We start from the raw sequence: 54,613 nt of genomic DNA, 5'->3' as shown, positions 1-54,613 counted from the left end.
CGCTACGCGCTGGCCGAGACCGCGCGCCTGCAGGCGGACGTGGCCGCCCACTTCGAGCGCTACGAATTCCACCCGGTGGTGGCGCGCCTGCAGAACTTCTGCTCGGAAGACCTGGGCGGCTTTTACCTCGACATCCTGAAGGACCGCCTGTACACGACCGGCGTCGATTCCGTCGCGCGCCGCTCGGCCCAGACCGCGCTGTGGCACATCGCGCACAGCCTGCTGCGCGTGATGGCGCCGATCCTGTCGTTCACGGCCGAGGAAGCGTGGGCCGTGTTCGCGGGCGAGAAGGCGTTCGCGGACAGCGACGAGACCATCTTCACGCAGACGCTGTGGACCTTCCCGGAGATCGCTGACAGCGCCGCCCTGCTGGACAAGTACGCGCTGCTGCGCGCCGTGCGCGCCGACGTCACCAAGCAGCTCGAAGAGGTGCGCGCGTCCGGCGCCATCGGCTCCTCGCTGCAGGCGGAACTGGCGCTCAAGGCCGCGGGCGACAAGTACGCGGCGCTGGCCAGCCTGGACGACGACCTGAAGTTCGTCTTCATCACCTCGCAGGCGAGCGTCGAGCGGGTCGCGGACGCGGCCGCCGAAGCCGTGGCCGTCACGCCGTCGCAGGCGCCCAAGTGCGAGCGCTGCTGGCACTACCGCGCCGACGTCGGCCACGACCACGCCCACCCCGGCCTGTGCGGCCGCTGCACGAGCAACCTGTTCGGCGGCGGCGAGCCGCGCCGCTTCGCGTGAGCGCCAGGTAAGCAACCAGCAAGCGACCGGCGGCGGCCACGTGCCGCCGCCGGCCCATCGTGGAGCCCGCGGCGGCTCCCCACCCTCAACCTCATCGACATGGCCACCAAAAAGAAACCGACGTTCTCCGCCGTCTCCTCGCGCCCCAGCCTCGCGCCGTGGATCGGGATCGCCTTCATCGTCATCCTGCTCGACCAGATCAGCAAGATCACCATCGTCCGCCTGTTCGTGCACGGCGAAGAAAAACCGGTCACCAGCTTCTTCAACCTCGTGCTCGCCTACAATCCGGGCGCGGCGTTCAGCTTCCTGTCCACCCAGGGCGGCTGGCAGCGTTACTTCTTCGCCGGCATCGCGATCGTCGCCGTCGGCTTCATCCTCTACCTGCTGCGCAAGCACGCGGGGCAACGCATGTTCTGCTGGGCGCTGGCCCTGATCATGGGCGGCGCGCTGGGCAACCTGATCGACCGCCTCATGTACGGCCACGTGATCGACTTCCTCGACTTCTACCTGGCCGGCGTCGGCCACTTCCCGGCATTCAACATCGCCGACACGGCGATCACCATCGGCGCCATCCTGTTCATCGTCGACGAGCTGCGGCGCGTGAACAAGCACTGAGCAAACACAGCGCAAGCACTGCGCAGACACCGAAACGCATCGAGCAAGGAGGCAACATGACCATGGACCTGAAAGGCAAGAAGATCGTCCTGGGCCTGTCCGGCGGCGTCGCCTGCTACAAGGCCGCCGAGCTGTGCCGCGCTCTGGCAAAGGAGGGCGCGAACGTGCAGGTCGTGATGACCGAGGCCGCCACCCACTTCATCGGCACCGTGACGATGCAGGCGCTGTCCGGCCGCGCCGTCTTCACGGACCAGTGGGATGGCCGCGTGCCCAACAACATGGCGCACATCGACCTGACCCGCGACGCCGACGCCATCCTCGTCGCGCCCTGCTCCGCCGACTTCCTGTTCAAGCTGGCGCACGGCGCCACCGACGACCTGTTGTCGACGCTGTGCCTGGCGCGCCCGCACCACGTGCCGCTGCTGGTGGCGCCGGCGATGAACGTCGAGATGTGGGAAAAGCCTCCCACGCAACGTAACGTCGCGCGGCTGCGCGAGGACGGCACGGGGATCCTCGGCCCGGCCGCGGGTTCGCAGGCCTGCGGCGAGACCGGCATGGGCCGCATGCTCGAGCCGCACGAACTGCTGGACGAACTGGTGGCCGCGTTCCAGCCCAAGGTCCTGGCCGGCAAGCGCGTGCTGATCACGGCCGGCCCGACCTACGAGGCCATCGACCCCGTGCGCGGCATCACCAATCTATCGTCGGGCAAGATGGGGTATGCGGTCGCGCGCGCCGCGCGCGAGGCCGGCGCCGAGGTGACCCTCGTGTCCGGTCCCACCGCCCTGCCCACGCCGCATGGCGTGCGCCGCATCGACGTCACCAGCGCGCGCCAGATGCTCGACGCGGCGATGGCGGCCGTGCCCGGCCAGCACGTCTTCATCGGCGTGGCGGCCGTCGCCGACTGGCGCGTCGAGAACGCCAGCGACCACAAGATCAAGAAGGACGGCGACGGCGCCGCGCCGCAACTGGTGTTCGCGCAGAACCCCGACATCCTGGCGACCGTCGCCGGCACCACCTCCCTGAGCGGCTGGCCCTACTGCGTGGGCTTTGCCGCGGAATCGGAAAACCTGATCGAATACGGCGCCGTCAAGCGCGAGAAAAAAGGCATTCCTTTGCTGGTGGGCAATATCGGCCCACAAACCTTCGGGCAGGATGAGAATGCGATCGTGCTGTTCGACGAAAGCGGCCACACGGTGCTGCCGCGCGCGCCCAAGCTGGAACTGGCGCGCCAGCTGGTATCCGAGATCGCCAAGCGCCTGGAACGGCGCTCGCTGCTGGCCTGAGCCCCACCGCAACACCGTCACACCGACCGACATCCATGAAGAACATCGACCTGAAAATCCTCGACCCGCGCATGAAGGACTTCCTGCCGGCCTACGCCACCGCCGGCAGCGCCGGCCTCGACCTGCGCGCCTGCGTCGACGCGCCGCTCGTCATCGCGCCTGGCGACACCGTGCTGGTGCCGACCGGCCTGGCGATCCACATCGGCGACCCCGGCTATGCCGCCATGATCCTGCCGCGCAGTGGACTCGGCCATAAGAACGGCATCGTCCTCGGTAATCTGGTAGGCTTGATCGACTCCGATTACCAGGGGCAACTGATGGTATCGACCTGGAATCGCGGCCAATCCACGTTCACGCTGCAGCCGATGGACCGCCTGGCGCAGCTCATCGTCGTGCCCGTCATGCAGGTTGGCTTCAATGTCGTGGAGGATTTCGCAACGAGCGACCGGGGCGTCGGAGGATTCGGCAGCACCGGCAAACAATAAGAGGAGCACAATGACCCGCACGCGTCATCTCGGCCTTCGGGCATCCGCAATCGTCGCAGCGCTGCTGCTTTCCGCCTGCGCCACGCAGGCGCCGCGCCAGTCCCCCGGCATCCCCGGCGTGGTCGAGCGCCCGGCCGAGGCCCCCGGCCTGAGCCCCCGGATGGCCGCCGCCGCCGACACCCTGACGAAGATGGCGGTCCTGCAGGACCGGCTGTACCGGGTCGCCGCCCCGCTGCTGATCCAGAACGCCGAACTGTGCAAGGGCCAGGCCCGCAACCTGCTCGGCTTCACCGCCAAGAACCGCTGGTCCTACCCGGGCGACTACAACGAGGCCGCCCACGTCGCCTTCGGCATGGGCGAGCACCTGCAGGTGACCAGCGTGCTGGCCGGCAGCGGCGCCGCGCGCGCGGGCCTGCAGGTAAACGACGTGCTGCTCGCCGCCGCCGGCAAGCCGCTGCCCACCGGGGAAAACGCGCTGACCCAGGCCGGCGCCACGTTCGCGAAGATCATCGCCACCCAGGCCAGCCTGCCGATGACGATCGAGCGCCGCAACAAGGAGCGCGAGATCGCCATTCCCGTCACGCGCGCCTGCGCCTTCGCGATCGAGCTGGGCAACGCCGACAACGTCAACGCCTATGCCGACGGCAACCGGGTGCTGGTCACGCGCGGCATGATCGACTTCGTGCGCGACGACGACGAGCTGGCCTTCGTGCTGGCCCGCACGATGGCGCACAACATGCTGAACCACCCCGTCGTCCAGCGCAACCAGGCCACGATCGGCAGCATCGTCGACAACCTGCGCAGCATCGCGCCCGACACCTCGCTGCTGATCGGCAGCGGCGGCATCAAGGCCATGCCGGCCGAGGCCGACGCCGCGGCGGACCGCCTCGGCACCTACATGGCGGCGCGCGCCGGCTACGACACCAGCGACGCGCCGGCGTTCTGGAAGCGCCTGGCCGAGGCGCATCCGCCCGGGGTCCTGAACGGCTTCAGCGCCAACCACCCGGCGCTGGCGCAGCGCCTGGCGGCGATCGACAAGGCGAACGCCGAGATCAAGGCCAAGCGCGCCGGCAAGAAGCCGCTGGTGCCGTAAACGATATAAATCGTTAGCATTTAAGCCGTCGCCCCGGCGCAGGCCGGGGTCCAATTTCAGTAAGCGTCGCCACATTGCTTACAAAAATTGGGCCCCGGCCTTGCGCCGGGGCGACGGCTTTTGGGCCTCGCCAGCAAGCCCGGCTTATCTTTTGTATCATGGTCCATTCCCCGCACGCGCTTCCCGGTCCGACAGCAAGAACCGGAGTGATCGCGCGGCCCCCGTGCGCCACCATCGGTTCCCCCGGACCACACGAACGACCATGAACACTGCCAACCTGCTGCGCCTCATCCTGCTTGCCGCCATCTGGGGCGGCTCCTTCCTGTTCATGCGCATCGCCGCGCCCGTGCTGGGGCCGGCCGTGCTGATCGAGTGCCGCGTGCTGCTGGCCGCGCTGTTCCTGGCGCTGGTCGGCGCCGTGCTCAAGAAGCGCCTCGACCTGCGCGCGCACTGGAAGCATTACGTCATCCTCGGCTTCTTCAATTCCGCCCTGCCCTTCCTGCTGTTCGCCTTCGCCGCGCGCACGCTGTCGGCCTCGGTGCTGGCGGTGCTCAACGCCACCACGCCGATGTGGGGCGCGCTGCTGGGCGCCGCCTGGACGCGCCAGGCCGTGCCGGCGCGCACCCTGCTCGGCCTGGTGCTGGGCACGGCCGGGGTGGCGCTGCTGGTCGGCTTCGACCGCGTCGCCAGCCGCCCCGGCGCCGGCATCGCGATCGCCGCGACGCTGCTGGCCGCCATGTGCTACGGCGTCGCCAGCCTGTACGCGCGCTCGGCGCGCAGCGTGGAACCCTTCGCCAACGCGCACGGCACGATGTGGACCTCGGCCCTGATGGTGCTGCCGGCGCTGGCCCTGTTCCCGCCGGCGGGCGCGCCGACCGTCGGCATCGCCGGCGCCGTGCTGGCGCTGGGCGTGCTGTGCAGCGGCATCGCCTACATCCTGTACTTCCGCCTGATCGAGGCGGTCGGCGCGACCTCGGCGCTGACCGTCACCTTCCTGAGCCCGGTGTTCGGCATCCTGTGGGGCACGCTGTTCCTGGGCGAGACCGTCGGCTGGTACACGGTCGCCGGCTCGGCCATCGTGCTGGTCGGCACCGCCCTCGTGACCGGCTTCCGGCCGCGCTTCGGACGCCCCGCCGCCGCGGCCGCCGCCGGCGGCAAGTAAGGCGGCCATGGTGACGCACTTCGCCATCGACCTGCCGGCCGGCTACGATGCCGGCCACGCCTTCGCCTTCCACGGGCGCGACGCCACCGGCCTGGCCGAGGCGGTCGAGGGCACGCGCATCCGCAAGGGCGTGCTGCTGGACGGCGTGGCGCTGCGGCTCGACCTGGACCTGCACGACGGCCGCGCCGGATGCGCCGTCGATGCCGACGGCGCCGTCGCCCCGGACCGCCTCGACGCCCTGCTGCGCAACATGCTGGGCCTGCGCATCGATCCCGCGCCGTTCGCGGCGCTGACGGCCGCCGACGCCCTGTTCGCCCCGCTCGTGCGGCGCCAGCCCGGCCTGCGCGTGATCCAGTCGGCCACCGTGTTCGAGGCGCTGACCTGGGCCGTGATCGGCCAGCAGATCAACCTGTCGTTCGCGATCGCGCTGCGGCGCAGCTTCATCGAGCAGGCGGGACGGCCCCATGCGAGCGGCCTGTGGTGCTATCCGGAAGCGCCCGACGTCGCCCGCCTGGACCTCGACCGGCTGACCAGCCGCAAGTTCTCGCGCGCCAAGGCGGAAACGCTGCTGCGCCTCGCGCGCCTGGTCGCGGACGGCGCGCTCGACCTGGACGGCCTGCTGGACGACGGCGACATCGCGCAGGCCGAAGCGCGCCTGCTGGCCGTCAAGGGCATCGGGCCCTGGACCGTGAATTACGCGCTGCTGCGCGGCTATGGCTACCCGGATTGTTCATTGCACGGCGACGTGGCGGTGCGCACGGCGATCGGCCGGCTGCTGGGCGAGGCGGACCCGGCGCGGCGTCCCGGCATCGCCGCGGCCGCCGCCTTCCTGCAGGCCTACCGGCCGCAGCGCACGATGGCGGCGGCGTATTGCTGGGCCAGCCTGAACCAGCCGGCCGGATGAGCACGCCATCCTTCGTGGCTTGCGGCAAGGAATTTGCCGAAGAGTTATGATCCTTGGTTGGCCGACCGGCACGCCGGTCCCATTCCAAGGAACCGCATGAACGTACGTACAACATTGAGCATCTTCCTCCTGGGCGCCGCCGGCACCGCCTGCGCCCAGGCCACCGATGGCGCCCCACCCGACCAGCCGGGCGCCTACCTGTCGGCCGTGTTCGGCAACGGCCGCATGCACGGCGGCAACGACGAAGGCACGCAATGGATGCGCAAGCGCACCTTCGAGGTCCGCGCCGGGCGCGAGGAGCCGGACCTGTTCGGGGGCGGCCGCATCGACTTCGTGCACTACAACGAAGGCCATCCGGAGAACAACCACCGCGACGGCTTCGCCGTGCAGTGGCTGAAGGTCGGCAACCTGGGCGGCCGGCTCGAAGGCGAGTTGGGCCTCGGCCCCTACGTGAGCATGAACACGACGACCATCGACGGCCGCCAGCGCGACGACGCCAACTGGGGCCTGCTGCTCAGCGGCGCGCTGCGTATCCCGCTCGACTTCATGCCCGACGGCACCCACCTGCGCGTCGGCCTGAACCACGTGCGCATGCCCACCGTGCACAACTCGACGGCGCTGATGATCGGCCTCGGCCGCCAGTTCGGCGCGGCCGCGCCGAATCCGTCGACCGAGCCGGCCAGCGAGCGCCTGTGGTTCGGCCTTTCCTACGGCAATTCGATCACGAACATGTCCGGCACCGACGGCGCCTACGCCGGCACGCTGGAACTGCGCAAGTACCTGTCGCCGGACGGCCCGTTCAAGCACTGGGCCGCCTCGCTCAAGTACATCGACGAGGGTGACGACGGCGCGCGCGTGGACCGCCGCGGCTTCGCCGGCCAGGCCTGGTACGTGCAGCAGGTGACGCCGCGCTTCGCGATGAGCGCCGGCATCGGCCCCTACGTCACGCGCAACCGCCGCGACGACGACCGCACCCGCAACAACATGCTGATCAGCTTCCAGGCCGAGCACGCGCTGTCGCGCCACACGCGCCTGTTCGTGAACTTCAACCGCGTCAAGACCTTCCGCCAGACCGACGACCGCGACCTGTGGCAGGCCGGCGTGCTCAAGCGCTTCTAGGAGCCCGGCCGCGGCGACGTCAGGCCGCCCGTGCTGGCGCGCGGCGCGGCGCCGACGGTCCCAGGCCGATCGAACACAGCCAGTTCAGGACGACGTCGCGCGCCACATGCTTGTTGTCCACCTGGCAGTGTTCCAGTCCGCCGAGCCGGCGATCCTCGATCGCCACGAACGTCTTCTGCGCGGATCCGGCCTGCTCGTAGTTCGTCAGGGCCTGCTTGAGCGGATGCGGCTGCACCAGCGCTTCCTCGGCGCCGTGGACGACCAGCAACGGGCAGGCGATCCGGTGCAGGACGCCTTCGAGGTCGTAGGCGAAGCGGGGATCGTTGGCGAGTTCGTCGAGGCTGTGCGCGCCGAGGATGCGCAGGCCGTGCGCCGCCAGGCTCGGCGGCATCCACCGGAGCATGGCCGCCCAGTCGAACTTGTGCGTGCCGCCGTCCGAGATCACCGCGGCGATGCGCTGGTCGAAGGCGGCGAAGCGCAGCGCGTCGTAGCCGGCAAAGCTCTCCCCGAAGACGATGATCCTGTCCGGATCGACTTCCGGTCGGGTCAGCAGCACATCGATGGCGCGCGAATGGAACGCTTCGCTGTCGGCGCGGCGGCCCTTTCCCTTTTCGTACAGCGACAGGCCGGTCCCCGGCTGGTCGTAGACGAAAAAGTTGTAGCCGCTCTCGAGGAAGGCCGGCCCGAGGTTGAAGTAGTTCTCCGATGAGTGCTCTTCGCCCCCGTTGAGCGCGAACAAAGTGGGCCGCGGTCCGTCGATCCAGTCCGGCGCAAAGAAGTAACCCTCCAGCTGCACATCCTCGTAAGGCACGGACACTTTTTCCGGACGCACGTCGAAATACCGTGCGCCGGCCTCGAACAGCGCCACCGACTTGCGGATGAGGCTCCGCTTGCGCGCATCGTCGTCCTTGACCATGAATTCGGCGGTGCGGGTGTAGTTGCAGGCACGCGCATACGCAGCGCGCGCGCCATGCCAGTTGCCCAGCGCTTCGGCCTGCCTGCCATGCCTTTCCACGGCGTCGGCCGTCGCCAGCCACTCCCTGACCCAGGTGTCGTCGTCGTCCGGATCGATGTGCTTGCACGCGGTCCGGATTTCCGTCACGTCGGCGAAACCGAGGGAAGCCAGTCCCAGGATCTTGGTCACCTGAAACGATTTCCCATAATGTTCCGGCCAGTAGCTGAACTCGATGGTCATGGTCTGTACTCCTTGGGCAAAGTGGAAGGGTGCGCGGATGGCCGCTTGCGATGGCCCCCGCAGCCCGACCATAGCAAATTATTGCGCACTACGCAAATTTGCGTGTTAAGAAAATATATGCCAGGATGACATCCAACTTAACCAAGGAAATGCTCATCATGCCCAAGCCCACCATCCTGATCTGCGGCGCCAGCATCGCCGGCCCCGCCACCGCTTTCTGGCTCGTGCGCGCCGGATTCGACGTGACCATCGTCGAGCAGGCCGCCGCGCTGCGCCACGCGGGCAACGGCGTCGACATCCGCGCCGAAGCGCTTGCCGTGATCGACCGCATGGGACTCGGCGCGGCCGTCCGCGCCAGGGCGGCGCAGACGCGGGGGCTGCGCTTCGTCGACCGGCGCGACCGGGAGCGGGCACGGATCGGCACGGCGCGCCTGGAACGCATGGTCGGTTCCGAGGACGTGGAGATCGCGCGCGGCGACTTGTCCGCCCTGCTCCACGGCGCGACCCGCGACGACGTGAGCTACGTGTTCGGCGACGCGGTCGCGGCGCTCGCGCAGGACGGCGGCGGCGTCGACGTGACGTTCAGGAGCGGCCGGCGGGACCGCTTCGATCTCGTCATCGGCGCGGATGGCCTGCACTCCGGCATCCGGCGCATGGTCTTCGGTCCGGAAGAGCGCTTCGTGCGATTCCGGGAGCACTATTTCGCGGCGGCCGCGGCCGACCTGGCCATCGGCGAACCGGGGTGGACGACGTTCTACAACGAACCCGGCCGCTCCGCCGCGGTCTACCGCGCCGCGCCGGGACAGGGCCAGCTCACCTTCACGTTCCACAGCGCGCAAGCGCTCGCCTACCACCATCGCGACACCGCCGCCCAGCGCGGCCTGCTGCGCCATGCCTTCGCCGGCATGGGGTGGCATGTGCCGGCCATGCTGGACGCCGCCGACGCCGCCGCCGACTTCTATTTCGATGCCCTGGCGCAGGTACGCATGCCGTCCTGGACGTGCGGCCGGGTGGTGCTGGTCGGCGATGCCGCCTGGTGCGCGTCGCCGGCGTCGGGCGCGGGCGCCCTGCTCGCCCTGGCGGGCGCCTACCGGCTCGCGGGCGAACTGGCCGTGGACGGCATATCCCCGCAGGCCCTGGCGCGCTACGAGCAGGCGCAGCGTCCGCTGGTCAAGCTCAAGCAATCGCAACTGTTCACCGGCATCACCGTTCCGCGGACGCGGGCGGGCATCCTGGCACGCAACCTGTTCCTGTCCACGCCGTTGACGGGCGTGCTGTCGCGCTGGAAGTCCGACGATGCGACACCCCTGCGCACCTACGCTTTCGCGTCGACCCATGTAAAATCGCCGGAATGACCACGGAGACTTCTCCCACCGGCCTGCGCGAGCGCAAGAAGCGCGTCGTGCGCGCCAATCTCAGCGCCATCGCCCTGCGCCACGCACTCGAGCGTGGCGTCGCGCAGGTGCGCGTGGAGGACATCGCAGCGGAAGCGGATGTCTCGCCGCGCACCTTCAACAACTACTTTCCGAGCAAGGAAGCCGCCATCGTCGGCAGCGCGACCATCCGGGCGGAACGGTTCTGCGAACTCATCGATGCCCAGCCGCCCGGGCAGGCGCTGCACGATGCGCTGCGCGCGGCCGCCCTGGCGCTGTTCGAGGAAGAACCCGACCGCGACTGGATCGCGCGCGCGCGCCTGGTCCGCGCCGAGCCTGCGCTGTTCGCCGAGGCCGCGAAGGCGGATGTCGCGATCGAACGGCGCGTCGCCCTGCACATCGGCAGGCGCGCGGGGGCCGATCCCGCGACCTGCCTGGCCCCGCGCCTCGCGGCGGCCACGGTCGTCGCGGCCATCCATGCGGCCGTGGAGTTCTGGCTCGATGCCGAGCGCCGCACGCTCGCGGCGGCGATCGACGAGGCGATGGCGCAGTTCCGCATCGCCGACATCGCGGCGGGCGGCTGGAAGGACGATCGGGGAGACGGCTGAGGTCACGGACAGCGCAGCGACGGGAAGCGACGCACCGCAGCGCACCGCGCGCGGCGCGCCGTGCAAGCAGCGCAAAAGCAAAAAACCCGCCGGCAATGCCGACGGGTTTTCCTGAATTCTGGTTGCGGGGACAGGATTTGAACCTGTGACCTTCGGGTTATGAGCCCGACGAGCTGCCAGACTGCTCCACCCCGCGTCTGATGCTTCGCATTATACGGACCTTTCCCCCTTTTGGCAATGGCGGCCCGGCGCGCCCCCGGCGGGCGGCGGCACCGAGCCGTCCGAACCGCCCCGCATGGCGGCGGAACGGGGCACGGCGGGAGCGATACAGTGGTAAAGTAAGGGCAACATCGACAACCCCCGTCTTTCCATGAAATTCTGCTCCGAGTGCGCGCATCCGGTCACGGTGGCCATCCCCGAAGGCGACAACCGGCCGCGCTACGTGTGCACCCAGTGCGGCACCATCCATTACCAGAACCCGAAAATGGTGATCGGGTCGATCCCGGTGTGGGAAGGCGACGACGGCGAACCCAGGGTCCTGCTGTGCAGGCGCGCGATCGAACCGCGCCACGGCTACTGGACGCTGCCCGCCGGCTTCATGGAAAACGAGGAAACCACCGGCGAGGCGGCCGTGCGCGAGACCGAAGAGGAAGCGGGCGCCAACGTCGAGCTGGGCCGGCTGTTCACGCTGCTCAACGTCGCCCACGTGCACCAGGTGCACCTGTTCTACCTGGCGCGCCTGCGCGACCTCGACTTCGCGCCGGGCATCGAGAGCCTCGACGTGCAGCTGTTCGCCGAAGACGAGATCCCGTGGGACGACCTGGCCTTCCCGACCATCCGCACCACGCTCGCGTATTTCTTCGCCGACCGCGCGCGCATGCGCGCCGGCGCCGCCGGCTACGGTTTCCATACGGAGGACATCACGCGTTCGATGCGCGCGCCGGTCCAGCCCGATTGAGCGCCAGCCGCACGCCGTTTTCCATGACCCATCGGACCGCACCATGATCCCCTGGCTCGAAGCGACCACCCCGTTCCCCGACGTCTCCGAAGCGTTGACCACCGACGCGCCCGGCCTGCTGGCCGCCGGCGCCGACCTGTCGCCGCAGCGCCTGCTGCAGGCCTACCGCCACGGCATCTTTCCCTGGTTCTCCGAAGGCCAGCCGATCCTGTGGTGGAGCACCGACCCGCGCATGGTGCTGTATACCGACCGCTTCAAGGTCAGCGACAGCCTCAGGAAGACGCTGCGCAAGGTCGAACGGGCGCGCCTCGGCGGCGCGGGTGACGGGCCGCGCTGGGACGTGCGTTTCGACACCGCCTTCGAGGACGTGATGCGCGCCTGCGCCGCGCCGCGCAAGGACGGGCCCGGCACCTGGATCTCGGACGACATCATCGCCGGCTACACGGGCCTGCACCGCATGGGCTACGCGCACTCGGCCGAGGTATGGCTGGACGGCGCCCTGGTCGGCGGCGCCTATGGCGTCTGCATCGGCCGCATGTTCTACGGCGAATCGATGTTCGCGCGCGTCTCGGACGCCTCGAAGGTCGCGCTGGCGTATCTGGTCGCCTTCCTGCGCGGCCATGGCGTGCGCATGCTCGACTGCCAGCAGGAAACCGGCCACCTGGCGTCGCTGGGCGCCGTGCCGATCCCGCGCGCCGATTTCATCGCGCACCTGCGCCAGGCGATCCGCGAACCGGCCATCGAGCGCTGGGAAGTCGCGCCACCGTTGACCACCTAACGGTGCATGGCGGCGTCTTTGGCTACAATGGTGTCACAACGTCGTCCCGAGAGCATTGCATGACGCACCTAAATGACCTGCCATTTTCCACGCTGCAGTTCTACACCACGGCGCCCTACCCTTGCAGCTACCTCGACGCGCGCCAGGCCCGCTCGCAGGTCGCCACGCCGTCGCACCTGATCAATGCCGACGTGTATTCCGAGCTGGTACGCAATGGCTTTCGCCGCAGCGGCATCTTCACCTACCGCCCGTATTGCGACGGCTGCCGCGCCTGCATCCCCGTGCGCGTGGCCGCAGAACAATTTACGCCCAACCGCAGCCAGAAGCGCGCCTGGAAACGCCACGGCGACCTGACGGCCATGGTCGCCAACCTGTCGTTCTCGGACGAGCACTACGCGCTCTACCTGCGCTACCAGACCACGCGCCACGTGGGCGGCGGCATGGACCAGGACAGCCGCGACCAGTACGCCCAGTTCCTGCTGCAAAGCCGCGTGAACACGCGCCTGGTGGAATTCCGCGAGCCGGACGGCACGCTGCGCATGGTCTCGATCATCGACGTGCTGTCGGACGGCCTGTCGTCGGTCTACACCTTCTTCGACCCGGACGTCGAGGGCGCCTCGTTCGGCACCTACAACGTGATGTGGCAGATCGGCCAGGCGCGCGAGCTGGACCTGCCCTACGTCTACCTGGGCTACTGGATCGAGCAGAGCCCGAAGATGGCCTACAAGATCAACTTCCGCCCGCTGGAAGCGCGCATCGACGGCGTATGGGGCGTGCTGGACCGCTAAGGAGTCAGAGCCCGGTTTTGTTTTTTCAGGGCTCTGACCCCGGTTTGGCCGTGGTGCGAAACGAAGCCGCCCCCCCAAATCGCCGGCCACCGATGCGGCATTTCAACAACCCACGTTAAAATGTCGCGAATTCACGATCCCACCGACCATGTCCGATAAATTCCTGTACGCCCTCGCCCGCCCCCTGCTGTTCGCCCTCGATCCCGAAACGGCCCATAACGTCACCCTGCCGAACCTGCGCCGCGCCGCGCGCCTGGGCTTGACCGGCCTCGTGCGCAAGCCGCAGCCCGATCCGCGCACCGTCATGGGCATCACCTTCCCGAACCCGGTCGGCCTGGCCGCCGGCCTCGACAAGGACGGCGCGTACATCGACGGCCTGGCCGCGCTGGGCTTCGGCTCGATCGAGATCGGCACCGTGACGCCGCGCGCCCAGCCGGGCAATCCGCGCCCGCGCATGTTCCGCCTGCCGGCGGCGCGCGGCATCATCAACCGCATGGGCTTCAACAACGGTGGCGTCGACGCCTTCGTCGCCAACGTCCAGTCCTCGCGCTTCTACCAGGAACGCCAGGGCGTGCTGGGCCTGAACATCGGCAAGAACGCCGACACCCCGATCGAGCGCGCGGCCGACGACTACCTGGAATGCCTGCGCAAGGTCTATCCATATGCCAGCTACGTCACCGTCAACATCTCGTCGCCGAATACCAAGAACCTGCGCCAGCTGCAGGGCGCGTCGGAACTGGATGCGCTGCTGGCCCAGCTCAAGGGCGAGCAGTCGCGCCTGGCCGACCACCACGGCCGCTACGTGCCGCTGGCGCTGAAGATCGCGCCGGACGTGGACAGCGACCAGATCCGCGACATCGGCGGCGCGCTGGTGCGCCACGGCATCGACGGCGTGATCGCCACCAACACCACGCTGAACCGCCGCGACGTCGAAGGCATGCGCCATGCGGGCGAACAGGGCGGCCTGTCGGGCGCGCCGGTGTTCGACCTGTCGAACATCGTGATCCGCGCGCTGAAGAAGGAAGTCGGCGACGCCGTGCCGATCATCGGCGTGGGCGGCATCCTGAGCGGCCGCGACGCCAAGGCCAAGATCGACGCCGGCGCGCAGCTGGTGCAGCTGTACAGCGGCCTGATCTACCGCGGGCCGGCCCTCGTGCGCGAATGCGCGGACGCATTACGTTCCTCTCGGGGTCAGAGCCCGGTTCACACGGGTGGGCTCTGACCCCGACTGACCAGGATATCGACATGAAGACGAACCGTCTCGGCAGGACCGACCTGCTGGTATCGCGCATCTGCCTCGGCACCATGACCTTCGGCGAACAGAACACCGAAGCGGAGGCGCACGGCCAGCTCGACTACGCGCTCGAGCGCGGCATCAACTTCATCGACACGGCCGAGATGTACCCGGTGCCGCCCAGCGCCGCCACGCAGGGATCGACCGAACGCTTCATCGGCAGCTGGCTGAAGAAAAGCGGCAAGCGCGACCGGGTGGTGCTGGCCACCAAGGCCGCCGGCCCGAACGCCAACCAGACCTGGATCCGCGGCGGCAGGCACAACCTGGACGCGAAGAACATCCACGCGGCCGTCGACGCCAGCCTGCAGCGCCTGCAGACCGACTACATCGACCTGTACCAGCTGCACTGGCCGAGCCGCAACGTGCCGATCTTCGGCGCCAACCAGTTCGAGCCGAAGAAGGAGCGCAACGGCGTGCCGATCGAGGACACGCTGGGCGCGCTGGACGCGCTGGTCAGGGCCGGCAAGATCCGCCACGTCGGCGTGTCCAACGAGAGCCCGTGGGGCGTGTGCGAATACGTCAAGCAGTCCGAGACGAAGGGCCTGCCGCGCATCGCCACGATCCAGAACCTGTACAACCTGACGGCGCGCGCGTTCGAAACCACGCTGCTGGACGAGGTGTGCTTCCGCGAAGAGGTGAGCCTGCTGGCCTACAGTCCCCTCGCCTTCGGCCAGCTGAGCGCCAAGTACATCGACGACCCGGCCGCGCGCGGCCGCCTGACGATCTACCCGCCCACGTGGAGCCCGCGCTACCTGCGTCCGATGGTGATCGAGGCGACGCGGGAATACGCCGCGCTGGCCCGCGCCAACGGCCTGACGCCGGCGCAGATGGCCATCGCCTGGTGCTGCACGCGCTGGTTCGTGGCGTCGACCATCGTCGGGGCGACCAATCTCGATCAGCTGAAGGAAAACATCGATGCGGAGGGCATCGAACTGTCCTTGGAGGTCGTGAAGGCCATCGACGCCATCCACGCGCGCTTCACGAATCCGGGGCAATAAACACACCACCGTCGCCCCGGCGCAGGCCCCACCATCGCCCCGGCGCAAGTCCCCCACCGTCGCCCCGGCGCAGGCCGGGGCCCAATCTTGCCGGCGTTTCGACTGCACGAGAAAATTGGGTCCCGGCCTGCGCCGGGACGACGCCACTTCCTTATTCTGCCACCGCCGCCTGCAGCGCCTTCTCGATATCCGCCTTGGTGTACCCCTGCGCGAAGCGCTCGATGAAGTCGAACGCGTAGGCCCGCAGGTAGGCCCCGCGCCGCACCGCCAGCCGGGTGACGTTGGGCGCGAACAGGTGCGAGGATTCGATCGCGCGCAGGCCGCGGTCGCGGCCGTGGTCGAAGGCCATCGAGGCGACGATGCCCACGCCCATCCCCAGCGCCACGTACTGCTTGATGACGTCCGAATCCATCGCCGTCAGCACGATTTCCGGATGCGCGCCGGCGGCGGCGAAGGCCGCGTCGATGTGGCTGCGGCCGGTGAAGCCGACGTCGTAGGTGATCAGCGGGTATTCCGCCAGGTCGGCCAGCTTGAGCGGCATCTGCGCCAGCAGCGGATGGCCGTCCGGCACCACCACCACGTGGCTCCAGCGGTAGCACGGGAAGGACACCAGGTCGGGGAAGGTCGACAGGCCCTCGGTCGCGATGCCGATGTCGGCGCGGCCGGACAGCACCCATTCGGCGATGTGCTCGGGCGCGCTCTGCTGCAGCGCGATGCGCACGCCCGGGTAACTGGTGCGGAAGGCCTGCACCACCTGCGGCAGCGCGTAGCGCGCCTGCGTGTGGGTGACGGCCACGCGCAGCGTGCCGCTGTCCTGGCCCGCGTATTCGCTGCTGGCCTGCTGCAGGTTCTCGGCTTCCACCAGCAGGCGCTCGACGATCTTCAGGATGCCCTTGCCGGGATCGGTGAGGCCGGTCAGGCGCTTGCCGTTGCGCTCGAAGATGACGACGCCCAGCTCGTCCTCCAGCTCGCGGATCTGGCGCGACACGCCCGGCTGCGACGTGAACAGCGCGTTGGCGACGTCGGTCAGGTTGAAGTTGCGGCGCGCGGCCTCGCGCACGGAACGCAGCTGCTGGAAGTTCATATGCCGTCTCCCTGGTCGACGAAGACGTGCATGCGCTTCGGTTTCACCAGCAGCGTGTCGCCGTCCTTCAGCGACAGCTCGCGGAAGCGCTCGTTGGGGATCACCGCCTCGATGATCTGGGCATTGTCGGCGCGCTCCAGGTCGAGCTGGGCCAGCGGGCCGATCGCTTGGGCGCGGCGCAGCTTGACGGCCACCCCTTCGCCGCCGGCGACGTAGCGCTCGACGTCGAGGTCGTGCGGACGCACGTAGGCGATGCCGGCGCCGTCCTTCACGCCGGCGTACTGCGGCGCCTGGAAGGTGGCGTCGCCGCTGGCCAGCACGCCGTCCTGCACGCGGCCGTGGAACAGGTTGACGTTGCCCAGGAAGCCGTAGACGAAGGGCGAGGCGGGCTGGTTGTAGACCTGGTCCGGGGTGCCCAGCTGCTCGACGCGGCCCTTGTTCATCAGGACGACCTGGTCGGCCACCTCGAGCGCCTCTTCCTGGTCGTGGGTCACGAAGATCGAGGTCACGTGCAGCTCGTCGTGCAGCTGGCGCAGCCAGCGCCGCAATTCCTTGCGCACCTTGGCGTCGAGCGCGCCGAACGGCTCGTCCAGCAGCAGCACGCGCGGCTCCACGGCCAGCGCGCGGGCCAGCGCGATGCGCTGGCGCTGGCCGCCCGACAGCTGCGGCGGATAGCGGTCGGCGATCCAGTCGAGCTGCACGAGTTCGAGCAGCCTCTTCACCTTGTCGCGGATCTGCGCCTCGGACGGACGCTCCTTGCGCGGCTTGACGCGCAGGCCGAAGGCGACGTTCTCGAACACGGTCATGTGCTTGAACAGCGCGTAGTGCTGGAACACGAAGCCGACCTGGCGCTCGCGCACGTGGCGCGCGGAGGCGTCGTCGTCGTCGAGCAGCACGCGGCCCGAGTCCGGGAACTCGAGGCCGGCGATGATGCGCAGCAGCGTGGTCTTGCCGCAGCCGGAAGGCCCCAGCAGCGCGGTCAGCTCGCCGTCGGCGAACTGCAGCGAGACGTCGTCCAGGGCCGTGAACTGGCCGAACTGCTTGCGGATGTGTTGGACTTCGATCGTCATGTCAGTGCTCCGTGAGGGTCGTCTTGCGCGTTTGCTGCAGGCGCCATTCGACAAAGGTCTTCACCGCCAGCGTGACCAGGGCCAGCAGCGCCAGCAGCGAGGCGATCGCGAAGGCGGCCGTGAAGTTGTATTCGTTGTAGAGGATCTCGACCTGCAGCGGCATCGTGTTGGTCTCGCCGCGGATGTGGCCCGACACCACCGACACGGCGCCGAACTCGCCCATCGCGCGGGCATTGCACAGGATCACGCCGTATAGCAGGCCCCACTTGATGTTGGGGAGCGTGACCCTGAAGAAGGTGGACCAGCCGGACGCGCCCAGCACCAGCGCCGCCTCCTCTTCCTCGCTGCCCTGCGCCTGCATCAGCGGGATCAGCTCGCGCGCCACGAACGGGAAGGTGACGAACACGGTCGCCAGCACGATGCCCGGCACGGCGAACAGGATCTTGATGTCGTGGTCCATCAGCCAGGGGCCGAACCAGCCCTGGGAGCCGAACAGCAGCACGTAGATCAGGCCCGCGATGACGGGCGACACCGAGAACGGCAGGTCGATCAGCGTGATCAGGAGGCTCTTGCCGCGGAAGTCGAACTTGGCGATGGCCCAGGCCGCGGCCACGCCGAACACCAGGTTCAGCGGCACCGAGATGGCGGCCGCGATGAACGTCAGCTTGATGGCGGCCAGCGCGTCGGGATCGAGGATCGCGGTGCGGTAGGTGTCCCAGCCGTTCTTCAGCGCCTCGACGAACACGGCGACGAGCGGGATGAACAGGAACAGCGTGAGGAACAGCAGGGCGACGGCGACGAGCAGCCAGCGCACCCAGCCCGGCTCCAGCGTGCTGGTGGACTTGCGCGGCGCCGGATGGGCGGCCTGCGCGGCGGCCTTGTCGCGGGCGGCGGTATCGAGGACGGCGCTCATTTATTTCCCCGCCCGCTTGCGGGCCCAGGCCTGCAGCAGGTTAATGGCCAGCAGCAGCACGAAGGACACGACCAGCATCACCACGGCGATCGCGGTGGCGCCGGCATAGTCGTACTGCTCCAGCTTGGTGATGATGAACAGCGGCGTGATCTCGGACACCATCGGCATGTTGCCGGCGATGAAGATGACGGACCCGTATTCGCCGGTGGCGCGCGCGAACGCGAGCGCGAAGCCGGTCAGCAGCGCCGGGGTGATGCCCGGCAGGATCACGCGCGCGAAGGTCTGCCAGGGGCTGGCGCCCAGGCTGGCGGCCGCCTCTTCCAGCTCGCGCTCGGCGTCTTCCAGCACCGGCTGCACGGTGCGCACGACGAACGGCAGGCCGATGAAGGTCAGCGCGATGACGACGCCCAGCGGCGTGAACGCGACCTTGATGCCGACCTTGTCCAGGTACTGGCCGATCCAGCCGTTGGTCGAGTACAGCGCCGTCAGCGTGATGCCGGCCACGGCGGTAGGCAGCGCGAACGGCAGGTCGACCAGCGCGTCGACGAAGCGCTTGCCGGGGAACTGGTAGCGCACCAGCACCCAGGCGACGATGCCGCCGAACACGACGTTGATGGCGGCGCCCAGCAGCGCCGCGCCGAAGCTGAGGCGGTAGGACGCCATCACGCGCTCGGACGTGACGGCCGTCCAGAACGCGTCCCAGCTCATCGTGAAGGTCTTGAGGAAGATCGCCGACAACGGGATCAGTACCAGCAGCGCCAGGTAGAACAGCGTGAACCCGAGCGAGAGGCCGAAGCCGGGGATGACCCGGTTGGCACTGCTGCGGGATTGCACCAAAGTATTCATTCGTCCGCCTTATTACAATTTCTTCTAATAGCGAGACATAATCGCATCGGCAGCGCATATTACAAACGAAGCAAAAATCATTTGCTTACAACCTGCGTGTCTTTGCGCAGGGTGCGCACCCCGTGCGCACCGCCTTCAATGCAGCAGCTTGACCGCCACTCCCGTCAGCGTCATGGCCAGCAAGCCGCGCAGGAAGCGCTCCGGCACGGCGCGCGCCGCCCATGCGCCGAGCGTGATGCCCGGCAGCGACCCGAGCAGCAGCGTGCCCAGCAGCGTCCAGTCGATCGAGCCGAGCCACCAGTGCCCGAGCGCGGCGATGGCGGTCAGCGGGACGGCATAGGCGATGTCGGTGCCGGCCACCTCGGCCGGCTCCAGCTGCGGGTACAGCATCACCAGCAGCGTGGCGCCGATCGCGCCGGCGCCGATGGAGGACACCGTCACCAGCACGCCCAGCACCGCGCCGGCGACGATGGTGGCGGCCGCCAGGCGGCGTCCCTGCAGCTGGCGCCCGGGACGGCCCTGGACCCAGGCCAGCAGCCTGGCGCGGAACAGGATGGCGACCACGGTCAGCAGCACGGACACGGCGATCGAATAGCGGATGACCCGGCCGATGGCGGCGTCGAGCGGGCCGACGTACTGCAGCGCCAGCGTGGCGGCCAGCGCGGCCGGCAAGGCGCCCAGGCACAGGCGCCGCACGATCGGCCACTGCACGGTGCCGCGCACGCGGTGGGTGATGGTGCCGGCGCTCTTGGTGACGGCGGCGAAGGCGAGGTCGGTGCCGACGGCCACCGACGGGTTCACGCCGAACAGCAGGGTCAACAGCGGCGTCATCAGCGAGCCGCCGCCGACGCCGGTCATGCCGACCAGCAGGCCGACGGCGAAACCGGAAAGAATGTAGGTGATCGACATGCGCTTGTCCCTTGGAGTCGGCCAAGGGTAAGGCAGCCCGGCTGTCGGACCAACGACAGCTTCCTTATTTGCTTATGCGGGTTTCGTACCTGACGCGCAGCCATGTAGGGTGGACGGCTGCGCCGTCCACGCGTTCAATCATCCTTCGATTCGTCGTGCCATATGCCTGCGTCACGCATCACCGCCTGGGCGGCGAAGCCGCCCAGCCTACGCCGAACAAGTTTCACTTGTTCGGCTGCGGCGTCAGGCGCAGGTAGGGCCTGGGCGCCTTGAAGCCCTTCGGGTACTTCTGCTGCAGCTGCTCCGGATCCTGCACGGTCAGCGGGATGATGACGTCGTCGCCATCCTTCCAGTTGCCCGGCGTCGCCACCGTGTAGCCGTCGGTCAGCTGCAGGGCGTCGATCACGCGCAGCACTTCGTCGAAGTTGCGGCCGGTGCTCATCGGGTAGGTGATCGTCAGGCGCACCTTCTTGGCCGGGTCGATCACGAACAGCGAGCGCACGGTGGCGGTGGCCGACTGGTTCGGGTGGATCATGTCGTACAGCGTCGAGACGGTCTTGTCGGCATCGGCGATGATCGGGAAGCCGACCACGGTCTGCTGGGTCTCCTCGATGTCCTTGATCCACGCGCTGTGCTTGTCGGCCGGATCGACGGACAGCGCGATCGCCTTGACGTTGCGCTTGTCGAATTCCGGCTTCAGCTTCGCCGTCAGGCCCAGCTCGGTGGTGCAGACCGGCGTGAAGTCGGCCGGGTGCGAGAACAGCACGACCCACGCATCGCCCGCCCACTCGTGGAAGCGGATGCGGCCGATGGTGGAATCCTGCTCGAAGTCCGGCGCGGTGTCGCCCAGGCGTAAAGTCATCATGATCTCCTTCAGGTTGAGGCGGCGCGCATGCGCCGTCAGAAAAAGCGGTTGTACAGGACCACGCACCAGGTCGCCAGCGCGATCGCGATCGCCAGCGCCACGGCCGCGCTGCCCAGGTCCTTGGCGGCCTTGGACAGCGGATGGCGTTCCAGCGACACCCGGTCGACCACCGCCTCGATCGAGGCGTTGATCAGCTCGACCAGCAACACCAGTCCCAGCACGGCGATCAAGGCCAGTTTCTGGAACGCGGAGATCGGCAGCAGCAGCGCAACGATCGCGGCCGGCACGGCCACCATCACCTCCTGGCGGAACGCGTGCTCGTGCCGCCACGCGGCCCGGAAGCCGTCGAGGGAATATCGCATGGCCGAAAAAATCCGCTTGAGGCCGCCCTTGCTCTTGAACTCGCTGCTCGGTGATTCCATGGTGCTCGCAATGCTGTACAGGACCGCCATTATGCCCGCATAAATTGACAGCCGCGCAACACGGCCGGGGTTCGTTACCAATTTTTTTCACATTATGGTATAAAGTGGAGAAATATACCGCACTGCACCAACCACATCATGAAACTGGAAACTCCCGAACCGGCAAAGACGTCGATCCAGGTCATCGAGCGCATGGTCGCGCTGCTGGACGTGCTCGCCAGCTATCCCGACCCCGTCAGCCTGAAGGAATTGTCGCGGATCTCGGGCCTGCACCCGTCGACGGCGCACCGGATCCTGAACGACATGGTGGTGACGCGCTTCGTGGACCGCGTCGAGCCCGGCACCTACCGCCTGGGCATGCGCCTGCTGGAACTGGGCAACGTGGTCAAGAGCCGGCTGTCGGTGCGCGAGGCGGCGGTCGAGCTGATGCGCCTGCTGCACAACAAGACGCGCCAGACCGTCAACCTGTCGGTGCGCCAGGGCGACGAGATCGTCTACATCGACCGCGCCTTCTCGGAGCGCTCGGGCATGCAGGTGGTGCGCGCGATCGGCGGCCGCGGTCCGCTGCACCTCACCTCCACCGGCAAGCTGTTCCTGTCGATCGACGAGCCGAAGGCGATCCGCGCCTATGCCACGCGCACGGGCCTGGCCGGCCACAACAAGAATTCGATCACCGACCTCGCGCGCCTGGAACGCGAACTGTCGCTGGTGCGCGCGCGCGGCTACGCGCGCGACAACGAGGAACTGGAACTGGGCGTGCGCTGCATGGCGGCCGGCATCTACGACGACGGCGGCAAGCTGGTGGCGGGACTGTCGATCTCGGCGCCGGCCGACCGGCTGCAGGAAGACTGGATCGACGACCTGGTGAGCACGGCCACGCAGATCTCGGCGACGCTGGGGCACCGGGCGGGGCCGGCGGTCTGAGCGCCTGGCCGCGGGGCGGTCATGGTGCGCTCGGGGAGCGCACCACAGCCAACCACACCTATTGCACCATTACCGGCGCCGTCGCGGCGGCCGACACGGTGACCGGCACCGCCGCCGCGGCCGCGGCCGGGATGCCGGACGGCGCCAGCGCTTCCAGCCACTTGCGCATGCGTCCCGCGTCGGCGGTCCGCGACTGCTTGCCCTTGGAATCGAGGAACACCATGATCACGTTGCGTCCCTGGATCATGGCCTGCATCACCAGGCAGCGCCCCGCTTCGTTGATGAAGCCGGTCTTTTGCAGGCCGATGTTCCAGTCGGGCATGCCGACCAGGTAATTCGTCGTGTGGAAATTCATCGGCCGGCCGCTCGCCTCGACCACGTAGCTCGGGTCGGTCGAGTACTGGCGCAGCAGCGGCTCCTGGTGCGCCACCGTCGCCAGCTTGGCCAGGTCGCGCGCGCTCGACACGTTCTGGCTCGACAAGCCGCTCGAATCGACGTAGTGCGTATCGCTCATGCCCAGCGCGCGCGCCTTGGCGTTCATCGCCGCAACGAAGGCCGTGATGCCGCCCGGGTAATTGCGGCCAAGCGCGGCGGCGGCGCGGTTTTCCGAACTCATCAGGGCGATGTGCAGCAGGTTGCCGCGCGTCATGCGGGTACCGACGGGCAGGCGCGAGCTGCTGAACTTGAGCTTGTCGACGTCGGCATCGGTGATGGTCAGCACGTCGTCCAGGCTCTGCCCCGCCTGCACCACGACCAGGCCCGTCATCAGCTTGGTGATCGAGGCGATCGGCAGCGCGACCGAGGAATTCTTTTCGAACAGCACTTCCGAACTCGACTGGTCGATCACGTAGGCGACGCTGGAACGCAGGTCGAGCGGATCGGGGGTGCGGTTCAGGCCGGCCAGGTCGCCGGCGGTCAGCAGCGCCACGGCCGGCGCGGCGCGGCGCACGGGCGAATAGACCACCCTGCGCTTGCCGTGCACCATGGCGATGCGGCGCACCATCTGCTTGCGGTTGTCGGCGGCGATGGCCTTGGCCAGGTCGGTGCGCTTGACCTTGACCAGCTTGGCGGGTTTTGCCTTGACCCGCTTGGTCGCGGTCGCGCGTGCCTTGGACTTGGTCGCCGCTTCGGCGGGCTGGAGCATGAGCACCATGGACATGGCGGCAACGAGTGCGAGCTTGATCATCTTGGAAATCCTTGAACGCGCAACTTGATGGACATGGGTGCTGATGAGCACCAATGTAGTGTAGCGAAACACGAGAGAAGCACAATAGACTGTACCACTTGCGCTCGCGTTTTTCTACAACGCAAAACCTGCTGCGTTGTAGAAATCTCTTGAATTTTCAACAGCTTGCACGCTCGAGTATACCCTCATTCGACGAAGCGGACGAACGACGAAACCGGTTCGCGCTCCGTCACCAGCGTGTTTTCCACCTTGTCGGGGTCGGCATGGCCCAGCGCCATGCCGCACACCACCATCTCGTTGGCCGGCAGCGCCAGCTCGGCGGCGATGATGCGGTGGAACTGGGTGAAGGCCGCCTGCGGGCAGGTATCGAGGCCACGGCCGCGCGCGGCGATCATGATGTTCTCCAGGAACATGCCGTAGTCGAGCCAGGAGCCCTGCTCCATCACGCGGTCGATGGTGAAGATCAGGCCCACGGGCGCGTCGAAGAACCGGTAGTTGCGGCCGTGCTGGGCGGCCATGCCGGCCTTGTCGTCGCGCGTCAGGCCGAGCAGCGCGTACAGGTCCCAGCCGACCTTGCGGCGCCGCTCGACGAACGGCGAGACCCATGCGCGCGGATAGTAGGCATATTCCTCCGTGTGCGCCTTCGCCTGCGCCGGGTCCGCGTAGGCGGCCAGGATCGCCGCGCTCAGGCGTTCCCTGGCGGCGCCGGTCAGCACGTAGACCTTCCACGGCTGGGTGTTGGTGCCGGACGGCGCGCGCGCCGCCACCCGCAGGATGGCGTCGATGTCCTCGCGCGCCACCGGCGTCGGCAGGAAGGCGCGGATCGAGCGGCGCGAGGTGATGGCCGCGTCCACGGCCTGCTGGCTGTCGTTGGTGATCATCGGTTCTCCTTGGTGCATGTCCCGTTCAGGACTTCTTGACGACGCAGGCCACGCCCAGCACGGCCACCGCCATGCCGGCCAGGCCGAGCGCACTGAGTTTTTCCCCGAACATCAGCCAGGCCATGACGGCCGTGGTGGGGGGCGTCAGGTACAGCAGGCTGGTCACCCTGGTCGCATCGTTGCGGCTGATCAGGCGGTACAGCAGGAAGATGGCGCCGATCGACAGCGCCAGGATCGACCACAGCAGCGCGCCGACGAACTGCGGCGTCCAGCGCACGTGCGCCATGGCCGGACCGAATCCTTCCAGCAGCACCGCCAGCGGCAGCATGGCCAGCGCGCTGGCCGTGTACTGGATCACGGTGCCGGTGCGCAGGTCGAAGCTGGGGCAGAAGCGTTTCTGGTACAGGGTCCCGGCCGTGATCGACAGCAGTGCCAGCACGCACAGGCCGATCGCCTGCGGCGCCAGGCCGGTCAGGCTGATCTTGGCGGCCACGACCATGCCGACCCCGGCCAGGCCCAGCAGCAGGCCCAGCCACTGGCGCCGCGTGACCCGCTCGCCGATCAAGGGCGCGGCGATGGCGGTCAGCACCGGCTGCATGCCGACGATCAGGGCCGACAGCCCGGCCGGCATGCCGAGCTTGATCGCGCTCCACACGCCGCCCAGGTAGCCCGCCTGCAACAATAGTCCCGCCAGCGCCACGTGGCCGATGCGCCCGCGCGGCCACGGGGCGCGCGTGAGCAGCACCAGCGGCAGCAGGAGCAGCACGGCGCCCAGGCAGCGCAGGATCAGGAAACTCAGGGGCGGCGCATACGGCAGCCCGTACTTGGCGGCGATGAAGCCGGTGCTCCACAGGAACACGAAGAACAGCGGCACCGGCGCCAGCCAGCCAGGCTGCACGGTGGCGCCGGAGGACGCGGCGGGACTGGCGGAGGCGTCTGGCATGGGCATCGGGAGAGGTTGGAATGGCAAGTCTAGCATGGGCGTCTTGCCCATGCAGATGACCTATTAAAAATGGGAACTGTTGTATCGGCACAAACAAAACCCTGGTGAAGCGTTGTATCTGTTGATATATCGCAAGTTAACACTCATCTATTGTGCGACGCATCAAAAGTGCTTGACGCATAATCGAAAAGCGGCAAAAATTGCTCATGCTGCGGCGCACAATCGCTGCTTGGACAACAAAAGCCCGCCTCGACGGTGCGACGTATCGAACGGTCCAACGAATCCAAGGTCCAAAGCATCAAAGGTCGACAAGGATCAAAGGTCCACAAGGATCAACGGTCCAAAGCATCAAGCGGTCCCATGCATCAAATGGAAGCACTGGCCTGAAAGCATCAGCCTGAATCAGCCTCATATCACTATCCATGACTGGAGAACTTCATGTTTGCATTCCCTGAGCAGTTTTCGAACGCGACCAAAGCCAACCTCGAATCCCAATTCGCGCTGATGTCGGCGCTGACCACCAAGACCTTCGAAGGTGTGGAAAAGCTGGTGGGCCTGAACCTCAGCACCGCCAAGTCCGCGCTCGAAGACTCGTCGGCCAACGCACGCCAGCTGCTGGGCGCCAAGGATGCCCAGGAATTCTTCGCCCTGTCGGCACAGCAAGCCCAGCCGACTGCCGAGAAAGCCCTGTCCTACGGCCGCCAGCTGGCCTCGATCGCCGCCGACACCGGCGCCGAATTCTCGAAGGCCGCCGAAAGCCAGATCGCCGAAGTCAACCGCAAGGTGATCTCGCTGGTCGACGAAGTGACCAAGAACGCCCCGGCCGGTTCGGAAACCTACGTGTCGGCCCTGAAGACCGCGATCACCAACGCCAACGCCGGCTACGAGCAGTTCAGCAAGACCTCGAAGCAGGCCGTCGAAGCGATCGAGTCGAACCTGAACGCCGCCATGTCGCAGTTCGGCCAGGCCACCCGCAACGTCGGCGCCGCCGCCAACTCGGCCGCCGCCGCGTAATACCGCTGCCGCTGCGGCGGCAGGAAGAACGAGAACGGCCCGGATCGCTTGAAGCGGTCCGGGCCGTTTGTTTTGTTGCCCCAAAGCTTTTTCCTCAACCATAGTAAGGGCACCGGGCTGACGACGACACGCGCAGCGCTTGCGATGTTCCCGCGGCTTGTCCTGCAAGCACCAGGGCAGCGCGTTGCGACGCGAAACGGCGATACAGCGAATGGTCACCAAGCGCCGCCAGGTGATCAGTTCCCGAGCTCCGCGAGCCGTACCGCGAGCTTGCGCCGCAAGAAGCGGCTGTTCCCGACCAGCCCCATCGCCGCATCGCGCAGCGCGCGCGGCATCGGCGCGGTGAGGGTCGCCGCCCGCGTCATCGCATGGGTCATGCGCACCACGCCGCTGGCGATCCGGTGGCGCCGGGCGGCCCACGCCGCGAGTCCCGCCGTGTCGCCGCAGCGAATGGCCTGCGCCAGCCGGGGCGCCAGGGCGACGGCGTCCTGGATGCCGGTATTCATCCCCTGCCCGCCTGCCGGACTGTGCACGTGCGCCGCGTCGCCGCACAGCAGCGTGCGGTGCCTGAACACGTCCGCGGCGATGCGGTGCTGGAGGTGGAAGCGCGAACTCCAGGCGAGCGCCTCGACGTGCAGGCCCGGTGCGTGTGGACCGCGTTCGCGCAGCAGCGCGTCGATGTCCCCGATGGCCGGCACCGCCGGTGCCGACGGCACGGTAGCGACGATGCGATAACGGTCGCGCGATGCGCCGTCCGGTTCCGGCAACGGCGCCACGACCATCAGGCCGCGCTCGGAAAAGAACAGACTCACTTCGCGGCGGGAGAGCGGCCAGTCCATGTGGACGTCCGCCAGCACGAACTGCTCCGCATAGTCGTCGCCGACGAAAGCGATGCCGGCCTGGTCCCGGACCCGGCTGCGCGCGCCGTCGCAGCCGACGATCCAGCGTGCGAACAGCCATTCCTTGCGTTCGCCCGGCAGCGCCAGCTCCGCGACCATGCCGCCGGGAGCGTCGGTCGCGCCCAGGAACTCGGCGGGCCGCTCGATGCGCGCGCCAAGATCGTCGAGCCGCGCCTGCAGGATGGCTTCGGTGTCGTTTTGCGGGCACATCAGCGCATAGCGATAGCGCGATGGCAGGTCGCCAAAACCGATGTGCAGCAGCACCCGGTTACGGTCCCGGACCCGGAAGTCGGGCACCGCGATGCCCTTCGCCAGCAGCGCCGCGACGACGCCGCAGGGTTCGAGCACCTCCAGCGTGCGCGCGTGGATCACGGCCGCACGCGACGTATTCAATCCGGCGGCATGTTTGTCGACCTGGACGGCAGCGATGCCCAGGCGCTCGAGCGCCAGCCGCAGCGCAAGGCCGGCTGGACCGGCTCCGACGATGAGCACGTCCGTCCGCCTCATCGGTTCCACAGATGATGCCATACGCCCTCCTTTGTAAACGCACGCTTACATTCTTGTCGATCCGCGCTAAAATGTAAACAAGCGCTTACAACCAGATCGAGGACCATGGCATCCACTTCCACCCCGCGTTCGCGGCAGACCCGGGAACGCATTCTCGAAGCCGCCCGCACGACGTTCGCCGCGCACGGCTACGACGGCGCGACACTGCGCAACATCGCACTGCAGGCCAATACCAACGTCGCATTGGTGATCCGGTATTTCGGCAGCAAGGACGACCTGTTCGCGACGGCCGTCGATTTCGACCTCCAGCTGCCGCCATTGCAGGAACTCGACCGGGAGCGGCTGGGCGAGCTGCTGGTCGCGCACTTCCTGGCGATGTGGGAAGACGACCGCTCCGGCCGCGAACTCGTGGCCTTGCTCAGGGCGGCCGCCTCCCACGCTGCGGCGAAGGCGCGCATGCAGCAGATTTTTCATACGCAGTTGCTTGGCGCGATAGGCGCACTGGGGTTCCCGCCGCAAGAGGCCGTGCTGCGCGCGTCCCTCGTCGCCTCGCAGATGCTGGGATTTGCCCTGGTACGGTATGTGCTCGCATTCGAACCGCCCGGCCTCGACGGCGCGGCCCTGTTAGCCGCCCTCGGCCGCACGTTGCAGCGTTACCTTGCGGAGCCATTGCCCGCACGTTGACGGCGGCGGCTTCGGCCCGGGCGCCGTGCGCGCGACCGGCTGCCGCACGACGCACACCGCCGCTGCGGCCTCGTCCACGCCCGGCGTGTTCGCCGGCTAATTTGCCGGCTTGTTCGCCAACCTACTCGCCGAGATACGCCGCCTGCACCCGCGGATCGTGCAACAGCTCCTGCGCAGCGCCGCTCATCGTGATCGCGCCCGACTCCATCACGTAGGCGCGGTGGGCGGCCTGCAGCGCCAGCCGGGCGTTCTGCTCGACCAGCAGGACCGTGATGCCCTGGGCGGAGACGTCGCGGATCACCTCGAAGATCTTCTCGACCATGATCGGCGCCAGGCCCATCGACGGCTCGTCCAGCAGCAGCAGGGTCGGATGGCACATCAGTGCGCGCGCCATCGCCAGCATCTGCTGCTCGCCGCCCGACAGCGTGCCGGCCAGCTGGCCGGAGCGCTCCTTCAGGCGCGGGAACACGTCGTACCACCTGGCGATGTCGGCCTCGATGCCCGCCTTGTCGTTGCGGGTGTAGGCGCCCATCAGCAGGTTTTCGTGGATGGTCATGCGGGTGAACACGCCGCGCCCTTCCGGCACCATGGCCAGCTTCTGCTGCACCAGCCTGAAGGACCTGGCGCTGCCGAGCGGCTGGCCCTGGTAGCTGATCGTGCCTTCGACCTTCGACGACGGCAGCGTGCCGGTGATCGCCTTCAGCGTGGTGGTCTTGCCGGCGCCGTTGGCGCCGATCAGCGTGACCAGCTCGCCGCGGTCGACGCGCAGGTCGATCCCCTTGACGGCCTGGATGCCGCCGTAGGCCACCTTCAGGCCGGCGATGTTCAGGATGTTGTCGCGCATCAGTGGGCTCCCCCGAGGTAGGCGTCGATGACGGCCTGGTTCTTCTGGATCTCGGCCGGCAGCCCTTCCGCGATCAGCTTGCCGTACTCCAGCACCGAGATGCGGTCGCACAAGCCCATCATGAGTTTCACGTCGTGCTCGATCAGCAGGATCGTGATGCCCGCGTCGCGGATCTTGACCAGCAGCGCGCGCAGGGCCAGCTTCTCGGTGGCGTTCATGCCGGCGGCCGGTTCGTCCAGCGCCAGCAGCTTCGGCTCCGTGGCCAGCGCGCGGGCGATCTCCAGGCGGCGCTGGTCGCCGTAGGACAGGAAGCGCGCGGTGCGGCCGGCAAACTGGCCGATGCCCACGAAGTCCAGCAACTCCCGCGCGCGCGCGCGGATCGCCGCTTCCTCGGCCCTGGCGGCGCCGTGGCGGAAGATGGCGCCGAACACGCCCTGGCGGGTGCGCACGTGCCTGCCGACCATCACGTTTTCCAGCGCCGTCATCTCGCCGAACAGGCGGATGTTCTGGAAGGTGCGCGCGATGCCCGCCTTGGCCACCGCATGCGGGGCAGACGGCGAATACGGCTTGCCGTCCAGCGCGAAGCTGCCGGTGTCGGGCTGGTACAGGCCCGTGACGACGTTGAAGAAGGTGGTCTTGCCCGCCCCGTTCGGACCGATCAGGCCGTAGATCTGGCCCTTCTCGATGCGGATGCGCACGTCGGTCAGCGCCTGCAGGCCGCCGAAGCGCTTGTTGACGCCGGAAATCTCCAGGATGGCTGCGCTCATGCCGTCTTGCCCTCGTTCTCGTCCTCTTCGTCCCTGGCGGTGGCCGCGACCGGACGGTCTTCCTTGACCGGCGACGGCCACAGGCCGGCCGGACGGTACAGCATGATCAGCACCATGGCCAGGCCGTACAGCAGCTGGCGCAGCACCTCGGCCTCGATCACGACCTTGCCGAACAGCGCCTGCTGGGTCGGCTCGACGACGTGGCGCAGCACTTCCGGCAGCGCCGCCAGCAGCACGCCGCCCAGCACGACGCCGGGGATGTGGCCGATGCCGCCCAGTACCACCATCGCCAGCACCGAGATCGATTCCATGAAGGAGAACGATTCCGGCGACACGAAGCCCTGGAAGGCGGCGAACATGGCGCCGGCCACGCCGCCGAACGAGGCGCCCATCGAGAACGCCAGCAGCTTGACGTTGCGGGTATTGATGCCCATGGCCTTGGCCGCGATCTCGTCCTCGCGGATCGCGACCCAGGCGCGGCCCAGGCGCGAATGCTGCAGGCGGCCCGTCATGAAGATGGTGACGATGCACAGCAGCAGGAACAGGAAATAGTAGGCGTTCACCGACGGCATGCCGTAGCCGCCGATGAATACCGTTGCGCGCGAGCCCGGCTCGCCGGCCAGCGACACGCCGAACACGCGGATCGGGTCGATCAGGTTGATGCCCTGCGGGCCGTTGGTGAAGTTGATCGGATCGTTCAGGTTGTTCATGAAGATCCGGATGATCTCGCCGAAGCCCAGCGTCACGATGGCCAGGTAGTCGCCGCGCAGCTTCAGCGTCGGCGCGCCCAGCAGCGCGCCGAACAGCGCGGCCATCAGCGCCGCCAGCGGCACGATCGCCCACACCGACAGGTGGATGCCCTCGGTACGCACGCTCTCGCCGAAGGTGGCGACGATGGCGTCCTGCAGTTCGGGGTGGTAGTTGACCAGCGATTCCAGCAGCGCCGCGAACTGCGGCGAGGCCAGCAGGCCGGTCAGGTAGGCGCCGACGGCGAAGAAGGCGATGTAGCCCAGGTCGAGCAGGCCGGCGAAGCCCACCACGATGTTCAGGCCCAGCGCCAGCATGATGTACAGCAGCGCGATGTCGAGGATGCGCACCCAGGAATTGCCGAACTGGGCGGCGAAGAACGGGAACGCCAGCATCAGTACCAGCAGGATGCCCATGCTGGCGTACGCCTGGCGCGGCTTGTGCGCGGTGTCGAAGGTCAGCAGTGCCATGGTGCCTCCTTACGCGCGGTCCGCCACGCGCTCGCCCATGATGCCGGACGGACGCACCGTCAGCACCAGGATCAGCACGATGAAGGCGAAGATGTCCTGGTAGTGGCTGCCCAGGAAGCCGCCGGTCAGGTCGCCGATGTAGCCGGCGCCCAGCGCTTCGATGATGCCGAGCACGATGCCGCCGATCATGGCGCCATAGATGTTGCCGATGCCGCCCAGCACGGCGGCGCAGAAGGCCTTCATGCCCGGCAGCGTGCCCATCGCGAACTGGATCGACGCATAGTTGGCGCCCCACATCACGCCGGCGACGGCGGCCAGCGCGGCGCCGATGGCGAAGGTGGCGACGATCACGCGGTTCGCATCCACGCCCATCAGGCCGGCCACGCGCGGGTTTTCCGCCACGGCGCGCATCGCGCGGCCCATCTTCGTCTTCTCCACCAGGAACACCAGCGCGACCATCGCGACGGCGGCCAGCACCAGCAGTAGCACCTGGGTGCGCGAGATCACGGCGCCGCCGACCATCACCGGATCGGACGACAGCAGCTGCGGGAACGGCAGCGGGCTGCGGCCCCAGATCATCATCGCGAAGGTCTGCAGCAGGATCGACACGCCGATCGCGGTGATCAGCGGCGCCAGGCGCGGCGCATTGCGCAGGCGGCGGTAGGCGACGCGCTCGATCAGCACGTTCACCAGCATCGCGACCGGCATCGCGCCGACGATGGCGATGGCCAGCTGCACGCCGCCGGGCAGCCCGGGGAAGGCGGCGTCGAGGAGCTTGAGGATCGTCAGGCCGGCCATGGCGCCGATCATCAGCACGTCGCCATGGGCGAAATTAATCAGGTTCAGCACGCCGTACACCATCGTGTACCCGAGCGCGATCAGCGCGTACATGCTGCCCAGCACCAGTCCATTGAGGATCTGTTGGACAAAGGTTTCCATGTGTTGGTGTCATTCCTTTCGTTCTAACAAAAACGGCACCCGGGATGCGAGTGCCGCTCATGGGACTGGCGGTCGAGCTGCCCGTTATGCGAGCAACATCATTCCAGGCGCCATCATCATAGCGATGTTTTTGAAAAACGAATATCGGAAAATGGGCGGCGGACCGAATATTGCCTTGTTTAGCGGGATCGCTGAACATGGGCACATGTCCCGTCGCAGGGTGCGCACCCCGTGCGCACCAACCGGTCGACGCGGCCTTCTCAGGCCGCTGCCTTCCCGCCATCCAATCCCTTCGGCAGCGGGAAGGTGACGTTCTCTTCCACGCCCTCGAGCGCGCGCACGCTGGCCGCGCCGAGCTGCTTCAAGCGGTCGATCACGGCCTGCACCAGCACTTCCGGCGCCGAGGCGCCGGCCGTGACGCCGATGCGGCGCTTGCCGGCGATCCAGGCCGGGTCGATGGCGGCGGCGTTGTCGACCATGTAGGCCGGCGTGCCCATCTTGTCCGCCACCTCGCGCAGGCGGTTCGAATTCGAGCTGTTCGGGCTGCCGACCACGATCACCACCTCGACCTGCGGCGCCATGAACTTCACGGCTTCCTGGCGGTTGGTGGTGGCGTAGCAGATGTCGCCCTTCTTCGGCTCGATGATCGCCGGGAAACGCGCCTTCAGGGCGGCGATGATCTCGGCGGTGTCGTCGACCGACAGCGTGGTCTGCGACACGTAGGCCAGCAGGCCCGGGTTGGCCACCTGCAGCGTCTGCACGTCCTCGACGGTCTCGACCAGGTGCATGCCCTCTTCCGCCTGGCCCATCGTGCCCTCGACTTCCGGGTGGCCGGCATGGCCGATCATGATGATCTCGGCGCCCTGCTTGCGCATCTTGCCGACTTCGACGTGCACCTTGGTCACCAGCGGGCAGGTCGCGTCGAACACCTTCAGGCCGCGCGACTCGGCTTCCTCGCGCACTGCCTTCGACACGCCGTGGGCCGAGAACACGACGGTGTTGCCGGCCGGGACGTCGTCCAGGTCCTCGATGAAGATCGCGCCTTTTTCGCGCAGGTCGCTGACGACGTAGGCGTTGTGCACGATCTCGTGGCGCACGTAGATCGGCGCGCCGAACTGCTGCAGGGCGCGCTCGACGATCTCGATGGCGCGGTCGACGCCGGCGCAGAAGCCGCGCGGCTGGGCTAACAGGATCTCGTTTTCCATTGTGCTTTTTACAGTACCGAAATCAATTGCACTTCGAACTTCAGGGCCTTGCCCGCCAGCGGGTGGTTGAAGTCGAACAGGTAGTCGTCGCCGCGCACTTCCAGCAGCACGCCGGCGAAGCGGCCGCCGCTCGGCGCGGTGAAGTCGACCAGGTCGCCGACCTGGTAATCCGCGTCCGGCACCGAATTGTCGTCCAGCGTTTTCTTGGACACCAGCTGGATCAGCTCGGGATTGCGCTCGCCGAAGCCTTCCTGCGCGCTCAGCTCGAACGTCTGGTGCGCGCCTTCCGGCATGCCCAGCAGGCGTTCCTCGAGGAACGGCGCAAGCTGGCCCTGGCCCAGCATCAGCGTGGCGGGCGTGCTGCCGAAGGTGGTGACGATATCGGTGCCGTCGAGCGTGGCCAGGCGGTAGAACAGGGTCAGGTAGGCCGATTCGGTGACGACGGGAACGGTGGTGGTGTCGGACATGGAGGCGTGTTCGGTTGACGGGCAAAGCGCTATTGTAAGCCAGAGCGGGCCTGCCCGGCTCGCGCGCCGTGGTTTTCGCCACGCCGCGCTGCACGTTTTTTCGGCAGCCGCGTCATGCCGCCTCATGCCGCCTCGGCCTCGGCGTGGGCATCCGCGCCGGCCGGGGCCTGGCGCGCCTGGCGCGCATACAGCGCCGGCGACATGCCGACATGGCGCAGGAAGGCGGCGCCGAAGGTGCTGGCCGAGCTGTAGCCGACCCGCTCCGCCACGCGGGCGACGGCCAGCCCCTCGTCGCGGAGCATGCGCTGGGCCAGGGCCATGCGCCACAGCAGCAGGTACGCCATCGGCGCCATCCCGACCGTCTGGCTGAAGCGCTCGAAGAAGGCGGAGCGCGACATCGCCGCCGCCTGCGCCAGCTGCTCGACGGTCCAGGCGCGCGCCGGTTCGGCGTGCAGGCAGCGCAGCGCGGCGGCCAGGCGCGGATCGGCCAGGCCGCGCGCCACGCCGGGCGAGGCCGCCTGGCACGCTCCCTGGCAGGCGGACAGGCGCAGCGCCTCGATCAGCACCACTTCCAGCAGGCGCGCCAGCACGACGCCGCGCGCCGGCCGCGCCGCCCGCGTCTCGTCGTTGACCAGCTGCAGCAGCGTCGCCAGGCGCGGCTCGCCGCGCACCAGCAGCCAGCGCGGCATCAGGGATACCAGCAGCGCCGCGTCGGGCGATTCGAAGGTGCAATGGCCGACCAGCAGGCGCGCATCGACGGGGCCGTCCGGGTCGCCGATGCGCACGCCACCGGGCATCATCCGCGCCGGCGACGTGGCGGCATCCGGGTCGGCCGCCTGCGGGTGCCCCAGGCTGGCCGTGGCGAACCCCTGGGCGGCCGGCAGCAGCACGAAATCCCCGGCGTGCAGCGTGATCGTGTCCTGGCCGTCGACGGTCAGGTGGCAACCGCCTTCCAGCACCACGGCATAGAAGGGCTGGCCGAATTCGCTGCGCCGCACCAGCCACGGCGCGGTGCAGGCGACCAGCTTGGTGTAGGAGGCGCGCGGCTGCAGCAGCGAGACGACTTCGGCGAGGGGATCGGTCATGGCGGACGCTGGCGACAGAAAATCGGACTTCCCAGTGTAGCAAGTCCGGTGCTGTCAGTCTATCGTTCGGTTTCCTCAACACGAACGACAAGGAAACACCATGCACACCGTCCTGATCACCGGCTGCTCGTCCGGCTTCGGCCTCGATACCGCGACACTGTTCCTGGAACGCGGCTGGAACGTCGTCGCCACCATGCGCACGCCCCGCACCGACCTCCTGCCGGCGTCCGAACGCCTGAAGATCGTCGCGCTCGACGTCGTCGATCCCGCCAGCATCCAGGCGGCCATCGAGGCGGCCGGCCCCATCGACGTGCTGGTCAACAATGCCGGCATCGGCGTGCTGGCGGCCCTCGAAGGCACGTCCATGGACACCGCGCGCGAGGTCTTCGAGACCAATACCCTGGGCACCATCGCCATGACCCAGGCCGTGCTGCCGCAGTTCCGCGCGCGCCGCGCCGGCACCATCGTCAACGTCACCTCGACCGTGACGCTGGCCTCGCTGCCGCTGCTGTCCGTGTACACGGGCAGCAAGGCGGCCGTGAACGCCTTCACGGAATCGCTGGCGCTGGAACTGGCGCCGTTCGGCGTCAAGGCGCGCCTGGTGCTGCCGGGCCGCGCGCCCGGCACCCGCTTCGGCGAGAACGCCCGCACGCGCATGGGAAGCGCGTTCCCCGAGCCGTATGCGGCGTACGCGAAAGGCGTGCTGGCCGCCGTGCAGGACACGACGACGCCGATCACGCAGGGGCAGGACGTGGCCGAAGCCGTCTGGCGCGCCGCCACCGATCCGCAGGCGCCGATGCGCATCCCGGCCGGCGCCGACGCCGTGGCGCTGGCGGCGGGGGGCCAGCCCTGAGCCGGAGCCGAAGCCGAAGCCGAAGCCCGCGGGCATGCTATCGTGCCCGCATGCACCATCGCGAATATCCTCCTCCGGCGCCGCTGCGCGACGTGGTCGCGTGCTTCTGGCACCTGCGGCGCGGCCAGGACGCGGCGCCGTTCGAGGTCATGCCGGACGGTTATGCCGAGATCGTCTTCCATGCCGGCGGGCCGTTCGCCCTGGCCGGCCCCGGCGGCTGGCGGCCGCTGCCGTCGCCGTTCCTGATGGGACTGCTGGACGGGCCCGCGCGCCTGCGCGCGGACGGGCCGGTGGACATCCTCGGCATCCGCTGCTTTCCCTGGACCGTGTACGAACTGCTCGGCCTGCCATCCGGCACCGGCAGCGCCGCGCTCGACACCCATCCGCTGGCCGTCCTGCAGCACGACGTGGCCGCCGGCCTGGTGGCGGGCCGGCCGGCCGACGCGATCGCGGCCGCCAGCGCGCATTTCCTGGCGGCGCGGACCGCCGTCGACGCCCTGCTGGCGCGCGCCGGCGGCGCCATCCGCGACGCGGGCGGCACGCTGCCGGTCGGCCAGGTGGCGGCCGGCGCGCACGCCACCGTGCGCACGCTGGAACGCCGCTTCAAGCGGGCATCCGGCCGCACCGTGAAGGACGTGTCCAGCCTGGTCCGCTTCGAGCAGGCGCGCAACCGCCTGTGGACCGATCCGGACACCCCGCTCGCCGCGCTGGCGCAGGAACTGGGCTATGCGGACCAGTCGCACCTGAACCGCGCGTTCCGGCGCTATGCCGGCATGACGCCGGCCGTCTTCGCGCAGCGGCGGCGCGCGCGCGCGCCCTGAATTTGTCGCATTCGTACAAGAACGGCATGGCGGCGTGGCCGTATCGTGCGGTCTTCGATCCCACGACGACACACCACCATGCTTGCATCCCACGACGTCATCGTCGCCGGCGCCGGTCCGGTCGGCCTCTTCCTCGCCTGCGAACTCGCGCTCGCCGGCTGCACGGTCCTGGTCCTGGACAAGGCCGCCACGCCCGACTCGCCCTTCAAACGACTGCCCTTCGGCCTGCGCGGCCTGACGGCGCCCAGCATCGAGGCGCTGGCGCGGCGCGGCCTGCTGGACCGGCTCGCGATACCGCAGCGCCTGAAGACTCCGTTCTCCGCCGCGGCGAGCGCGGCGGCGCCGCGCCAGGCCGGCCATTTCGCCGGCATCCCGCTCGACCGCGACCTGGTCGACACGGCGCGCTGGCCGTACCGCCTGCCCGCCGCCACGCCCGCCAGCCTGGTCGCGGAAATGGCGGAACTGGAAACGGTGCTGGCGGAGCGGGCGCAGGCGCTGGGCGTCGCCATCCGGCGTGGCTGCGCCGTCGCCGGCTTCGTGCAGGATGCCGATGGCGTCACCGTCAGCGCCGGCGCCGGCGCCGGTGGCGACGCCCTGCGCTGCGCCTGGCTGGTCGGCTGCGACGGCGCCCGCAGCGCCGTGCGCAAGGCCGGCGGCTTCGACTTCGCCGGCACCGAGCCGCAGTTCACCGGCTACTCGGCCAGCGTGGAGCTGGTGGATGCCGACCTGCTCCGTCCCGGCCGCGTGCAGACGCCGGACGGCATGTATTTCCAGTCGCAGCCGGGCATCCTCGCGCTGCAGGATGCCGACGGCGGCGCCTTCCACGACGCCGGCCGGCCCGTCACGCGCGCGCACCTGGAGGCGGTGCTGCGCCGCATCTCCGGCACCCGGGTCGGCATCGCGTCGGTGCACCTGGCCGCCACCTGGACCGACCGCGCGCGCCAGGCCACGCGCTACCGCGCCGGCCGCGTCCTGCTGGCCGGCGACGCCGCCCACATCCATGCGCCGCTGGGCGGCCAGGGCCTGAACCTGGGCCTGGGCGATGCGATGAACCTGGGCTGGAAGCTGGCGGCGGCGGTACGCGGCGCCGCCCCGCCCGGCTTGCTGGACAGCTACCACGCCGAACGCCACCCGGTCGGCGCGCGCGTGCTGGACTGGTCGCGCGCCCAGGTGGCGCTGATGCGCCCCGATCCGCACGCGCGCGCCCTGTACGCCATCGTGCGCGACCTGCTCGCGACGCGCGACGGCGCCACGACCATCGCCGGCCGGCTGTGGGGCATATCCATACAGTACGAGCTCGGCGGCAACCATCCACTGGTCGGCCGCAGCGTGCCCGCCTTCGCCTTCGCGGACGGCACGACGGTCGACGCGGCGCTGCGCCCTGGCCGTGGGCTATTGCTCGATTTCGGGCACGATGCCGCGCTTCCCGCCGTGGCGGACGCGTTTCATGGCCGCCTGGCGTACCTGCCGGTGCATGCGCGGGAACGCCTGGGCTTGTGCGCCCTGCTGGTGCGCCCCGACGGCATCGTCGCCTGGGCCGGCGACGGCACGCCCGACCTCCAGGCGCTGCGGCAGGCGGCCGCGCGCTGGTTCGGCACCTGAGCGCGGCGCAGATCAGTACCGCCGACCATAGCCGGCCGATAATCCACCCCACGCCGATTTCGAGGGGGAACGCATGGGCATCAACGACTGGACCGCAGGAGAACGGCCGCGCGAGCGCCTGGTGCGCGAAGGCGCGGCGGCATTGTCGAATCCGGAACTGCTGGCGCTGCTGCTGCGCGTGGGCGTGCGTGGGAAAAGCGCGGTGGAGCTGGGGCGCGACATCCTGCAGCACTTCGGCTCGCTGCACGGTCTGTTCGGCGCCACGCTGGACGACTGTGCCGAAGTCCACGGCCTGGGCATGGCGAAGTACGCGCAACTGCAGGCCGTCATGGAACTGGCGCGCCGCGCCATCGCCGAGCAGTTGCAGGCGGGCGAGGCGTTCGGCTCGCCGGACCTGGTCAAGCGCTACCTGCGCATGAAGCTCGGCGGGCAGCGCCACGAATCCTTCGTCGTGCTGTTCCTGGACGTCAAGAATCGCCTGATCGCCGACAAGGAAATGTTCCGGGGCACGCTGACGCACACGAGCGTGCATCCGCGCGAAATCGTCGTCGAGGCACTGGCACGCAATGCGGCGGGCGTGATCGTGGCGCACAACCACCCGTCCGGCCTGCCCGAGCCGAGCGAAGCCGACCTGCGCCTGACCTACGCGCTGACGCAGGCGCTGGGCCTGGTGGACGTGCGCCTGCTCGACCACATCGTCGTGGCCGGGGCGCTGGTGCACTCGTTCGCCGAGCACGGCCAGCTCTGACGGGGCGCGCCGGTCCTCAGCTGCTGCGCGCCAGCGCGCGCTCGACGCTGGATGCGAGGTCGGCCAGCTGGAAAGGCTTGCGCAGCAACATGTCCTTGCCGAGGATTTCCTCGATCGCGCGCATGTCGGCGTAGCCGGTGGCGATGATCATCGGCATGTCCGGGAAGACCATGCGGGCCTTGCGCATCAGTTCGGCGCCGGTCATGCCCGGCATCAGGTAATCGGTGATCATCAGGTCGGGCCGCTCGCGTTCCAGCGCGGTCAGGGCCGCGTGGCCGTCGGGCGCCTGCACCACGCGGTGGCCGAGCGCCTGCAGCGATTCGACGACGGCGTTGCGCACGATGTCGTCGTCTTCCACGACGAGGATGCGGGCGCCGGCGCGCGCGGGCGGCGCTGCGGCGCCGGCGGCGCCGGCGTCCGCGCCCCGCGCCGGCGCGCAGCGCAGCCAGACCTCGACCGTGGTGCCCGCGCCCGGCACGCTGGCGATGCGCGCGCCGCCGCCGGACTGCTGCGCCATGCCGTACACCTGGCTCAGCCCGAGGCCCGTGCCCTTGCCGACCGGCTTGGTGGTGAAGAAGGGTTCGAAGACCTTGGCCGCGACGTCGGCGCTCATGCCTTCGCCGCTGTCGCTGACGGCGATGCACACGTACTCGCCGGGCGGCAGCATCCCGGGCGGCGGCTCGCCGCGCCACGCGTGGAAGCGCAGCGCGCCGCCATCGGGCATGGCGTCGCGCGCATTGATCGCCAGGTTCAGCAGGGCCATCTCGATCTGGTTGCTGTCGACGAAGACGCTGCCGGCATCGCCGGCGATGTCGTAGCGCAGGGAGACCGAGGAGCCGACCGACGTCGCCACCAGGTCGCGGATGCCGTCGAACAGCGTCTCGACGGCGACCGGGCGCAGGTCGAGGCTCTGGTTGCGCGAGAACGCCAGCAGCTGGCCGGTGAGCTTGGCCCCGCGCTGGCAGGCGTTGCGCGCCACCTGCGCGCGCTTCTTCGCCGCCTCGTCCTGCGACGTCAGGAGGATCAGGTCCATATTGCCCTGCACGACGCTGAGCAGGTTGTTGAAGTCGTGGGCGATGCCGCCGGTCAGCCGCCCTACCGCTTCCATCTTCTGCAGCTGCGAGACGGTCTGCTGGACGCGCTCGCGCTCGATGATTTCGTTGGTCAGGCGGTCGTTGGCCTGGGCCAGCGCACGCGTGCGCTCCTCGATGCGCGCTTCCAGCGTCTCGTTCAGCTGGACCAGCTGCTGCTGGCTGTCGCGCAGGGTCTGCGCGGCGCGCTCGCGCTCGACCAGCATGTCGCGCGCCTGGTACTGGCGGCGGCGGTCGCGCAGGGCCGACGCGGCCGCGCTGCGCAGGGTCTGGACGTTGAGCGGGCGTTCCAGCAGGATGACGTTGCCCAGTTCGACGAGCCGCTCGCGCACGCCCGGCCCCTCGCGGGCGACCGGGCGCGACACCAGCAGCACCAGCGGGAAGTCCGACCACGGCGGCTGGCGCGCGAGGCGTTCGGCCAGCACGCCCAGGCCGCCCTCGTCGAGCGCTTCCTCGGCCACGATGGCGGCGCCGGCACCCGCGTCGATGCCCGCCAGCAGGGCGCCGACGTCGGGCACGACGACGCAGTCCAGGCGCTCGCGCCCGAGCACCTCGCCGATCACGCCGGCATCGCGTCCGCGCGGGGCGAGCACGAGCAGGCGCTGTCCGCTGGCGTCAGGCGTCGCCGCCCGCATGCGGCTCCCCGTGGACACTCATCATCGGCGTGCTGCCGCGGTAGGTGGGCAGGCCGGTCAGCACGCCCTCGAAACCTTCCAGCGGGGCGCCGATGCGCACCCCGCCGCTGCCCAGCAGCATCTCGTGGATCGTCGGCGCATGGGTGGTGGTCCGGCTCTTCATGACGGTCAGGGCGCGCCGCACCCGCGCATTCGACTCGAAGAAGCGCAGCAGCACCGTGGTATCGCTCAGGTAACTCAGGTCGACGTCGGTGCGCACCTCGCCCACCAGGCCGTGCTGGCCCAGCACCAGCATGGTTGTCACGCCGCGCAGGTTCAGGTAGGACAGCAGTTCGTGCATCTGCAGCGTCAGGTACTGCTCGCCCGGCATCGCCTGCATGTAGGCGTTCAGGCTGTCGATCACCATGAACTTGACGCCGCGCTGCTCGACGGCGTCGCGCAGCATCTGGGTGAATTCGCCGGGCGCCAGCTCGGCCGGGTCGATGTGGTGGACGAACAGCTGGCCGTTGTCGACCCAGGGTTGCAGGTCCATGCCGAAGCTCGCGTTGCGGGAATAGAAGGTGCCCGTGCCTTCGTCGAACAGGTAGAACGAGGCCTTCTCGCCGCGCTCCAGCGCGCTCAGCATGCAACGCACCGACAGCGTGGTCTTGCCGATGCCGGACGGGCCGACGATCAGCGTGTTGGTGCCGGCCACCAGGCCGCCGCCGAGCAGCGCGTCGAAGCCGGGCGAACCGCTCGGGTGCACGCGCGGCACGAATGCCTGCTGGTGGTCCGATGCGACCAGGCGCGGGAAGATGCGCAGGCCGCCCTTCTCCAGCGTGTAGTCGTGGTAGCCGCCACGAAACGCGATGCCGCGCATCTTGAGGACGTTCACGCGGCGGCGCTCCTTGCCGAACTCCTTGGCGATCTGCTCCAGGCTGACGACGCCGTGGGCGATGCTGTGCAGGTGCTGGTCGGACTCGCTCGTCTTGTCGTCGAGCAGGATCACGGTACAGGCGCGCGCGGTGAAGAACTGCTTCAGGGCCAGGATCTGGCGCCGGTAGCGCAGCGGGTTCTGGGCCAGCAGGCGCATCTCCGACAGGCTGTCGAACACGACGCGCGCCGGTTGCAGGAGATCGACCTGTTCCATCACGTCCTGCGTCGTCTCGCCCAGTTCCACTTCGGACGGGTGGAACACCGACTGCTGGGCGTCCGGGTCGAGCGCGGTGTCGCCGGCCAGTTCGTAGACGTCGATGCCGTCCATGGTCCAGCCATGGCTTTCCGCGACCGCGTCGAGTTCGTCCGCCGTCTCGGACAGCGTGATGTACAGGCCGCGCTCGCCGAGGGCGACGCCGGCGCGCAGGAATTGCAGGCCGAGCGTGGTCTTGCCGGTGCCCGGCGCCCCCTCGACGAGGTAGACGCGCTGCGCCGTCAGGCCGCCATTGAGGATGGCGTCGAGTCCGTCGACACCGGTGGAAATGCGGAAAGTGGGGGCGCGCCCCTGGCGGCGCGACTTGGAAGCGTGGTTCATGGAGCGAAGGACGTTGGTGGAAGATGCCGAGACGCTGTCCGCGTGCTGCACGACGATGCGACAACGCTCCAGTGGGTGGCCGGCGACGATGCGATTGCCTGGCAGGCCACGCTGCATTATAGAGCGGTTTGCAGGCGAGGGCGTCGTGCACTTGTGCAACCAGCGAAAATAACGGTGTGAAAACAGGGGTTTACGCTATGGCGCTTGCCCGATTTTACGATTGTTAAATTCATTCGATTTATTGAGAAACAATTTTTTTCCGCAAGTTGTTGATTACGCTGCTGTTTTCACGCTATACTCTCGTTTTTCCCATTGTGGAAGTTTACTCAAGGAGTGCGCTATGGCACGTGTTTGCCAAGTTACTGGCAAGGGCCCGATGGTTGGCAACAACGTCTCCCACGCCAACAACAAAACCAAGCGTCGTTTTCTGCCGAACCTGCAGAACCGCCGCATCTTCGTAGAATCGGAAAACCGCTGGGTCTCCCTGCGTATTTCGAATGCCGGCCTGCGCGTCATCGACAAGCTGGGCATTGACGCTGTGCTGGCCGACATGCGCGCCCGCGGCGAAAAAATCTAAATAGGGAGTCATCATGGCAAAAACTGGCCGCGACAAGATCAAACTGGAATCGACCGCAGGTACCGGTCACTTCTACACCACGACCAAGAACAAGCGCACCATGCCGGCGAAGATGGAAATCACCAAATTCGACCCGAAAGCACGCAAGCACGTTCTGTACAAAGAAACCAAGATCAAGTAATCCTGGTTCTCGCGTCGAAAAAGGCCGCCGGTTTGGCGGCTTTTTTTATGGCGCGACGACGTTTGCGAGGACAAAACAAGGCGCTGTTCGCGTTCATCGCGACGGCTCGGGCTGGCAGCGGGTGCTGGACGACCAGCGGGCGACGACACCGGCACTGCTGCTGCGGGCAGCGGTCCAGGTCGGCAAGCAGCTGGACAGGAAACCCGATTAACGCGAACAGCGCCCCAAAAAAACGGCTCCCCGCGGGAGCCGTTTCACATTGCCGGTCAGTTCAGGTCACGCATAGCTGCGCAGGCGCATCGAGAATTCCTGCAGCGACTTGATGCCGGACGCCTCGGCGCGTGCGCACCAGTCCTGCAGCTGATGCAGCAGCTGGTCGCGGGTCGAGTGCGACCGCTCCCAGATCGCGCCCAGTTCCACGCGCATCTGGTGCATGGTTTCCAGCGCCTTGCTGTGCTGGAACAGCTCGACCAGCTGTGCCTGCTGCGCCGCCGGCAGCTTGGCCGGCTCGCGCTGCATCGACTTGCGCGCGCTCTTCAGGAAGCGCGATTCCAGCTCGGCCTTGTGCTTCAGGTGCGCGACTTCCTCGCGGAAGGCGGCCTTGACCGACTTGGCGTACTTCGCCATCACGTCGTAGCGGTTGGCGATCACGGCCTGCAGCGTGTCGAAGTCGGCCTGCTGCTTGTCCTTGGCCAGGCGCGGCTTCGGGATGGTCTTCTTGACCTTGGCCAGGCCGACCAGTTCCATCGTGCGGATGTAGGCGTAGCCGATGTCGAACTCGTACCACTTGCTCGACAGCTTGGCCGAGGTCGCGAACGTGTGGTGGTTGTTGTGCAGTTCCTCGCCGCCGATCAGGATGCCCCACGGCAGCACGTTGGTGGCCGCATCGTTGCAGTCGTAGTTGCGGTAGCCCCAGTAGTGGCCGATGCCGTTGATGATGCCGGCCGCGGTGATCGGGATCCACAGCATCTGCACGGCCCAGATCGTGATGCCGGCCACGCCGAACAGCATGAACGTCAGCGGCAGCAGCAGCGACACGCCCAGCCAGCTGTAGCGGGTGTACAGCTTGCGCTCGATCCAGTCGTCCGGGCAGCCGTGGCCGTACTTGTCCAGGGTTTCCCGGTTCTTCGTCTCGGCGCGGTACAGTTCGGCACCCTCGAGCAACACCTTCTTGATACCGTGCGTGACCGGGCTGTGCGGGTCGTCGACGGTCTCGCACTTGGCGTGGTGCTTGCGGTGCACGGCGGCCCATTCCTTGGTCACCTGGCCCGTGGTCAGCCACAGCCAGAAACGGAAGAAATGGCTCACGATCGGATGCAGCTCCAGCGCGCGGTGGGCCTGGTGGCGGTGCAGGTAGATGGTGACGGCCGCGATCGTGATGTGCGTGACGACCAGCGTGTACACGACCATCTGCCAGACCGACAGGTCGAACAGGCCGCCATCCATGAAGGACAGCACGGCGTGCAGGATGTTGCTGAGGAAGTTCATTGATGCTCCACTATGGATGGCTTTGAGGCAGGTCATTCTTTCTTTGGAACGATCTCTGCAAAAAGAATGTCATGTGAATCGCATGACGCATACGCATTTTACGCGTAACTACTGATACGTGGCACGCTTCCGGCCAATCATGGCGCCGGCGGCGGCACTTCGCCCGCCGGTTGCGTGATCCGCGCCACAACCGAGGCGATGTGGTTGTCGAGCAGGCGCGTGTCCACCGACGGATAGCCCAGGCGGATCTGGCCGCTGCTGACCAGCGCATAGATCTTCTTGTTGATCTCGGAGGCGACGCCGCCCTGCCCGTTCTCCGGATCGGCGATCCAGAAGCCGAGGTCGAGCTCGTAACCGTCCGGGCCGAAGCGCGACAGCGAACAGCCCGGCGCCGGCTCTTCCAGCACGCGCGGGGTGCCGACGGCCTGCGCGACCAGCAGGGGCATCACCACGTCCAGGTCGGAGCCGTAGGCCACCGTGAGCTTGGTGCCGGCGCGCACGCGGCGGTGGCTCAGCGACTGGTTCTGCACGGCGCCCGAGATCAGCATCTCGTTCGGCACCACGGTCTCGACGCCGTCCAGGCCCTGCAGCACCGTGTAGCGGGTATTGATCTGGGTGACCTTGCCGGTGAAGTTCGTCACCGAGATCATGTCGCCGATCGACAGGCTGCGTTCCAGCAGGATGATGAAGCCGGACACGTAGTTGCTGGCGATGCGCTGCATGCCCAGGCCCAGGCCGACGCCGAGCGCGCCGCCGAACACGGACAGTACGGTGAGGTCGATGCCCACCAGGTTCAGGCTGAGCAGCACCGCGCCGACGATCAGCACGGCCCGGCTGACGCGCGCCAGCGCCGCGCGCAGCGAACTGTGCAGCGTGGTCAGGCCCATCAGGCGCTCTTCCAGCGCCGTGCCGGCCCACAGCGCCAGCATCAGCAGCACGACGACCGAGACGATGGCCTGCAGGATGTCGGCCAGCGACACCCGGCTGCTCTTCTTGGGACCGTACTGCAGCTGGTAGCTGTCGAGGAAATGGAAGATGTCCGGCCACATGCCGGCGATGTACAGCGCCACCGCCACCCACACGACCAGCACGAAGATCTTCTCGAAGGTGACGAAGGTCTCGCCCAGCTGCCCGCGCCGCGCGAACACGCGCCGCAGCAGGTAGAACACCAGGCGGATCACGGCGAGCGAACAGAAGATCGGGATCGCCACCTTGACGATGTTGGTATGGAAGCGATACTTGTCCAGCAAGAACTCGCCGAGTCCCAGGAAGCCCACCACCAGCAGCGGCGAGACGACCCGGGTGAAGCTGTCCACGCCCGTGTGCGCCACGCTGTCGGCGTCGCCGCGGCGGCGGTGCCACCACACCTGCACCAGGCGCGTGACCAGCCAGCCGAGCAGGATGCTGGCGACGATGGTCCCGGCCTGCCAGGGCATGCCCGGGCGGCCCAGGTCGTCCAGCAGGTCGTCGATCAGGCTGCTCAGCGAATCCATGCCTTACTGCGCGTCGTCGGCGTCTGCGGTGTCTTCGACGGCCGGCTTGGCAGGCGTGGCCTTGCGCTCGAGCACGGCGGCGAAGAATCCGTCGGTGCCGTGCTTGTGCGGCAGCATCTTGAGATAGTCGCCCATCTCCAGCTCGATGCGCTGTTCCGCCAGGGCCTGGTGCATCGGCACCAGTTCGAAGTCCGGGTGCGCGGCCAGGAAGCCCTGCACGATGGCGTCGTTCTCTTCGTCCAGCAGGCTGCAGGTCGCATACACCAGGCGGCCGCCGAACTTCACGAGGCGCGCGGCGCCGTCCAGGATCGCGGCCTGCTTGGCGGTCAGCTCGGCCACGCCTTCCGGCTGCTGGCGCCACTTGACGTCCGGGTTGCGGCGCAGCGTGCCCATGCCCGAGCACGGCGCGTCGACCAGCACGCGGTCGATCTTGCCGGCCAGGCGCTTGACCTTGGCGTCGCGCTCGTGCGCGATCACGACCGGATGCACGTTCGACAGGCCGCTGCGCGCCATGCGCGGCTTGAGCTTGGCCAGGCGCTTTTCCGACACGTCGAAGGCGTACAGGCGGCCGGTATTGCGCATGATCGCGCCGATGGCCAGCGTCTTGCCGCCGGCGCCGGCGCAGAAGTCGACCACCATCTCGCCGCGGCGCGCGCCGAGCAGCTGGGCCAGCACCTGGCTGCCCTCGTCCTGCACCTCGATCGCGCCTTCCTTGAACAGCGGCAGGTTCTGCAGCGCCGGCTTCTTCCAGACGCGCAGGCCCAGCGGCGCGTACGGGGTCGGTTCGGCCTTGATCGGGGCGCTCGCCAGTTCGGCGATCACCTTCTCGCGGTCGGCCTTGAGCGAATTGACGCGCAGGTCGAGCGGGGCCGGCGTGTTCAGCACCGCGGCCAGCTGCTGGGTTTCCGCTTCGCCGTACTGGGCGACGAATTTCTCGTACAGCCAGTCCGGCAGGTTGGCGCGCTGCTTCGCCGGCAGCAGGCTGCGGTCGATCTCCTGGATGCGCGCCAGGAAGGCGGTTTCGTCTTCCGACAGGCCGCCCAGGGATTCGGCGCCGACCGCGTCGGCCATGCCCATCAGGACCAGGCGGCGCATGGTCGCGCCGCCGGCGAAGTCGGTGTAGAAGGTCTTGTTGCGCAGCACGGCATAGACGCATTCGGCGATGGCGCCGCGCTCGCGGCCGCCCAGGCGGGGATGGTCCTTGAAGTAGCGCGACAGGGTGACGTCGGCAGGCGCGGTGAAGCGCAGGATCTCGCGCAATACCTCTTCCGCATTGCCGAGAATCGCGGGTGGCAATCTCATGGTGTTCCTTGAATTGTTCGAATCAGTCGGCCGCGGCGATGTGGACGATGGCGTCGTCGACGCGCAGGCGGCCTTCGACGAACAAGCGTACCGCCTGCGGATAAATCACGTGTTCCTTTTCCAGCAGGCGCTGCGCCAGGCGCTCTTCGGTATCGCCGGGCAGGACGTCGATGCGCGCCTGCAGCACGGTCGGACCGTGGTCCAGCTGGGCGGTCACGAAATGCACGGTGGCGCCGTGTTCGGTCACGCCCGCGTCCAGCGCCTGCCGGTGCGTGTGCAGTCCGGGGAACAGCGGCAGCAGCGACGGGTGGATGTTCAGCATGCGGCCGGCGTAGTGCTCGACGAACGGCGCCGTCAGGATGCGCATGAAGCCGGCCAGCACCACCAGGTCGGGCCGGAAGCCGTCGATGGTCTCGCGCAGGGCGGCATCGAAGGCCTCGCGGCTGGCGAATTCCTTGTTCGGGACGACGGCGGTCGGAATGCCGCGCGCCTGCGCGAACGCCAGCCCTGCGGCGTCGGGCTTATTGCTGATCACCGCGGCGATGCGGGCCGGCCAGCGCTCGTTCTCGAGCGCGCGCACGATGGCCTCCATGTTGCTGCCGCGGCCAGAAATAAGGATCACGATATTTTTCATAATCGCGTATTGTAACCCGAGCCGGCAGATGGGCCAAAGGAAAGGCCGCGGCCCGCAACGCCCGCAGGCGGGGGAAAACGGGCCTTATTCGAACGGCCGGGCGCCCACCCACCCCACCGATTGGGGCGATTGCGGTTCCTCGAACGAATAGAACACGCGGAACGGCACCTTTTTCTCCGCCCAGAATTCGGCGGCGTCGCGGAAGACGTCGAGCAGCGTCTCGCGCGCTTCCTTGTCGAATTTCTGCGTGTTCGGCAATTGGTCGAGCACGGCAAGAAAACCCGGCTGGGGGCCGGCATCGGCGATGACGTTGGTCAGGCAGTTGCGCAGCGCGTCGAAATTCTTGCTGCAGGGCTTGGGGAAATAGAATTGCTCGCCGATGCGGGCGCAGACCTGCTGCTTGGTCAGCGCATTCGAGCACATGGCATAGAGGAAGTGATGGCCCAGGCGCAACGCCTCCCTCTGCAGCTCCGTAGGACGGTAAGCGCGGATCGACTGCACAAGATTCGGCGGAACTCTCATCAACAAACTCATTATTTCCTCAATACCCAGTCTGGTTCTGCTTGCGCCAGCGCGTGGTATTGTGGAAGCGGGGGCTCGTTCGCTTTCTCCTGGTCTCGTTTCCACGCGCCAATAAAACCCTAAGTCTCCTAAGGGTAACGTTTTGTGGTATGCGAATCAACCCGAATATGGCCGAGCAGGACATATTTGTAAAAAAAGCCGGATTTTCCGTGCCAACCATGACCGATTCCCCACGTTTTTCTTCACTCTACGGAAGCTGTCCGCACGTGCATACCAGCTGTTACATTTTGTTGCCACGCGGATTGTTTCGAAGGGCGGGAAGGCGCTACCATTCAATCATGGCGAAACGCCTTCGACCAATACCGTCAACGACCCAACGCACAGAACGAGGTATGACAATGAAACTCCAAGCCCAACTGATTCTTTCCGCCCTGGGCGTCTGCGCCCTGCCGCTGGCCCAGGCCCAGGCTGGCGCTTTCGAAGACTTCGGCCAGGTCGTGCGCGTGCAGCCGCGCGTCGAGCAGATCCGCTCGCCGCGCCAGGAATGCCGCACCGACTACGTGCAGGTCCCGGTGCAGCAGCAGCGCAGCCAGGCGGGCACCGTGATCGGCGGCATCGCCGGCGCCCTGCTGGGCAGCCAGGTCGGCAGCGGTAACGGCAAGGTCGCCGCGGCCGCCGCGGGCGCCATCGCCGGCGGCATGGTCGGCGACCGCGTCGACAACGACGGCCGCCCGATCGGCAACTCCGTGCAGGAACAGGCCGTGCAGCGCTGCCGCACCGTCGACGCCGTCGAGACCCGCACCAACGGCTACGACGTGACCTACGACTACCGCGGCCACACCTACACCACGGTGATGAACCGCGACCCGGGCAACCGCGTGCGCCTGCGCGTGACCGTCGAGCCGGAACAGTACTGATCCATCCAGCGCTTCCCCGGCGCGGGTCCCTCCCCCTCGACCCGCGCCACCCTCCCGCCGCGCTTGCGCGGCGGGAGCCTTCCCGCACGCTGTGGCGCTTGCGCCGCGCAACCCCTTCCTAAGATAATAGGACGTTCCCTTCAGGTCGTCCCATGCTCATCAAACGCAAATCCATCGAACAGGCCGAATCCTCGCGCCGTCCCGCGCGCAAGCCGAAATTCGCTCCCGTCACCCTGTCCGAACAGGATGGCGTGCGCTACCTCCACTTCGGCACCGAATGGGTCCAGGGCGCCATGCGCATCCGCAAGCCCGACTGGCCCGAGCTCGAATACGCCCAGCAGATGATGGCCTGGATGCTGTTCGTCGACCAGCCGCAGGCGATCGCGCAGCTGGGCCTGGGCGCCGCCACGCTGACCAAGGCGACCTACCGCCTGTTCCCGCAGGCGCGCGTGACCGCCGTCGAGCTGAACGCGTCGGTGATCGCGATCTGCCGCACGATGTTCAAGCTGCCGGACGACGACGCGCGCCTGCAGGTGCTGGAAATGGACGCGCTCGACTTCGTGTTCGACGATGCCAACCACGGCGCTTTCGACGTGCTGCAGTGCGACCTGTACGACGCCACCGCGCGCGGCCCCGTGCTCGACACGCCCGAGTTCTACCAGGCCTGCAACGCCTGCCTGGCGGACGGCGGCGTCATGACCGTCAACCTGTTCGGCGACCATCCGAGCTTCGCCAAGAACATCAAGGCGATGCGCTTCGCCTTCGACCACGTGATCTGCCTGCCCGAAGTCCACGACGGCAACGTGGTCGCGCTGTGCTTCCGCACGATGCCCGACCTCGACCCCGCGCGCCTGGCCGCACGCGCCGCGCAGATCGTGGCCGCCACCAAGCTGCCGGCCAGGTCCTGGGTGAACGGCATCCAGGCCGCCGCCACCTCCTGACGGCGCGCCCATGCAGCCCACGGCCAAGCCAGCCTTGAAAACGCTCGACCTGCAGACGATCTTTTCCTGGCTGCTGGCCGACGGCATCGTCGAGAAATCGACGGTCAAGCCGCACTTCGCCCAGGCCCAGGGCATCCTGAAGAGCGCCGCCGGCTCGATGCACCCGTTGACGGCCGTCGCCCAGTGCAAGATCGTGTCGGCGCAGGAACCGCACCGCCTGCTCACGCTCGACGCGCTGAGCGAATGGTGCGCGGCCAAGGTCGGCCTGCCGTACCTGCGCATCGACCCGCTCAGGATCGACTTCACGAAAGTGGCCGACGTGATGTCGGCCGGCTACGCGGCGCGCTTCAACATCCTGCCGGTGGAACTCAAGCCGGGCGCGCTGGTGGTGGCGACGAGCGACCCGTTCCGCACCGAGTGGCAGGACGAGATCGCGCGCCTCTCGCGCCGCCGCATCGACCTGGTGATCGCCAACCCGCTCGACATCGCCCAGTACATCACGCAGTTCTTCAGCCTGGCCAAGTCGATCCGCGACGCCAACAAGGCCGGCGGCCAGGACCTCGCGCTGCGCAACAACTTCGAGCAGCTGGTCGAACTGGGCAAGGCCAACCGCCAGGTCGACGCCAACGACCAGCACATCGTCAACATCGTCGACTGGCTGTGGGGCTACGCCTTCGAGCAGCGCGCCTCCGACATCCACCTGGAACCGAAGCGCGAGTCGGGCGTCATCCGCTTCCGCATCGACGGCGTGCTGCACCAGGTGTACCAGGTGCCGGCCGTCGTCATGCTGGCGATGACGGCGCGCATCAAGCTGCTGGGGCGGATGGACGTGATCGAGAAGCGCCGCCCGCAGGACGGCCGCATCAAGACCCGCACGCACGCGGGCCAGGAAGTGGAACTGCGCCTGTCGACCATGCCGACGGCCTTCGGCGAGAAGCTGGTGATGCGCATCTTCGACCCGGAAGTGGTGGTCAAGACGCTGCCGGAACTGGGTTTCCCGCCCACGGACGCGGCGCGCTGGGACGCGCTCGTGCGGCGCCCGCACGGCATCATCCTCGTCACCGGCCCGACCGGCTCGGGCAAGACGACCACGCTGTACACGACGCTCAAGGCGCTGGCGACCAGCGAAGTGAACGTGTGCACGGTGGAAGACCCGATCGAGATGGTGGAGGCGGCGTTCAACCAGATGCAGGTGCAGCCGGGCATCGACCTGTCGTTCGCCGACGGCGTGCGCGCGCTGATGCGCCAGGACCCGGACATCATCATGGTCGGCGAGATCCGCGACCTGGAGACGGCGGAAATGGCGATCCAGGCCGCGCTGACCGGCCACCTGGTGCTGTCGACGCTGCACACCAACGACGCGCCGTCGGCCGTGATGCGCCTGCTGGAACTGGGCGTGCCCTACTACCTGCTGGAAGCGACGCTGATCGGCATCATGGCCCAGCGCCTGGTACGCACGCTGTGCCCGCACTGCAAGGCGCCGGACGGCGACCTGCCCGACGACCTCTGGCACAACCTGGGCGGCGCCCGGGACCTCCCGAAGCCGGCCACCGTCTACCGTCCGATCGGCTGCCCGGAATGCCGCCAGACGGGCTTTCGCGGCCGCACCGGCCTGTACGAGCTGGCGACCGTCGGCGAGGAGTTCGCGCGCCTGATCCAGGAAGACACCGACCTGGCCGCGCTGCGCCGCCAGAGCGTGGCCGACGGCATGACGCCACTGCGCATCGCCGGCGCCCGCAAGATCCAGGAAGGGCTGACGACGGCCGAGGAAGTGCTGAAAGTCACCGCTGCCCTGAATTAATTTGCGTTAGCTCTGGCATAAATCAAAACGACCCGCTATAATGCGTGCCTTCTTCGGGTCGTTAGCTCAGTTGGTAGAGCAGCGGACTTTTAATCCGTTGGTCGCTGGTTCGAGCCCAGCACGGCCTACCACGAATTTGCAGTATCAAATCAAGGCGTTGCGAGTGATCGTGACGCCTTTTTTTGTTTCTGCGACAGTCCGCTCTTCTACATGCTGTGCCGTACTTGCGACGCGCAGCAGTCCGTCTCCTACCGCCGGGTGACGCGCCATGGATGCCGGCGCCAAGTGTGCGTACCGCCGCACCATTGCGGCTGACTTCCAGTCACTCATTTCCTGCAGGTCATACAACGGCGTGCCATTCTGGATCAGCCAACTGGCCCGAGTGTGGCGCAGGTCGTGCCAGCGGAAGTCCGCGATGCCGGCCCGCTTCAGCGCATTGCGCCAGGCCTTCGTGTTCACGTACCTGATCGGCTTGCCTTCGTACGTGAAGACACGCTCTGCGTGCTTGCCACGCTGGCGCTCCAGCACCTCCACCGCCAGATTGCACAGCGAGACGTGGATGTCCTCACCGCCCTTTGCCTCATCGGCTGCGATCCAGGCTGTACGACGCTCAAGATCCACCTGCGACCATCGCAGACGGACCACATTGCCCTGCCTTAGCCCGGTCGCCAGCGCAAACAACACGATGTCTCGCTGGTGCTCAGGCAGCGCCTCCAACAGCGCCTTGGCTCGCTTCGGCGTGATCCACCGAACACGGCGCTTTGGTTCCGGGTACATCTTCACTTCCGGGATTCGGTCGATCCACTCCCGCAGGAACGCCAAGCCATGGATGGAACGGCACCCCGGCCTTGATGTCCGCAATGTCATTCTGGATGCCACGCGCCGACTTGGCCGGAAGATCTGGAAGAAGTGGTGCGGCTATCATCGGCGCAGCCTCGTGGAAACCAAAATGCGTTGCTTCAAGCTGCTCGGTGAACGTGTCATGGCACGTGACTTCGCTCGTCAGGTCGCCGAGTTGCAAGTGCGTGCTGCCATCCTCAATCGCTTCACGCGCTTGGGAACGCCCACGACGGTGGCCATACCGTAAATCCGTTTGGGGTTTGGGGTATTACGCGTTCAGCCCATTTGTGCAACAAAGCCCATCAACACACTCAATTATCAAGTACCCGGTGATCCATGGTGCCTACATGATCACTTGCAAGTTGCTTCTGCTCAAGTTCCACCTGTGCATGCCCTTGAATAATTACGAGGTTCTCATCGCAGCAGGTAGCAGCTTTCTCAACTGAACATGGTCACTATGGCAGACACGACGTTTCACGGCCCTGGCGTAGCACTTGTGCCTCGATCCAGTGTCCCCGCTACCGAGTACGCTGAATACAAGGCGATACAAGACAAGTTCAAACGAGAGGCGCTAGGACAGCTCGAACCGGCCATACGGGCGAGCATGGTGACGACCTTGGACGATCTTCCCTATCCGGTCAAGTTGAAAGTGTTCCTGTACCTCGGCCTGAAGGACGCGCGGAAAGAGGTGAGTTCAGAATACAGCGATGCGCTCAAGCGGTTGACGGTGGTAGGCACAAAAAAGCAAGCCAAGGTGCAGCGCCGCCTGGAGTCTCTGTATGACCGTGTCACGGTTGGCCCTGCAAGCGCGCGTGCGATGCCAGCAGCTCCCGGCACTGCCGGCATCAGGGCAGCGCACTGGCAGCGCGGCCATTTTCGCGCGCAGCCATGCGGCCCGGCGCGAAGCTCACGCAAGCTGATCTTCGCCGCACCGATCCTCATTCATGCCGAACGACTGGGCGGCCAAGCCCCTCCACCGAAAGCATACGAACTCACGACAGACCGCGCCAGACCGTCACGTGCGGCGGGCGGCCAGCAGCAAACAAAGCAGCGTATTCAACCTTGGGAACGCGCATGACCAATCTTCGCCGCTCCATTCATGATCTCGTTTACGGCAGACAGTACGACCGTATCCTGCGTCTGTCATTTCCTGACGATGACGCTCCGACTGCCCAATTCGTGGTAAACAAGATCGATGCAACTGAAAGCTTGTCCAAGGATTTCGAATTCACTGTCGAGTTGCTGTCCGACGAAGCCAGCGTTCCTCTCAAGGAGATGCAAGGCAAGCTGCTTAATATCGAACTGGTGCGCAAGGATGGAAGCCTGCGCTATTTTTCCGGCTATGTGTTCAGCTTCCGCCGCCGTCACTCCGATGGCGGCATCACCTTTTACGAAGCCAAACTCGGCCCCTGGCTGAAGTTCCTCAGTCTACGCAAGGACAACCACCTATTCCATAACAAGACCTTTGAATCGCCACGAGTTTTCTAGACACTCGACAGCCGCTGAAAATACTGCTTCTCATACTCGACCGGCGACAGGTCATTGCTGAAGCTGTGCCGCCGCTTTGGATTGTAGAACATCTCGATATAGTC

General features: G+C 67.6%; 57 protein-coding genes, 2 tRNA genes and 1 pseudogene (1 of these 60 cut by a window edge). 31 read left to right on the top strand and 29 right to left on the bottom strand.

Annotation, left to right across the window (positions count from 1 at the left end; translation table 11 throughout):
* The 8 genes from ileS to QZ749_RS16665 all read left to right on the top strand — a co-directional run.
* Positions 1–741, top strand: partial view of an isoleucine--tRNA ligase gene (gene ileS, locus QZ749_RS16700; RefSeq protein WP_373896828.1) — the end only. Its footprint begins 2,178 nt before the window's first position; 741 of the gene's 2,919 nt are visible here — the last part of the coding sequence; its start codon lies beyond the left edge, outside the window; its stop codon occupies positions 739–741.
* Positions 742–840: 99 nt separating this feature from the next.
* Entirely contained in the window at positions 841–1,356 is a 516-nt protein-coding gene (gene lspA / locus QZ749_RS16695) for a signal peptidase II (RefSeq protein WP_296949094.1), read from the top strand.
* A gap of 62 nt (positions 1,357–1,418) precedes the next feature.
* Entirely contained in the window at positions 1,419–2,639 is a 1,221-nt protein-coding gene (gene coaBC / locus QZ749_RS16690; RefSeq protein ID WP_296949355.1) for a bifunctional phosphopantothenoylcysteine decarboxylase/phosphopantothenate--cysteine ligase CoaBC, read from the top strand.
* Between the two features lie 35 nt (positions 2,640–2,674).
* Positions 2,675–3,124, top strand: coding sequence for a dUTP diphosphatase (gene dut, locus QZ749_RS16685; protein ID WP_296949093.1), 450 nt, complete (start codon positions 2,675–2,677; stop codon positions 3,122–3,124).
* Positions 3,125–3,134: 10 nt separating this feature from the next.
* On the top strand, positions 3,135–4,217 hold the full coding sequence (locus QZ749_RS16680) for a M48 family metallopeptidase (protein WP_296949092.1): 1,083 nt from the start codon (positions 3,135–3,137) through the stop codon (positions 4,215–4,217).
* A 262-nt stretch (positions 4,218–4,479) separates the two neighbouring features.
* Positions 4,480–5,379: a DMT family transporter gene (locus QZ749_RS16675; RefSeq protein WP_296949091.1), complete on the top strand. Its 900-nt coding sequence runs from the start codon at positions 4,480–4,482 to the stop codon at positions 5,377–5,379.
* A gap of 7 nt (positions 5,380–5,386) precedes the next feature.
* Positions 5,387–6,283, top strand: coding sequence for a DNA-3-methyladenine glycosylase (locus QZ749_RS16670; RefSeq protein WP_296949090.1), 897 nt, complete (start codon positions 5,387–5,389; stop codon positions 6,281–6,283).
* A 96-nt stretch (positions 6,284–6,379) separates the two neighbouring features.
* Positions 6,380–7,402 carry a hypothetical protein gene (locus tag QZ749_RS16665; protein ID WP_296949089.1) on the top strand — a complete coding sequence of 341 codons (1,023 nt, stop codon included), beginning with the start codon at positions 6,380–6,382 and terminating at the stop codon, positions 7,400–7,402.
* A gap of 19 nt (positions 7,403–7,421) precedes the next feature.
* Here the strand turns inward: QZ749_RS16665 and QZ749_RS16660 are convergent, their stop codons facing one another.
* Positions 7,422–8,597: an alpha/beta hydrolase gene (locus tag QZ749_RS16660; protein ID WP_296949088.1), complete on the bottom strand. Its 1,176-nt coding sequence runs from the start codon at positions 8,595–8,597 to the stop codon at positions 7,422–7,424.
* A gap of 158 nt (positions 8,598–8,755) precedes the next feature.
* On the opposite strand from QZ749_RS16660, the gene QZ749_RS16655 reads away from it, so the two are divergent.
* Both QZ749_RS16655 and QZ749_RS16650 read left to right on the top strand, forming a co-directional pair.
* A complete protein-coding gene (locus tag QZ749_RS16655; RefSeq protein WP_296949086.1) occupies positions 8,756–9,952 on the top strand; it encodes an FAD-dependent monooxygenase in 1,197 nt (398 codons plus the stop codon).
* Entirely contained in the window at positions 9,949–10,578 is a 630-nt protein-coding gene (locus QZ749_RS16650; protein WP_296949084.1) for a TetR family transcriptional regulator, read from the top strand. Before QZ749_RS16655 ends, QZ749_RS16650 begins: the two co-directional genes overlap by 4 nt.
* Before the next feature lie 119 nt (positions 10,579–10,697).
* Here QZ749_RS16650 and QZ749_RS16645 read toward each other — a convergent pair.
* Positions 10,698–10,774, bottom strand: a tRNA-Met gene (locus QZ749_RS16645).
* A 174-nt stretch (positions 10,775–10,948) separates the two neighbouring features.
* Here QZ749_RS16645 and QZ749_RS16640 point away from each other — a divergent pair.
* The 5 genes from QZ749_RS16640 (at position 10,949) to QZ749_RS16620 (ending at position 15,394) form a co-directional block, all read left to right on the top strand.
* On the top strand, positions 10,949–11,536 hold the full coding sequence (locus QZ749_RS16640; RefSeq protein WP_296949082.1) for an NUDIX hydrolase: 588 nt from the start codon (positions 10,949–10,951) through the stop codon (positions 11,534–11,536).
* Positions 11,537–11,579: 43 nt separating this feature from the next.
* Positions 11,580–12,314, top strand: coding sequence for a leucyl/phenylalanyl-tRNA--protein transferase (aat, locus tag QZ749_RS16635; RefSeq protein ID WP_296949080.1), 735 nt, complete (start codon positions 11,580–11,582; stop codon positions 12,312–12,314).
* 59 nt (positions 12,315–12,373) lie between these two features.
* Positions 12,374–13,102, top strand: a complete 729-nt coding sequence (locus QZ749_RS16630) for an arginyltransferase (protein ID WP_296949078.1) — start codon at positions 12,374–12,376, stop codon at positions 13,100–13,102.
* Between the two features lie 148 nt (positions 13,103–13,250).
* Entirely contained in the window at positions 13,251–14,324 is a 1,074-nt protein-coding gene (locus tag QZ749_RS16625; RefSeq protein WP_296949076.1) for a quinone-dependent dihydroorotate dehydrogenase, read from the top strand.
* Positions 14,325–14,347: 23 nt separating this feature from the next.
* A complete protein-coding gene (locus QZ749_RS16620; RefSeq protein ID WP_296949074.1) occupies positions 14,348–15,394 on the top strand; it encodes an aldo/keto reductase in 1,047 nt (348 codons plus the stop codon).
* Between the two features lie 151 nt (positions 15,395–15,545).
* Here QZ749_RS16620 and QZ749_RS16615 read toward each other — a convergent pair whose 3' ends face one another.
* The 7 genes from QZ749_RS16615 to QZ749_RS16585 form a co-directional block, all read right to left on the bottom strand.
* Positions 15,546–16,478 (bottom strand): CysB family HTH-type transcriptional regulator, encoded by a 933-nt coding sequence (locus tag QZ749_RS16615; RefSeq protein ID WP_296949072.1) that lies wholly within the window; start codon positions 16,476–16,478, stop codon positions 15,546–15,548.
* On the bottom strand, positions 16,475–17,548 hold the full coding sequence (locus QZ749_RS16610; RefSeq protein WP_296949071.1) for a sulfate/molybdate ABC transporter ATP-binding protein: 1,074 nt from the start codon (positions 17,546–17,548) through the stop codon (positions 16,475–16,477). The genes QZ749_RS16615 and QZ749_RS16610 overlap by 4 nt, the downstream gene beginning before the upstream one ends.
* A gap of 1 nt (position 17,549) precedes the next feature.
* Positions 17,550–18,461 (bottom strand): sulfate ABC transporter permease subunit CysW, encoded by a 912-nt coding sequence (cysW, locus tag QZ749_RS16605; protein WP_296949069.1) that lies wholly within the window; start codon positions 18,459–18,461, stop codon positions 17,550–17,552.
* Positions 18,462–19,307, bottom strand: coding sequence for a sulfate ABC transporter permease subunit CysT (gene cysT / locus QZ749_RS16600; RefSeq protein ID WP_296949067.1), 846 nt, complete (start codon positions 19,305–19,307; stop codon positions 18,462–18,464).
* 135 nt (positions 19,308–19,442) lie between these two features.
* On the bottom strand, positions 19,443–20,216 hold the full coding sequence (locus QZ749_RS16595; protein ID WP_296949065.1) for a sulfite exporter TauE/SafE family protein: 774 nt from the start codon (positions 20,214–20,216) through the stop codon (positions 19,443–19,445).
* Positions 20,217–20,439: 223 nt separating this feature from the next.
* Entirely contained in the window at positions 20,440–21,078 is a 639-nt protein-coding gene (locus QZ749_RS16590; protein WP_296949353.1) for a peroxiredoxin, read from the bottom strand.
* 38 nt (positions 21,079–21,116) lie between these two features.
* Positions 21,117–21,503: a diacylglycerol kinase gene (locus QZ749_RS16585; protein ID WP_296949063.1), complete on the bottom strand. Its 387-nt coding sequence runs from the start codon at positions 21,501–21,503 to the stop codon at positions 21,117–21,119.
* Between the two features lie 138 nt (positions 21,504–21,641).
* Between QZ749_RS16585 and QZ749_RS16580 the strand changes: the two genes are divergently transcribed.
* On the top strand, positions 21,642–22,427 hold the full coding sequence (locus QZ749_RS16580) for an IclR family transcriptional regulator (RefSeq protein ID WP_296949060.1): 786 nt from the start codon (positions 21,642–21,644) through the stop codon (positions 22,425–22,427).
* A gap of 58 nt (positions 22,428–22,485) precedes the next feature.
* Here the strand turns inward: QZ749_RS16580 and QZ749_RS16575 are convergent, their stop codons facing one another.
* The 3 genes from QZ749_RS16575 to QZ749_RS16565 form a co-directional block, all read right to left on the bottom strand.
* Entirely contained in the window at positions 22,486–23,613 is a 1,128-nt protein-coding gene (locus QZ749_RS16575) for a serine hydrolase (protein WP_296949058.1), read from the bottom strand.
* A gap of 185 nt (positions 23,614–23,798) precedes the next feature.
* Positions 23,799–24,494 carry a nitroreductase gene (locus QZ749_RS16570; protein WP_296949056.1) on the bottom strand — a complete coding sequence of 232 codons (696 nt, stop codon included), beginning with the start codon at positions 24,492–24,494 and terminating at the stop codon, positions 23,799–23,801.
* A gap of 25 nt (positions 24,495–24,519) precedes the next feature.
* Positions 24,520–25,437 carry a DMT family transporter gene (locus QZ749_RS16565; RefSeq protein ID WP_296949054.1) on the bottom strand — a complete coding sequence of 306 codons (918 nt, stop codon included), beginning with the start codon at positions 25,435–25,437 and terminating at the stop codon, positions 24,520–24,522.
* Positions 25,438–25,875: 438 nt separating this feature from the next.
* Between QZ749_RS16565 and QZ749_RS16560 the strand changes: the two genes are divergently transcribed.
* Positions 25,876–26,451, top strand: coding sequence for a phasin family protein (locus QZ749_RS16560; protein ID WP_296949052.1), 576 nt, complete (start codon positions 25,876–25,878; stop codon positions 26,449–26,451).
* 236 nt (positions 26,452–26,687) lie between these two features.
* Here the strand turns inward: QZ749_RS16560 and QZ749_RS16555 are convergent, their stop codons facing one another.
* On the bottom strand, positions 26,688–27,842 hold the full coding sequence (locus QZ749_RS16555) for an FAD-dependent monooxygenase (RefSeq protein WP_296949050.1): 1,155 nt from the start codon (positions 27,840–27,842) through the stop codon (positions 26,688–26,690).
* A 120-nt stretch (positions 27,843–27,962) separates the two neighbouring features.
* On the opposite strand from QZ749_RS16555, the gene QZ749_RS16550 reads away from it, so the two are divergent.
* Positions 27,963–28,541 (top strand): TetR/AcrR family transcriptional regulator, encoded by a 579-nt coding sequence (locus QZ749_RS16550; protein WP_296949049.1) that lies wholly within the window; start codon positions 27,963–27,965, stop codon positions 28,539–28,541.
* Positions 28,542–28,662: 121 nt separating this feature from the next.
* On the opposite strand, the gene QZ749_RS16545 is transcribed toward QZ749_RS16550, so the two are convergent.
* From QZ749_RS16545 to QZ749_RS16515, 7 genes are all read right to left on the bottom strand, one after another.
* On the bottom strand, positions 28,663–29,385 hold the full coding sequence (locus QZ749_RS16545) for an ABC transporter ATP-binding protein (protein WP_296949047.1): 723 nt from the start codon (positions 29,383–29,385) through the stop codon (positions 28,663–28,665).
* A complete protein-coding gene (locus QZ749_RS16540; protein ID WP_296949045.1) occupies positions 29,385–30,152 on the bottom strand; it encodes an ABC transporter ATP-binding protein in 768 nt (255 codons plus the stop codon). Before QZ749_RS16540 ends, QZ749_RS16545 begins: the two co-directional genes overlap by 1 nt.
* Entirely contained in the window at positions 30,149–31,369 is a 1,221-nt protein-coding gene (locus tag QZ749_RS16535) for an ABC transporter ATP-binding protein (protein ID WP_296949044.1), read from the bottom strand. The genes QZ749_RS16540 and QZ749_RS16535 overlap by 4 nt, the downstream gene beginning before the upstream one ends.
* Before the next feature lie 9 nt (positions 31,370–31,378).
* Positions 31,379–32,308, bottom strand: coding sequence for a branched-chain amino acid ABC transporter permease (locus QZ749_RS16530; RefSeq protein WP_296949042.1), 930 nt, complete (start codon positions 32,306–32,308; stop codon positions 31,379–31,381).
* Positions 32,309–32,568: 260 nt separating this feature from the next.
* Entirely contained in the window at positions 32,569–33,513 is a 945-nt protein-coding gene (ispH, locus tag QZ749_RS16525) for a 4-hydroxy-3-methylbut-2-enyl diphosphate reductase (RefSeq protein ID WP_296949040.1), read from the bottom strand.
* Between the two features lie 8 nt (positions 33,514–33,521).
* Positions 33,522–33,980: a peptidylprolyl isomerase gene (locus tag QZ749_RS16520; RefSeq protein WP_296949037.1), complete on the bottom strand. Its 459-nt coding sequence runs from the start codon at positions 33,978–33,980 to the stop codon at positions 33,522–33,524.
* Positions 33,981–34,102: 122 nt separating this feature from the next.
* Positions 34,103–35,065, bottom strand: a complete 963-nt coding sequence (locus QZ749_RS16515; RefSeq protein WP_296949035.1) for an AraC family transcriptional regulator — start codon at positions 35,063–35,065, stop codon at positions 34,103–34,105.
* Positions 35,066–35,165: 100 nt separating this feature from the next.
* Here QZ749_RS16515 and QZ749_RS16510 point away from each other — a divergent pair, with 100 nt between their 5' ends.
* From QZ749_RS16510 to radC, 4 genes are all read left to right on the top strand, one after another.
* The gene (locus QZ749_RS16510; protein ID WP_296949034.1) at positions 35,166–35,918 is read left to right on the top strand and encodes an SDR family oxidoreductase; all 753 of its coding nucleotides are present in this window, start codon (positions 35,166–35,168) and stop codon (positions 35,916–35,918) included.
* A 50-nt stretch (positions 35,919–35,968) separates the two neighbouring features.
* Positions 35,969–36,739: a helix-turn-helix domain-containing protein gene (locus QZ749_RS16505; RefSeq protein ID WP_296949033.1), complete on the top strand. Its 771-nt coding sequence runs from the start codon at positions 35,969–35,971 to the stop codon at positions 36,737–36,739.
* 78 nt (positions 36,740–36,817) lie between these two features.
* Positions 36,818–38,341 (top strand): FAD-dependent oxidoreductase, encoded by a 1,524-nt coding sequence (locus tag QZ749_RS16500; protein ID WP_296949031.1) that lies wholly within the window; start codon positions 36,818–36,820, stop codon positions 38,339–38,341.
* Between the two features lie 73 nt (positions 38,342–38,414).
* Positions 38,415–39,089 carry a DNA repair protein RadC gene (radC, locus tag QZ749_RS16495; protein WP_296949029.1) on the top strand — a complete coding sequence of 225 codons (675 nt, stop codon included), beginning with the start codon at positions 38,415–38,417 and terminating at the stop codon, positions 39,087–39,089.
* Positions 39,090–39,105: 16 nt separating this feature from the next.
* On the opposite strand, the gene QZ749_RS16490 is transcribed toward radC, so the two are convergent.
* Positions 39,106–40,815, bottom strand: coding sequence for a response regulator (locus QZ749_RS16490; RefSeq protein ID WP_296949027.1), 1,710 nt, complete (start codon positions 40,813–40,815; stop codon positions 39,106–39,108).
* The gene (locus QZ749_RS16485; protein ID WP_296949025.1) at positions 40,796–42,325 is read right to left on the bottom strand and encodes an ATPase domain-containing protein; all 1,530 of its coding nucleotides are present in this window, start codon (positions 42,323–42,325) and stop codon (positions 40,796–40,798) included. Before QZ749_RS16485 ends, QZ749_RS16490 begins: the two co-directional genes overlap by 20 nt.
* Positions 42,326–42,665: 340 nt before the next feature.
* On the opposite strand from QZ749_RS16485, the gene rpmB reads away from it, so the two are divergent.
* Together rpmB and rpmG are read left to right on the top strand one after the other, a co-directional pair.
* Complete coding sequence (gene rpmB / locus QZ749_RS16480) at positions 42,666–42,902, top strand: 50S ribosomal protein L28 (RefSeq protein ID WP_025511730.1); 237 nt, start codon at positions 42,666–42,668, stop codon at positions 42,900–42,902.
* 13 nt (positions 42,903–42,915) lie between these two features.
* Positions 42,916–43,083 carry a 50S ribosomal protein L33 gene (gene rpmG / locus QZ749_RS16475; protein WP_078034102.1) on the top strand — a complete coding sequence of 56 codons (168 nt, stop codon included), beginning with the start codon at positions 42,916–42,918 and terminating at the stop codon, positions 43,081–43,083.
* A gap of 276 nt (positions 43,084–43,359) precedes the next feature.
* Here rpmG and QZ749_RS16470 read toward each other — a convergent pair whose 3' ends face one another.
* The 5 genes from QZ749_RS16470 to QZ749_RS16450 all read right to left on the bottom strand — a co-directional run bounded on the left by QZ749_RS16470 (position 43,360) and on the right by QZ749_RS16450 (position 48,534).
* Positions 43,360–44,571 (bottom strand): fatty acid desaturase, encoded by a 1,212-nt coding sequence (locus tag QZ749_RS16470; protein WP_296949018.1) that lies wholly within the window; start codon positions 44,569–44,571, stop codon positions 43,360–43,362.
* A 137-nt stretch (positions 44,572–44,708) separates the two neighbouring features.
* Positions 44,709–46,064, bottom strand: coding sequence for a mechanosensitive ion channel family protein (locus tag QZ749_RS16465; RefSeq protein WP_296949016.1), 1,356 nt, complete (start codon positions 46,062–46,064; stop codon positions 44,709–44,711).
* Between the two features lie 3 nt (positions 46,065–46,067).
* On the bottom strand, positions 46,068–47,366 hold the full coding sequence (locus QZ749_RS16460) for an RsmB/NOP family class I SAM-dependent RNA methyltransferase (protein ID WP_296949014.1): 1,299 nt from the start codon (positions 47,364–47,366) through the stop codon (positions 46,068–46,070).
* A gap of 22 nt (positions 47,367–47,388) precedes the next feature.
* Positions 47,389–48,000 (bottom strand): phosphoribosylglycinamide formyltransferase, encoded by a 612-nt coding sequence (gene purN / locus QZ749_RS16455; protein WP_296949013.1) that lies wholly within the window; start codon positions 47,998–48,000, stop codon positions 47,389–47,391.
* Positions 48,001–48,084: 84 nt separating this feature from the next.
* A complete protein-coding gene (locus QZ749_RS16450) occupies positions 48,085–48,534 on the bottom strand; it encodes a barstar family protein (protein WP_296949011.1) in 450 nt (149 codons plus the stop codon).
* 386 nt (positions 48,535–48,920) lie between these two features.
* On the opposite strand from QZ749_RS16450, the gene QZ749_RS16445 reads away from it, so the two are divergent.
* From QZ749_RS16445 to QZ749_RS16430, 4 genes are all read left to right on the top strand, one after another.
* Entirely contained in the window at positions 48,921–49,439 is a 519-nt protein-coding gene (locus QZ749_RS16445; RefSeq protein ID WP_296949010.1) for a glycine zipper 2TM domain-containing protein, read from the top strand.
* A gap of 152 nt (positions 49,440–49,591) precedes the next feature.
* Positions 49,592–50,380 carry a spermidine synthase gene (locus QZ749_RS16440; protein ID WP_296949008.1) on the top strand — a complete coding sequence of 263 codons (789 nt, stop codon included), beginning with the start codon at positions 49,592–49,594 and terminating at the stop codon, positions 50,378–50,380.
* Positions 50,381–50,390: 10 nt separating this feature from the next.
* Entirely contained in the window at positions 50,391–52,181 is a 1,791-nt protein-coding gene (locus QZ749_RS16435; RefSeq protein ID WP_296949006.1) for a GspE/PulE family protein, read from the top strand.
* Positions 52,182–52,236: 55 nt separating this feature from the next.
* A tRNA-Lys gene (locus QZ749_RS16430) sits at positions 52,237–52,312 on the top strand.
* Positions 52,313–52,325: 13 nt separating this feature from the next.
* Here QZ749_RS16430 and QZ749_RS16425 read toward each other — a convergent pair.
* Positions 52,326–52,958, bottom strand: coding sequence for a site-specific integrase (locus tag QZ749_RS16425; protein WP_296949004.1), 633 nt, complete (start codon positions 52,956–52,958; stop codon positions 52,326–52,328).
* 22 nt (positions 52,959–52,980) lie between these two features.
* Here QZ749_RS16425 and QZ749_RS16420 point away from each other — a divergent pair.
* From QZ749_RS16420 to QZ749_RS16410, 3 genes and pseudogenes are all read left to right on the top strand, one after another.
* Positions 52,981–53,268, top strand: a pseudogene (locus QZ749_RS16420) (IS5/IS1182 family transposase); the annotation flags it as partial.
* A gap of 369 nt (positions 53,269–53,637) precedes the next feature.
* Positions 53,638–54,099, top strand: a complete 462-nt coding sequence (locus tag QZ749_RS16415) for a hypothetical protein (protein WP_296949002.1) — start codon at positions 53,638–53,640, stop codon at positions 54,097–54,099.
* A complete protein-coding gene (locus QZ749_RS16410; RefSeq protein ID WP_307726668.1) occupies positions 54,096–54,509 on the top strand; it encodes a contractile injection system protein, VgrG/Pvc8 family in 414 nt (137 codons plus the stop codon). The genes QZ749_RS16415 and QZ749_RS16410 overlap by 4 nt, the downstream gene beginning before the upstream one ends.
* On the opposite strand, the gene QZ749_RS16405 is transcribed toward QZ749_RS16410, so the two are convergent.
* A partial coding sequence (locus QZ749_RS16405) for an IS3 family transposase (RefSeq protein WP_296944544.1) occupies positions 54,506–54,613 on the bottom strand: 108 nt, incomplete at its 5' end. The genes QZ749_RS16410 and QZ749_RS16405 overlap by 4 nt on opposite strands.

This window comes from uncultured Massilia sp. (assembly GCF_913773735.1).
Classification (GTDB): Bacteria; Pseudomonadota; Gammaproteobacteria; order Burkholderiales; family Burkholderiaceae_D; genus Telluria.
Note: the sequence above shows the minus strand (reverse complement) of the source record. Positions and strands in the feature narration are given on the sequence as shown.

What these genes read in the sequence shown, in the direction of transcription:
- QZ749_RS16655 (WP_296949086.1), top strand. Translation starts at nt 8,756, where the DNA reads ATGCCCAAGCCCACCATCCTGATCTGCGGCGCCAGCATCGCCGGCCCC.
- QZ749_RS16670 (WP_296949090.1), top strand. Translation starts at nt 5,387, where the DNA reads ATGGTGACGCACTTCGCCATCGACCTGCCGGCCGGCTACGATGCCGGC.
- QZ749_RS16410 (WP_307726668.1), top strand. Translation starts at nt 54,096, where the DNA reads ATGACCAATCTTCGCCGCTCCATTCATGATCTCGTTTACGGCAGACAG.
- radC (WP_296949029.1), top strand. Translation starts at nt 38,415, where the DNA reads ATGGGCATCAACGACTGGACCGCAGGAGAACGGCCGCGCGAGCGCCTG.
- QZ749_RS16505 (WP_296949033.1), top strand. Translation starts at nt 35,969, where the DNA reads ATGCACCATCGCGAATATCCTCCTCCGGCGCCGCTGCGCGACGTGGTC.
- QZ749_RS16610 (WP_296949071.1), bottom strand. Translation starts at nt 17,548, where the DNA reads ATGACGATCGAAGTCCAACACATCCGCAAGCAGTTCGGCCAGTTCACG.
- QZ749_RS16465 (WP_296949016.1), bottom strand. Translation starts at nt 46,064, where the DNA reads ATGGATTCGCTGAGCAGCCTGATCGACGACCTGCTGGACGACCTGGGC.
- QZ749_RS16450 (WP_296949011.1), bottom strand. Translation starts at nt 48,534, where the DNA reads ATGAGTTTGTTGATGAGAGTTCCGCCGAATCTTGTGCAGTCGATCCGC.
- QZ749_RS16665 (WP_296949089.1), top strand. Translation starts at nt 6,380, where the DNA reads ATGAACGTACGTACAACATTGAGCATCTTCCTCCTGGGCGCCGCCGGC.
- QZ749_RS16675 (WP_296949091.1), top strand. Translation starts at nt 4,480, where the DNA reads ATGAACACTGCCAACCTGCTGCGCCTCATCCTGCTTGCCGCCATCTGG.
- QZ749_RS16515 (WP_296949035.1), bottom strand. Translation starts at nt 35,065, where the DNA reads ATGACCGATCCCCTCGCCGAAGTCGTCTCGCTGCTGCAGCCGCGCGCC.
- QZ749_RS16535 (WP_296949044.1), bottom strand. Translation starts at nt 31,369, where the DNA reads ATGGCACTGCTGACCTTCGACACCGCGCACAAGCCGCGCCAGGCGTAC.
- QZ749_RS16540 (WP_296949045.1), bottom strand. Translation starts at nt 30,152, where the DNA reads ATGAGCGCAGCCATCCTGGAGATTTCCGGCGTCAACAAGCGCTTCGGC.
- QZ749_RS16565 (WP_296949054.1), bottom strand. Translation starts at nt 25,437, where the DNA reads ATGCCAGACGCCTCCGCCAGTCCCGCCGCGTCCTCCGGCGCCACCGTG.
- QZ749_RS16570 (WP_296949056.1), bottom strand. Translation starts at nt 24,494, where the DNA reads ATGATCACCAACGACAGCCAGCAGGCCGTGGACGCGGCCATCACCTCG.
- QZ749_RS16425 (WP_296949004.1), bottom strand. Translation starts at nt 52,958, where the DNA reads ATGTACCCGGAACCAAAGCGCCGTGTTCGGTGGATCACGCCGAAGCGA.
- QZ749_RS16435 (WP_296949006.1), top strand. Translation starts at nt 50,391, where the DNA reads ATGCAGCCCACGGCCAAGCCAGCCTTGAAAACGCTCGACCTGCAGACG.
- lspA (WP_296949094.1), top strand. Translation starts at nt 841, where the DNA reads ATGGCCACCAAAAAGAAACCGACGTTCTCCGCCGTCTCCTCGCGCCCC.
- rpmB (WP_025511730.1), top strand. Translation starts at nt 42,666, where the DNA reads ATGGCACGTGTTTGCCAAGTTACTGGCAAGGGCCCGATGGTTGGCAAC.
- QZ749_RS16470 (WP_296949018.1), bottom strand. Translation starts at nt 44,571, where the DNA reads ATGAACTTCCTCAGCAACATCCTGCACGCCGTGCTGTCCTTCATGGAT.
- QZ749_RS16575 (WP_296949058.1), bottom strand. Translation starts at nt 23,613, where the DNA reads ATGATCAAGCTCGCACTCGTTGCCGCCATGTCCATGGTGCTCATGCTC.
- QZ749_RS16530 (WP_296949042.1), bottom strand. Translation starts at nt 32,308, where the DNA reads ATGGAAACCTTTGTCCAACAGATCCTCAATGGACTGGTGCTGGGCAGC.
- ispH (WP_296949040.1), bottom strand. Translation starts at nt 33,513, where the DNA reads ATGGAAAACGAGATCCTGTTAGCCCAGCCGCGCGGCTTCTGCGCCGGC.
- QZ749_RS16580 (WP_296949060.1), top strand. Translation starts at nt 21,642, where the DNA reads ATGAAACTGGAAACTCCCGAACCGGCAAAGACGTCGATCCAGGTCATC.
- QZ749_RS16445 (WP_296949010.1), top strand. Translation starts at nt 48,921, where the DNA reads ATGAAACTCCAAGCCCAACTGATTCTTTCCGCCCTGGGCGTCTGCGCC.
- QZ749_RS16615 (WP_296949072.1), bottom strand. Translation starts at nt 16,478, where the DNA reads ATGAACTTCCAGCAGCTGCGTTCCGTGCGCGAGGCCGCGCGCCGCAAC.
- QZ749_RS16460 (WP_296949014.1), bottom strand. Translation starts at nt 47,366, where the DNA reads ATGAGATTGCCACCCGCGATTCTCGGCAATGCGGAAGAGGTATTGCGC.
- dut (WP_296949093.1), top strand. Translation starts at nt 2,675, where the DNA reads ATGAAGAACATCGACCTGAAAATCCTCGACCCGCGCATGAAGGACTTC.
- cysW (WP_296949069.1), bottom strand. Translation starts at nt 18,461, where the DNA reads ATGAGCGCCGTCCTCGATACCGCCGCCCGCGACAAGGCCGCCGCGCAG.
- QZ749_RS16440 (WP_296949008.1), top strand. Translation starts at nt 49,592, where the DNA reads ATGCTCATCAAACGCAAATCCATCGAACAGGCCGAATCCTCGCGCCGT.
- aat (WP_296949080.1), top strand. Translation starts at nt 11,580, where the DNA reads ATGATCCCCTGGCTCGAAGCGACCACCCCGTTCCCCGACGTCTCCGAA.
- QZ749_RS16640 (WP_296949082.1), top strand. Translation starts at nt 10,949, where the DNA reads ATGAAATTCTGCTCCGAGTGCGCGCATCCGGTCACGGTGGCCATCCCC.
- QZ749_RS16550 (WP_296949049.1), top strand. Translation starts at nt 27,963, where the DNA reads ATGGCATCCACTTCCACCCCGCGTTCGCGGCAGACCCGGGAACGCATT.
- QZ749_RS16650 (WP_296949084.1), top strand. Translation starts at nt 9,949, where the DNA reads ATGACCACGGAGACTTCTCCCACCGGCCTGCGCGAGCGCAAGAAGCGC.
- QZ749_RS16590 (WP_296949353.1), bottom strand. Translation starts at nt 21,078, where the DNA reads ATGACTTTACGCCTGGGCGACACCGCGCCGGACTTCGAGCAGGATTCC.
- cysT (WP_296949067.1), bottom strand. Translation starts at nt 19,307, where the DNA reads ATGAATACTTTGGTGCAATCCCGCAGCAGTGCCAACCGGGTCATCCCC.
- QZ749_RS16680 (WP_296949092.1), top strand. Translation starts at nt 3,135, where the DNA reads ATGACCCGCACGCGTCATCTCGGCCTTCGGGCATCCGCAATCGTCGCA.
- QZ749_RS16545 (WP_296949047.1), bottom strand. Translation starts at nt 29,385, where the DNA reads ATGCGCGACAACATCCTGAACATCGCCGGCCTGAAGGTGGCCTACGGC.
- QZ749_RS16660 (WP_296949088.1), bottom strand. Translation starts at nt 8,597, where the DNA reads ATGACCATCGAGTTCAGCTACTGGCCGGAACATTATGGGAAATCGTTT.
- rpmG (WP_078034102.1), top strand. Translation starts at nt 42,916, where the DNA reads ATGGCAAAAACTGGCCGCGACAAGATCAAACTGGAATCGACCGCAGGT.
- QZ749_RS16510 (WP_296949034.1), top strand. Translation starts at nt 35,166, where the DNA reads ATGCACACCGTCCTGATCACCGGCTGCTCGTCCGGCTTCGGCCTCGAT.
- coaBC (WP_296949355.1), top strand. Translation starts at nt 1,419, where the DNA reads ATGGACCTGAAAGGCAAGAAGATCGTCCTGGGCCTGTCCGGCGGCGTC.
- QZ749_RS16630 (WP_296949078.1), top strand. Translation starts at nt 12,374, where the DNA reads ATGACGCACCTAAATGACCTGCCATTTTCCACGCTGCAGTTCTACACC.
- QZ749_RS16560 (WP_296949052.1), top strand. Translation starts at nt 25,876, where the DNA reads ATGTTTGCATTCCCTGAGCAGTTTTCGAACGCGACCAAAGCCAACCTC.
- QZ749_RS16595 (WP_296949065.1), bottom strand. Translation starts at nt 20,216, where the DNA reads ATGTCGATCACCTACATTCTTTCCGGTTTCGCCGTCGGCCTGCTGGTC.
- QZ749_RS16585 (WP_296949063.1), bottom strand. Translation starts at nt 21,503, where the DNA reads ATGGAATCACCGAGCAGCGAGTTCAAGAGCAAGGGCGGCCTCAAGCGG.
- QZ749_RS16490 (WP_296949027.1), bottom strand. Translation starts at nt 40,815, where the DNA reads ATGCGGGCGGCGACGCCTGACGCCAGCGGACAGCGCCTGCTCGTGCTC.
- QZ749_RS16500 (WP_296949031.1), top strand. Translation starts at nt 36,818, where the DNA reads ATGCTTGCATCCCACGACGTCATCGTCGCCGGCGCCGGTCCGGTCGGC.
- purN (WP_296949013.1), bottom strand. Translation starts at nt 48,000, where the DNA reads ATGAAAAATATCGTGATCCTTATTTCTGGCCGCGGCAGCAACATGGAG.
- QZ749_RS16485 (WP_296949025.1), bottom strand. Translation starts at nt 42,325, where the DNA reads ATGAACCACGCTTCCAAGTCGCGCCGCCAGGGGCGCGCCCCCACTTTC.
- QZ749_RS16620 (WP_296949074.1), top strand. Translation starts at nt 14,348, where the DNA reads ATGAAGACGAACCGTCTCGGCAGGACCGACCTGCTGGTATCGCGCATC.
- QZ749_RS16625 (WP_296949076.1), top strand. Translation starts at nt 13,251, where the DNA reads ATGTCCGATAAATTCCTGTACGCCCTCGCCCGCCCCCTGCTGTTCGCC.
- QZ749_RS16520 (WP_296949037.1), bottom strand. Translation starts at nt 33,980, where the DNA reads ATGTCCGACACCACCACCGTTCCCGTCGTCACCGAATCGGCCTACCTG.